This window comes from Paraburkholderia graminis (assembly GCF_003330785.1).
Lineage (GTDB): Bacteria > Pseudomonadota > Gammaproteobacteria > Burkholderiales > Burkholderiaceae > Paraburkholderia > Paraburkholderia graminis.
Genome location: NZ_CP024934.1, coordinates 3329539 through 3385455, shown reverse-complemented (window position 1 = coordinate 3385455; position 55917 = coordinate 3329539). Strand labels below are relative to the sequence as shown.

At 64.2% G+C, this 55917-nt stretch carries 54 protein-coding genes, 1 tRNA gene and 1 riboswitch (2 of these 56 cut by a window edge); of the genes, 21 read left to right on the top strand and 34 right to left on the bottom strand.

Features of this window, described 5'->3' with window-relative positions:
• The 5 genes from purH to CUJ91_RS15100 all read right to left on the bottom strand — a co-directional run.
• Window positions 1-754: the start of a bifunctional phosphoribosylaminoimidazolecarboxamide formyltransferase/IMP cyclohydrolase gene (purH, locus tag CUJ91_RS15120; RefSeq protein ID WP_114156472.1), read on the bottom strand. Its footprint begins 812 nt before the window's first position; the window shows 754 of its 1566 coding nt (coding positions 1-754); the start codon lies at window positions 752-754; the stop codon falls past the left edge of the window.
• Window positions 755-810: 56 nt separating this feature from the next.
• Window positions 811-1044 (bottom strand): Fis family transcriptional regulator, encoded by a 234-nt coding sequence (locus CUJ91_RS15115; protein ID WP_006049915.1) that lies wholly within the window; start codon window positions 1042-1044, stop codon window positions 811-813.
• Window positions 1041-2117: a tRNA dihydrouridine synthase DusB gene (dusB, locus tag CUJ91_RS15110; protein ID WP_029968232.1), complete on the bottom strand. Its 1077-nt coding sequence runs from the start codon at window positions 2115-2117 to the stop codon at window positions 1041-1043. The genes CUJ91_RS15115 and dusB overlap by 4 nt, the downstream gene beginning before the upstream one ends.
• A gap of 218 nt (window positions 2118-2335) precedes the next feature.
• On the bottom strand, window positions 2336-3610 hold the full coding sequence (locus CUJ91_RS15105) for a UbiH/UbiF/VisC/COQ6 family ubiquinone biosynthesis hydroxylase (RefSeq protein ID WP_114156471.1): 1275 nt from the start codon (window positions 3608-3610) through the stop codon (window positions 2336-2338).
• A 6-nt stretch (window positions 3611-3616) separates the two neighbouring features.
• The gene (locus CUJ91_RS15100) at window positions 3617-5023 is read right to left on the bottom strand and encodes an aminopeptidase P N-terminal domain-containing protein (protein WP_114156748.1); all 1407 of its coding nucleotides are present in this window, start codon (window positions 5021-5023) and stop codon (window positions 3617-3619) included.
• A 243-nt stretch (window positions 5024-5266) separates the two neighbouring features.
• Here CUJ91_RS15100 and CUJ91_RS15095 point away from each other — a divergent pair, with 243 nt between their 5' ends.
• Both CUJ91_RS15095 and loiP read left to right on the top strand, forming a co-directional pair.
• A complete protein-coding gene (locus CUJ91_RS15095) occupies window positions 5267-5881 on the top strand; it encodes a glutathione S-transferase C-terminal domain-containing protein (protein ID WP_006049919.1) in 615 nt (204 codons plus the stop codon).
• A 257-nt stretch (window positions 5882-6138) separates the two neighbouring features.
• Window positions 6139-6897, top strand: coding sequence for a metalloprotease LoiP (gene loiP / locus CUJ91_RS15090; RefSeq protein ID WP_006049920.1), 759 nt, complete (start codon window positions 6139-6141; stop codon window positions 6895-6897).
• A gap of 91 nt (window positions 6898-6988) precedes the next feature.
• On the opposite strand, the gene lnt is transcribed toward loiP, so the two are convergent.
• From lnt to CUJ91_RS15055, 7 genes are all read right to left on the bottom strand, one after another.
• A complete protein-coding gene (lnt, locus tag CUJ91_RS15085) occupies window positions 6989-8713 on the bottom strand; it encodes an apolipoprotein N-acyltransferase (RefSeq protein ID WP_114156470.1) in 1725 nt (574 codons plus the stop codon).
• 79 nt (window positions 8714-8792) lie between these two features.
• Entirely contained in the window at window positions 8793-9686 is an 894-nt protein-coding gene (locus CUJ91_RS15080) for an HlyC/CorC family transporter (RefSeq protein ID WP_006049922.1), read from the bottom strand.
• Between the two features lie 384 nt (window positions 9687-10070).
• A complete protein-coding gene (locus CUJ91_RS15075) occupies window positions 10071-10838 on the bottom strand; it encodes a gamma-glutamylcyclotransferase (protein ID WP_114156469.1) in 768 nt (255 codons plus the stop codon).
• A gap of 61 nt (window positions 10839-10899) precedes the next feature.
• Window positions 10900-11361 carry an rRNA maturation RNase YbeY gene (gene ybeY, locus CUJ91_RS15070; protein ID WP_006049924.1) on the bottom strand — a complete coding sequence of 154 codons (462 nt, stop codon included), beginning with the start codon at window positions 11359-11361 and terminating at the stop codon, window positions 10900-10902.
• Window positions 11362-11419: 58 nt separating this feature from the next.
• Window positions 11420-12493, bottom strand: coding sequence for a PhoH family protein (locus CUJ91_RS15065; RefSeq protein ID WP_006049925.1), 1074 nt, complete (start codon window positions 12491-12493; stop codon window positions 11420-11422).
• A gap of 109 nt (window positions 12494-12602) precedes the next feature.
• Window positions 12603-13988, bottom strand: coding sequence for a tRNA (N6-isopentenyl adenosine(37)-C2)-methylthiotransferase MiaB (gene miaB / locus CUJ91_RS15060; protein ID WP_029968214.1), 1386 nt, complete (start codon window positions 13986-13988; stop codon window positions 12603-12605).
• Between the two features lie 153 nt (window positions 13989-14141).
• Window positions 14142-15134 (bottom strand): LysR family transcriptional regulator, encoded by a 993-nt coding sequence (locus tag CUJ91_RS15055; protein ID WP_114156468.1) that lies wholly within the window; start codon window positions 15132-15134, stop codon window positions 14142-14144.
• A gap of 119 nt (window positions 15135-15253) precedes the next feature.
• Between CUJ91_RS15055 and CUJ91_RS15050 the strand changes: the two genes are divergently transcribed.
• The 4 genes from CUJ91_RS15050 (at window position 15254) to ribB (ending at window position 18987) form a co-directional block, all read left to right on the top strand.
• Window positions 15254-15652, top strand: coding sequence for a VOC family protein (locus CUJ91_RS15050; RefSeq protein ID WP_114156467.1), 399 nt, complete (start codon window positions 15254-15256; stop codon window positions 15650-15652).
• A gap of 42 nt (window positions 15653-15694) precedes the next feature.
• A complete protein-coding gene (locus CUJ91_RS15045; RefSeq protein ID WP_029968207.1) occupies window positions 15695-16882 on the top strand; it encodes an MFS transporter in 1188 nt (395 codons plus the stop codon).
• Window positions 16883-17126: 244 nt separating this feature from the next.
• The gene (locus tag CUJ91_RS15040; protein WP_006049930.1) at window positions 17127-17816 is read left to right on the top strand and encodes a helix-turn-helix domain-containing protein; all 690 of its coding nucleotides are present in this window, start codon (window positions 17127-17129) and stop codon (window positions 17814-17816) included.
• 115 nt (window positions 17817-17931) lie between these two features.
• A riboswitch (FMN riboswitch) is annotated at window positions 17932-18116 on the top strand.
• A gap of 154 nt (window positions 18117-18270) precedes the next feature.
• Complete coding sequence (gene ribB, locus CUJ91_RS15035; RefSeq protein ID WP_053858713.1) at window positions 18271-18987, top strand: 3,4-dihydroxy-2-butanone-4-phosphate synthase; 717 nt, start codon at window positions 18271-18273, stop codon at window positions 18985-18987.
• A gap of 62 nt (window positions 18988-19049) precedes the next feature.
• Here ribB and CUJ91_RS15030 read toward each other — a convergent pair whose 3' ends face one another.
• From CUJ91_RS15030 to glpD, 4 genes are all read right to left on the bottom strand, one after another.
• A complete protein-coding gene (locus tag CUJ91_RS15030; RefSeq protein WP_114156747.1) occupies window positions 19050-19736 on the bottom strand; it encodes an HAD family hydrolase in 687 nt (228 codons plus the stop codon).
• 167 nt (window positions 19737-19903) lie between these two features.
• Entirely contained in the window at window positions 19904-20617 is a 714-nt protein-coding gene (locus tag CUJ91_RS15025; protein WP_114156466.1) for an MIP/aquaporin family protein, read from the bottom strand.
• Between the two features lie 122 nt (window positions 20618-20739).
• Window positions 20740-22248 carry a glycerol kinase GlpK gene (gene glpK, locus CUJ91_RS15020; protein ID WP_029968201.1) on the bottom strand — a complete coding sequence of 503 codons (1509 nt, stop codon included), beginning with the start codon at window positions 22246-22248 and terminating at the stop codon, window positions 20740-20742.
• A 202-nt stretch (window positions 22249-22450) separates the two neighbouring features.
• Window positions 22451-23980, bottom strand: a complete 1530-nt coding sequence (gene glpD / locus CUJ91_RS15015; RefSeq protein ID WP_029968200.1) for a glycerol-3-phosphate dehydrogenase — start codon at window positions 23978-23980, stop codon at window positions 22451-22453.
• A 200-nt stretch (window positions 23981-24180) separates the two neighbouring features.
• Between glpD and CUJ91_RS15010 the strand changes: the two genes are divergently transcribed.
• Entirely contained in the window at window positions 24181-24555 is a 375-nt protein-coding gene (locus CUJ91_RS15010; RefSeq protein WP_208716136.1) for a hypothetical protein, read from the top strand.
• Between the two features lie 244 nt (window positions 24556-24799).
• On the opposite strand, the gene CUJ91_RS15005 is transcribed toward CUJ91_RS15010, so the two are convergent.
• The gene (locus tag CUJ91_RS15005; protein ID WP_006049938.1) at window positions 24800-24997 is read right to left on the bottom strand and encodes a hypothetical protein; all 198 of its coding nucleotides are present in this window, start codon (window positions 24995-24997) and stop codon (window positions 24800-24802) included.
• A 318-nt stretch (window positions 24998-25315) separates the two neighbouring features.
• Entirely contained in the window at window positions 25316-26095 is a 780-nt protein-coding gene (locus CUJ91_RS15000) for a DeoR/GlpR family DNA-binding transcription regulator (RefSeq protein WP_006049939.1), read from the bottom strand.
• A gap of 448 nt (window positions 26096-26543) precedes the next feature.
• On the opposite strand from CUJ91_RS15000, the gene CUJ91_RS14995 reads away from it, so the two are divergent.
• Together CUJ91_RS14995 and CUJ91_RS14990 are read left to right on the top strand one after the other, a co-directional pair.
• A complete protein-coding gene (locus CUJ91_RS14995; protein WP_006049940.1) occupies window positions 26544-27371 on the top strand; it encodes a ferritin-like domain-containing protein in 828 nt (275 codons plus the stop codon).
• A 135-nt stretch (window positions 27372-27506) separates the two neighbouring features.
• Complete coding sequence (locus CUJ91_RS14990) at window positions 27507-28028, top strand: hypothetical protein (RefSeq protein WP_114156465.1); 522 nt, start codon at window positions 27507-27509, stop codon at window positions 28026-28028.
• 46 nt (window positions 28029-28074) lie between these two features.
• Here CUJ91_RS14990 and CUJ91_RS14985 read toward each other — a convergent pair whose 3' ends face one another.
• The 4 genes from CUJ91_RS14985 to CUJ91_RS14965 all read right to left on the bottom strand — a co-directional run bounded on the left by CUJ91_RS14985 (window position 28075) and on the right by CUJ91_RS14965 (window position 32640).
• Window positions 28075-29607 (bottom strand): DEAD/DEAH box helicase, encoded by a 1533-nt coding sequence (locus CUJ91_RS14985; RefSeq protein ID WP_029968197.1) that lies wholly within the window; start codon window positions 29605-29607, stop codon window positions 28075-28077.
• Between the two features lie 229 nt (window positions 29608-29836).
• Complete coding sequence (trhA, locus tag CUJ91_RS14975; protein WP_006049943.1) at window positions 29837-30457, bottom strand: PAQR family membrane homeostasis protein TrhA; 621 nt, start codon at window positions 30455-30457, stop codon at window positions 29837-29839.
• Window positions 30458-30588: 131 nt separating this feature from the next.
• Window positions 30589-31887 carry a c-type cytochrome gene (locus tag CUJ91_RS14970; protein WP_006049944.1) on the bottom strand — a complete coding sequence of 433 codons (1299 nt, stop codon included), beginning with the start codon at window positions 31885-31887 and terminating at the stop codon, window positions 30589-30591.
• Between the two features lie 21 nt (window positions 31888-31908).
• Window positions 31909-32640, bottom strand: coding sequence for a c-type cytochrome (locus tag CUJ91_RS14965; RefSeq protein ID WP_029968196.1), 732 nt, complete (start codon window positions 32638-32640; stop codon window positions 31909-31911).
• Between the two features lie 405 nt (window positions 32641-33045).
• On the opposite strand from CUJ91_RS14965, the gene copC reads away from it, so the two are divergent.
• The gene (gene copC / locus CUJ91_RS14960; RefSeq protein WP_114156745.1) at window positions 33046-33423 is read left to right on the top strand and encodes a copper homeostasis periplasmic binding protein CopC; all 378 of its coding nucleotides are present in this window, start codon (window positions 33046-33048) and stop codon (window positions 33421-33423) included.
• The gene (locus CUJ91_RS14955; protein ID WP_029968194.1) at window positions 33420-34349 is read left to right on the top strand and encodes a CopD family protein; all 930 of its coding nucleotides are present in this window, start codon (window positions 33420-33422) and stop codon (window positions 34347-34349) included. Before copC ends, CUJ91_RS14955 begins: the two co-directional genes overlap by 4 nt.
• A gap of 245 nt (window positions 34350-34594) precedes the next feature.
• Here the strand turns inward: CUJ91_RS14955 and CUJ91_RS14950 are convergent, their stop codons facing one another.
• The 3 genes from CUJ91_RS14950 to dgoD all read right to left on the bottom strand — a co-directional run bounded on the left by CUJ91_RS14950 (window position 34595) and on the right by dgoD (window position 36655).
• Entirely contained in the window at window positions 34595-34855 is a 261-nt protein-coding gene (locus CUJ91_RS14950; protein ID WP_374710140.1) for a YodC family protein, read from the bottom strand.
• Between the two features lie 17 nt (window positions 34856-34872).
• Window positions 34873-35175, bottom strand: a complete 303-nt coding sequence (locus CUJ91_RS14945) for a hypothetical protein (protein ID WP_114156463.1) — start codon at window positions 35173-35175, stop codon at window positions 34873-34875.
• A gap of 331 nt (window positions 35176-35506) precedes the next feature.
• Window positions 35507-36655 (bottom strand): galactonate dehydratase, encoded by a 1149-nt coding sequence (dgoD, locus tag CUJ91_RS14940; RefSeq protein WP_006049950.1) that lies wholly within the window; start codon window positions 36653-36655, stop codon window positions 35507-35509.
• 93 nt (window positions 36656-36748) lie between these two features.
• Here dgoD and CUJ91_RS14935 point away from each other — a divergent pair, with 93 nt between their 5' ends.
• A complete protein-coding gene (locus CUJ91_RS14935) occupies window positions 36749-37456 on the top strand; it encodes a FadR/GntR family transcriptional regulator (protein ID WP_114156462.1) in 708 nt (235 codons plus the stop codon).
• Window positions 37457-37480: 24 nt separating this feature from the next.
• Here the strand turns inward: CUJ91_RS14935 and CUJ91_RS14930 are convergent, their stop codons facing one another.
• The 5 genes from CUJ91_RS14930 to CUJ91_RS14910 all read right to left on the bottom strand — a co-directional run bounded on the left by CUJ91_RS14930 (window position 37481) and on the right by CUJ91_RS14910 (window position 42332).
• The gene (locus CUJ91_RS14930; RefSeq protein ID WP_107708598.1) at window positions 37481-37822 is read right to left on the bottom strand and encodes a hypothetical protein; all 342 of its coding nucleotides are present in this window, start codon (window positions 37820-37822) and stop codon (window positions 37481-37483) included.
• Between the two features lie 106 nt (window positions 37823-37928).
• A tRNA-Met gene (locus CUJ91_RS14925) sits at window positions 37929-38005 on the bottom strand.
• 115 nt (window positions 38006-38120) lie between these two features.
• Window positions 38121-39779, bottom strand: coding sequence for an MFS transporter (locus CUJ91_RS14920; protein ID WP_114156461.1), 1659 nt, complete (start codon window positions 39777-39779; stop codon window positions 38121-38123).
• Window positions 39780-39996: 217 nt separating this feature from the next.
• Entirely contained in the window at window positions 39997-41544 is a 1548-nt protein-coding gene (locus CUJ91_RS14915; RefSeq protein WP_114156460.1) for a sensor histidine kinase, read from the bottom strand.
• Between the two features lie 8 nt (window positions 41545-41552).
• Window positions 41553-42332, bottom strand: a complete 780-nt coding sequence (locus tag CUJ91_RS14910; RefSeq protein WP_029968189.1) for a response regulator transcription factor — start codon at window positions 42330-42332, stop codon at window positions 41553-41555.
• A 233-nt stretch (window positions 42333-42565) separates the two neighbouring features.
• On the opposite strand from CUJ91_RS14910, the gene recA reads away from it, so the two are divergent.
• From recA to CUJ91_RS14870, 8 genes are all read left to right on the top strand, one after another.
• Complete coding sequence (gene recA / locus CUJ91_RS14905) at window positions 42566-43639, top strand: recombinase RecA (RefSeq protein ID WP_006049956.1); 1074 nt, start codon at window positions 42566-42568, stop codon at window positions 43637-43639.
• Between the two features lie 7 nt (window positions 43640-43646).
• The gene (gene recX / locus CUJ91_RS14900; RefSeq protein ID WP_114156459.1) at window positions 43647-44510 is read left to right on the top strand and encodes a recombination regulator RecX; all 864 of its coding nucleotides are present in this window, start codon (window positions 43647-43649) and stop codon (window positions 44508-44510) included.
• Window positions 44511-44758: 248 nt separating this feature from the next.
• Window positions 44759-45463: a DUF2889 domain-containing protein gene (locus CUJ91_RS14895; RefSeq protein WP_006049958.1), complete on the top strand. Its 705-nt coding sequence runs from the start codon at window positions 44759-44761 to the stop codon at window positions 45461-45463.
• 29 nt (window positions 45464-45492) lie between these two features.
• Complete coding sequence (gene sucC / locus CUJ91_RS14890) at window positions 45493-46662, top strand: ADP-forming succinate--CoA ligase subunit beta (protein WP_006049959.1); 1170 nt, start codon at window positions 45493-45495, stop codon at window positions 46660-46662.
• Between the two features lie 131 nt (window positions 46663-46793).
• Complete coding sequence (gene sucD, locus CUJ91_RS14885; protein WP_006049960.1) at window positions 46794-47675, top strand: succinate--CoA ligase subunit alpha; 882 nt, start codon at window positions 46794-46796, stop codon at window positions 47673-47675.
• Between the two features lie 144 nt (window positions 47676-47819).
• Window positions 47820-48524, top strand: coding sequence for a TerC family protein (locus CUJ91_RS14880; RefSeq protein WP_006049961.1), 705 nt, complete (start codon window positions 47820-47822; stop codon window positions 48522-48524).
• A gap of 145 nt (window positions 48525-48669) precedes the next feature.
• Window positions 48670-49302 carry a pilin gene (locus CUJ91_RS14875; RefSeq protein WP_029968183.1) on the top strand — a complete coding sequence of 211 codons (633 nt, stop codon included), beginning with the start codon at window positions 48670-48672 and terminating at the stop codon, window positions 49300-49302.
• A gap of 163 nt (window positions 49303-49465) precedes the next feature.
• Entirely contained in the window at window positions 49466-51244 is a 1779-nt protein-coding gene (locus CUJ91_RS14870; protein ID WP_006049963.1) for a PglL family O-oligosaccharyltransferase, read from the top strand.
• A 52-nt stretch (window positions 51245-51296) separates the two neighbouring features.
• On the opposite strand, the gene moaC is transcribed toward CUJ91_RS14870, so the two are convergent.
• Complete coding sequence (gene moaC / locus CUJ91_RS14865) at window positions 51297-51773, bottom strand: cyclic pyranopterin monophosphate synthase MoaC (protein ID WP_029968179.1); 477 nt, start codon at window positions 51771-51773, stop codon at window positions 51297-51299.
• A gap of 173 nt (window positions 51774-51946) precedes the next feature.
• Between moaC and CUJ91_RS14860 the strand changes: the two genes are divergently transcribed.
• Complete coding sequence (locus CUJ91_RS14860) at window positions 51947-53677, top strand: M48 family metalloprotease (RefSeq protein WP_114156458.1); 1731 nt, start codon at window positions 51947-51949, stop codon at window positions 53675-53677.
• Between the two features lie 61 nt (window positions 53678-53738).
• Here CUJ91_RS14860 and CUJ91_RS14855 read toward each other — a convergent pair whose 3' ends face one another.
• The 3 genes in view from CUJ91_RS14855 to CUJ91_RS14845 are tightly spaced (at most 39 nt apart) and all read right to left on the bottom strand, a layout consistent with a single transcriptional unit that may run on beyond the window.
• Complete coding sequence (locus CUJ91_RS14855; protein WP_006049966.1) at window positions 53739-54329, bottom strand: DUF2946 family protein; 591 nt, start codon at window positions 54327-54329, stop codon at window positions 53739-53741.
• Entirely contained in the window at window positions 54322-55485 is a 1164-nt protein-coding gene (locus CUJ91_RS14850) for a YheT family hydrolase (RefSeq protein ID WP_114156457.1), read from the bottom strand. The genes CUJ91_RS14855 and CUJ91_RS14850 overlap by 8 nt, the downstream gene beginning before the upstream one ends.
• Window positions 55486-55524: 39 nt before the next feature.
• On the bottom strand, window positions 55525-55917 hold the 3' portion of the coding sequence (locus CUJ91_RS14845) for a nuclear transport factor 2 family protein (protein WP_006049968.1). It continues 54 nt past the right edge of the window; 393 of the gene's 447 nt are visible here — the last part of the coding sequence; the start codon falls outside the window, past its right edge; its stop codon occupies window positions 55525-55527.

Here is a 55917-nt window from a genome sequence, read left to right as displayed (position 1 = left end):
TACCCTGCAACTGGTTGTAGTTCGCCAGCGCGCCGGCCGGCACCGACAGATCGCGATAGAACGCGGCGCTCTGATGCGGGTTTTCGCCGTAGCGCAAGTCCTGCACCTTGTCGAAGGCGAGGTTGAACGTAGCCGGATAAGCGTTGCGCGACGAGTGCTGCAACTCGTCGGTGAGGCTCGTCAGATAGTTGGTGATCGCGCCGTCGTATTGCGCGGTGTGCGCGAACACCTTGGTCGCGAGACGGAAGTTCGTCTTGTACGACACCGCGTTGCCGTTCGCGCGCATTTCGTCGAGCACGACCGCGTAATCAGCGGGATCGACCACCACGGTCACGTCGCGATGATTCTTCGCGGCCGAGCGCAGCATGGTCGGGCCGCCGATGTCGATGTTCTCGATCGCGTCTTCCAGCGAGCACTCTTCCTTCGACACCGTCTGCACGAACGGGTACAGGTTCACGACCAGCAGGTCGATGGTCGGAATGTCGTGCTTCTCGAGCGCCGCCATGTGTTCCGGCAGATCGCGGCGCGCGAGAATGCCGCCGTGCACCTTCGGATGCAGCGTTTTCACGCGCCCGTCCAGCATTTCCGGGAAGCCCGTGTAGTCGGCGACTTCGGTGACGGACAGACCCGCGTCCGCGAGCAGTTTCGCGGTGCCGCCGGTCGACAGGATCTTGACGCCGAGGTCCGACAGCGACTTGGCGAAGTCGACAATGCCGGACTTGTCGGAAACGGAGATGAGCGCTTGCTTGATCATGATGAAGACGAAAAGCCGAAGGGAAACGTGGCAGGGCGCGAGAAAACTAGAACCCGCTACAACAGACCATGCTGTTGCAGCTTCTTGCGCAGCGTATTGCGGTTGATGCCGAGATACTCGGCGGCCAGCGACTGATTGCCGCCGGCCTGCTCGAGCACCACTTCGAGCAGGGGTTTTTCAACGCACGAAATCACCATGTCATAGACGTCGTGCGGATTCGAGCCGTCGAGATCCTGGAAGTAGATGCCCAGGCTGTCGCGGACAGATTGTTCGATATTGTTCTTGCTCATGCAGCTAGTCGGTCGGTGTGGTTCTCGCCCTGGTTGTCGAGCCCGGCATCGCCGGGTGATTCGTCGACGTAGACGAGGCGGTCGGAGATCGCCTTCTGCGCGTCGAAAAATTCGTTGACGGCGAGGAGTTGTTCGCGCGTGCTGTCCAGCGTATTCATGCGATGCCGGAACAGGTTGGCGCCGGAAAGGCCGCGAGTGTACCAGCCGATGTGCTTGCGCGCAGTGCGAACGCCCGTAAATTCGCCGTAGAAACCGTAGTGATCTTCCAGGTGCTCGTTCATGACCTGCTGGATTTCGTCGATGCGCGGCGGCGGCAGCAACTCGCCCGTTTGCAGGAAATGCTCGATCTCGCGGAACAGCCACGGACGCCCCTGCGCCGCGCGCCCGATCATGATCGCGTCGGCGCCCGTCACGGCGAGCACATGGCGCGCTTTTTCCGGCGACGAAATGTCGCCGTTGGCCACGACCGGAATGCGCACCGCCGCCTTGACCGCGGCGATGGTCTCGTACTCGGCGTCGCCGTGATACAGGTCGGCGCGCGTGCGGCCGTGCACGGTCAGCATGGAGATGCCGGCGGCCTCGGCGAGACGCGCGACGTTCAGCGCGTTTTTGTTCTCGCGATTCCAGCCCGTGCGGATTTTCAGCGTGACCGGCACCGCGTCGGGACCGACGCCCACTGCCGCGACCACCGCCTCGACGATGCGCTGCACGAGCGGCTCGTTTTGCAGCAGCGCCGAACCGGCCGCGACGTTGCAGACTTTCTTGGCCGGACAGCCCATGTTGATGTCGATGATCTGCGCGCCGTTCGCGACGTTGTAGCGGGCGGCTTCGGCCATCATGTCGGGGTCGGCGCCGGCGATCTGCACGGCGATCGGCTCGACTTCGCCCGCGTGGTTCGCGCGGCGCATGGTTTTCTCGCTCTTCCACAGTTGCGCGTTCGACGCGACCATTTCCGACACCGCATAGCCCGCGCCGAGCCGTTTGCAAAGCTGGCGGAACGGACGATCGGTGACGCCGGCCATGGGCGCGACGAACAGGTTGTTACGCAGATTGTGCGAGCCGATGGTGGGCATGACGTGGACGCGCGCGCCGCCGATTGTTCGATTTCGTCAATCGGAGCATTCGCGAAATGCGAGGGAAAACCGCCATTTTAGCGTTAACAGATAGCCCGCACTTCAATTGCGGGCGTCGTAACCCATTAAATCTTCTATGAAAGTCGCCGGCGTCATAGAGTCGGCGCCGCTCGCGCGAGGGTTCGTGCGAGGGTTCCTGGTGAAGTGGCCCGCGCTCGTCAGCGGCGCTGTCCGAACATCATTTGACGCGCGAGCGCGGTCTTCACCGGCGGCACGAATTCCAACGCGGTCAGCGCAAGCCCGCGCATGATCGCGAGCGGCGCGAAGTCGACGGTGAAAAGGCGCGCGAGCGTGTCGGTGGCGCCGATCGTCAAGCGCCGGTCGAGCGCGCGACGCTGCGCGAAAGTGGCGAGCGCAAGCGTCGTCGGGCCTTCCGCCGACAATGCGTCGGCGAGCGCGTGCGCGTCGCGCAAACCCAGATTGAGGCCCTGGCCCGCAACCGGATGCAGCGTCTGCGCGGCATTGCCGATGGCGACGACCCGGCCGCTCACCTGCGTATCGACGGCGTTCAACCCGAGCGGGAACGACGCCCGTCCCTTGATGTGCGTGAAGCGTCCCATGCGTCCGCCGAATGCGGCGCCGAGTTCGCGCAGGAATTCGTCGTCGGGAAGCTGCGCGCGGCGCGCGGCTTCGTCGGGCGCGCAGCACCAGACGAGCGCGTAGTCGGCGCCGCGCACGCCGCCCATCGGCAGCAAGGCAATCGGGCCTTCCGGCGTGAAGCGTTCCCACGCGACGTGCGGTTGCGGCGTCGACACGCTCACCGTGCCGACCAGCGCCGTTTGTCCGTAGTCGCGTGTGCCGGGTTTGTCGGCGCCTTTGTCCGCGCCATTTGTGGCGCTTTCTCCCTCGCGCTTTCCAGCCTTCTGCGCACCCCGCTGATCACCGAACAAACCGCCTTCCGCGCTCACCAGAATGCGCGTGCGCAGCCGGCGCGTGACGCCCGCGGTTTCGATCGGCAGCGTGACGCCGTCCTGTTCCTGAACCGGCGTCGCGGCGGACGTCGAACGGAACCAGTGGACTCGCGTTGCATGCACCGCTTCGGCCAGACCGTGCACGATCGAGCCGTAACGCAGCACGTAGCCGAGCGCCGGCAGCCCGTGCTCGCCGTGGTCGATCAGCGTGCGGCCGAAGTGTCCGCGCTGCGAGACGTGGATGCGCTGGATCGCGGTTGCGTCGGCGGGCCAGCGCAGCGGTTCGAGAATCATGCGGCTGCCGTGCGAGACGGCGATCGCGCGCGGGTCCGCGATCGAATCTTCGGGCTCGCGCGCGTCGATCAGCGCGATCTTCAGCTCGCGCGTCGCGCTGCGGCGCGCGAGCCAACCGGCAAGCGCGAGTCCGACCGGTCCGGCGCCGACAATCGTCACGTCGAAATCGAAATGCTGATTGAGCGCCGCGGGCTTCAGGATGACCGTGGACGGAGAAGCATCGTTCATGGCCGGTTACGTCCTTGTCTGCTGAGCCGCGCGGGCGTCCTGCATCAGCGCCTCGATTTCGTCGGCGGCCACCGGCACGTCGCGGGTAATCAGTTCGCAGCCCGTTGGCGTGACGATCGCGTCGTCCTCGATGCGGATGCCGATGTTCCAGTAACGCTCGGGCACGCCTTCGGCCGGCCGGATGTACAGGCCGGGCTCGATAGTCAGCGTCATCGACGCCTGCAGTGTGCGCCACGGCAGCACGCCTGCCTCGTCGCGCGGCGCGCCGCGCTCGCGGTAGTCGCCGACATCGTGCACGTCCATGCCGAGCCAGTGGCCGGTGCGGTGCATATAGAAGGGTGCGTAGGCGCGCTCGGCGATTACGTCGTCGACGGAAGCGAACTTCGCGCGGTCGACGATGCCCGTGTCCAGCAAGCCTTGCGACAGCACGCGCACGGCCGCCTGATGCGGGTCGTCGAAGGTCGCGCCGGCGCGCGTCGCGTCGACGGCGGCCTGCTGCGCGGCCAGCACGATGTCGTACAGCTCGCGCTGCGCCGGCGTGAAGCGGCCGCTCGCCGGGAAAGTGCGCGTGATGTCGGACGCGTAGCCGTCGAGTTCGCAGGCCGCGTCGATCAGAATCAGGTCGCCGTCCTGCGCAATCGCGTTGCCGGCCGGGTAGTGCAGCACGCACGCATTCGCGCCCGCGGCGACGATCGACGTGTAAGCGGGCGCCTGCGCGCCGAACTTGCGGAACGTGTAGAGCAGCTCCGCTTCGAGTTCGTACTCGCGCACGCCGGGACGGCACGCGGCCATCGCCCGGCGGTGCGCCTGCGCGGAAATTTGTCCGGCGCGGCGCATGATGGCGAGCTCGTGGTCGTCCTTGATGAGCCGCATCTCGTCGAGTAACGGCAGCAGATCGCGCGCGGCCGTGGGCGCCGCGACGCCGCTGCGGCCCTGCGTCCGCACGGCTTCCAGCCAGCCGCGCACCTGGCCGTCGAGTTCGTCCGACGTGCCCAGCGCGTAGTGCAGCGACGGCTTGTCCGCGAGGAGCCGCGGCACGTGTGCGTCGATTTCGTCGAAGGGAAACGCGGCGTCGAATCCGAACGCGACGCGTGCGCCGTCGGGCCCGAAACGGAAACCTTCCCAGATCTCGCGCTCGACGTTTTTCTCGCGGCAGAACAGGATCGACGCGGGCTCGCCGGGAGCGGCGCTTGCGTCGAGCACGAGCAGCGCCTCCGGTTCGGTGAAGCCGGTCAGGTAGTAGAAGTAGCTGTCGTGCCGGTAGGGGTAGTCGGCGTCCCGGTTGCGCAGCGCTTCGGGCGCGGTCGGCACGATGGCGACGCCGCCGCCCGCTGCACGCAGCGCGGCGAGTACGCGCTCGCGGCGCGTGCGGTAGACGTCGATGGCGATGGTGGGTTCGGTCGGCTGGTTCATCGTGCGATTGTAGCGCCCAATGCGCGGACGAATTTGCGCCGGCGCGTTGCGCGGGCGCGCGGGATTGGTCGGGGCCAAACCGCCCCTTGGCCATTCAGCCAGCTAGACGGCGCGCGCGCGGCGCGGCAATGTTGCAATCCATCCACAGCGACTGAGCGTGCGGCTCGCGAAGCGCGCGCGGGGCGCTCGCGCACGCCGCTCAGCACTTATACTTTCGCCGGATTCAGAAAAAGGCAGATGGCAATGATGAAACTCATCGGTTCGCTCGCCAGCCCGTTCGTGCGCAAAGCGCGCATCGTGCTGGCCGACAAGAAGATCGACTACGAGCTGGTGCCCGAGAACGTCTGGGCGCCGGACACCCGCATTCATACCTTCAATCCGCTCGGCAAGGTGCCGTGCCTCGTGATGGAAGACGGCGAAGCGGTGTTCGACTCACGCGTGATCTGCGAGTACGTGGACACGCTGTCGCCGGTCGGCAAGCTGATTCCGCAATCGGGACGCGAGCGCATCGAGGTGCGCTGCTGGGAAGCGCTCGCCGACGGCCTCCTCGACGCGGCCGTGCTGATTCGCCTCGAAAGCACGCAGCGCACGCCGGAGCAGCGCGTCGACGCCTGGGTGGCGCGCCAGCAGCGCAAGATCGACGAAGCGCTCGTCGCCATGTCGCAAGGGCTCGCGGCCAAGCCGTGGTGCGCGGGCAATCACTACACGCTCGCCGATATCGCGGTGGGCTGCGCGTTGGGCTATCTGGATTTCCGCATGCCGGAGCTGAACTGGCGCGATGCGCATCCGAATCTCGACAAGCATTTTCAGAAGCTTTCGCTGCGCCAATCGTTTATCGATACTGCGCCGGCCAACTGAGCAGCTAAATAAAAGCGAAGTTGCTAACGGTTAAGGCAAGTTTGCAAAATTGCGTTAATCGCACTTTCAAAGTCATGAATTAAAGCTTTCAGTTGTGGTAAAAAAGCGCCTGCCCTCAGGCGCTTTTTTTCGTCTGTCGCGTGGGCAATGGTCATGCAGTCAACATATCCGGTCTTTTCGTGCCGATATGCGCCGTTGCAAATGGCGGCGAGCCCATCGCGCCGTCGAACGAATAACACCACAAAGAGACTTTCATAATGAAACCGTATCGCCTTGTTATTGCCGCTTCCGTCTGCTCGCTGTTTGCCGCGTGTTCCAGCGTCAGCAACCTGGACCCGTCTTCGCTGATTCAGTCCGGCCAACTGGCCACGCAGGCCGCCACGCTGTCGGACGCCGACGTGCGCGCGCTCACCGACAAATCGTGCGCGCAACTCGACAGCGAAAACACAATTGCGCCGGCCAACAGCAAATACCAGAAGCGCCTGAACAAGATCGCCGCGCAACTGGGCGACAACATCAACGGCACGCCGGTGAATTACAAGGTGTATGTGACGAAGGACGTCAATGCCTGGGCGATGGCGAACGGCTGCGTGCGCGTCTACAGCGGCCTGATGGACATGATGAACGACAACGAAGTGCGCGGCGTGGTCGGCCATGAAATGGGCCACGTGGCGCTTGGCCACACGAAGAAGGCGATGCAGGTCGCGTATGCGACGTCGGCGGTGCGTTCGGTTGCGTCGTCGGCGGGTGGCGTTGCAGGCGCGCTGTCCGGCTCGCAATTGGGCGAGTTTTCGGAAAAGCTGATTAACGCGCAATTCTCGCAAACGCAGGAAAGCGCCGCGGACGACTATTCTTTCGATTTGCAGAAAAAGAAGAATCTCGATCCGTCGGGTCTCGTCACGGCGTTCAACAAACTCGCGCAAATGGACGGCGGTAAATCGAGCATGCTGAGTTCGCATCCGGCATCGCCGGCGCGTGCGCAGCATATTCAGCAGCGCATTGCGTCGAATCAGTAAGCCTGGTTTGAGCGGATGAAAAAACGCGCGCTGGCGGTTATGCCGCAGCGCGCGTTTTTTATTGCTGTGCTTTTTATGGCTCTTTTATCGCTTACTGCCCGCCATTTCCCGCGTCACCGTTTTTGCGACGCCTGATGCCCGGCCCGAACGCAAAGCCGAATGCCAGCAGCAATAACGAAACCGCGAGCACCGTGTTATTGCCGCTCGTCACATACGGCGTGCGGCCGGCTGTGCCTTGCACGGTGACGTCGAGCGAGCCGATCGTGTAGGGCGCGAGCTTTCCGAGCACCTTGCCGTTGGCGTCGATGGCGGCCGTCGTGCCGGTGTTGGTCGCGCGCAGCATCGGCCGGCCGGTTTCCAGCGAACGCATGCGCGCAATCTGCAGATGCTGCTCGAGCGCGATCGTGTCGCCGAACCACGCGAGATTCGTCGAGTTGATCAGCACGCCCGGCGGCGTATCGCTCTCGCGGATCGTCCGCGCAATCTCTTCGCCGAAAATGTCTTCGTAACAGATGTCGACCGCGACCGGCTGGTTATGCACGACGAACGGCTTCTGCACGGGGCCGCCGCGCGCGAAATCGCCGAGCGGAATATTCATCAGATTGACGAACCAGCGAAAGCCCCACGGCACGAATTCGCCGAACGGCACGAGGTGATGCTTGTCGTAGCGGTAAATATCGCGCGTGCCGGGCGTGACGCCGAACAGGCTGTTCGTGTAGTCGACCACGCGGCCCTCGGGCGTGACCGAGCCGCCGACAGCGCCGAACAGGATCGCGCTGCCCGTCGAATCGGCGAAGCTGCGCACCGCCGACGCAAACGGCACCGGCAGTTGCTGCGCGAGCACCGGAATCGCGGTTTCCGGCGTGACGATCAGATCGGCCGGCTTCGAGGTGATCATCTGCTGATACTGGTCGATGGCGGCGCGCACGCCCGCTTCCTCGAACTTCATGTCCTGCTTGACGTCGCCTTGCAGCAGACGCACGGTCAGCGGCGCGTTGGCCGGCACCGTCCACTTCGCGAGCGGCAGCAGCAGGCCGGCCGCGATCAACGCGACTGCGATGCCGGCCGGCACCGCGACACTCGCTGCGTTTGCGCTGCCGCGCGTGTCGCCGCTGCTTGCCGACGTTTCGCGAGACGCCCGCGAACGGCGCAGCAACGCGAGCAACGCCTGCACGATCAGCGCGGCCACGAGTGCGAGCATCCAGCCGACGCCGTACACGCCCGCGAGCGGCGCGAATCCGGCGAACGGGCCGTCGACTTGCGCATAGCCGCTCGCGAGCCACGGAAAGCCGGTGAACACGGTGCCGCGCAGCCATTCGCCGATAGCCCATGCACTCGCGAAGGCGAGCGCGCCATGCCACGTCGGCGAAAACGGCATGTCGACCGCGGACTTGCCGTTGCGCGCGTGACCCGCGCAAAACGACCAGACGCCCGCGGCAAGAGCGGGATACAGCGCGAGGTAGAGCGAAAACAGCACGAGCGCAGCGCCCGCGAGCGGCGCGGGCATGCCGCCGAAATCATGCATGCTGACGTAGAGCCACCACACGCCGCTCACGAAGTTGCCGAAGCCGAACGCGCCGCCCGTCAACGCGGCGCTTTTCCAGCCGGTCGTGCGCGTCAGCCAGCCGAAGAGGAACACGAAGATTGCGAGTTCGAGCCAGCCGCCGTGCGGCGTGGGCGCGAACGACAACGTGTTGGCCGCGCCGGCCGCGAGCGCGACGAGGTAATGCCAGCGAGGCAGCGCACGCACGCCCGTCGGTCGCGCGGCGGTCGTGTTCACGCCGCGGCGCGAGGAGGAAGTGATCGGGTCGGCCATTGTTGCGCGGTCGGCGAGAGGAGTGACAAGTTGGAAAGGCTCGGGCGAAGGCCGAAGGTCGGCAGGCGGGAAGGACCGCTCAGGTCTGCACGTGCTGCGCTTCGCGCTCGCGCTGACCGGCAAGCGGGTCGCGCCGCACGAGCAGCATGTGAATCTGGCGTGCGTCGCCGCGCAGAATCTCGAAGATCAGATCGTCGATGCGAACCTTCTCGCCCCGGTGCGGCACGCGCCCGAAATAATGCGTGACGAGCCCGCCGATCGTATCGACTTCTTCGTCTGAATAATGCGTGCCGAAGGCCTCGTTGAACTGCTCGATCTCGGTCAGCGCGCGCACGCGAAAGCGTCCGTCCGGCGACGCGATGATGTTGCCGCTTTCCTCGTCGAAATCGTATTCGTCTTCGATGTCGCCGACGATCTGCTCCAGCACGTCTTCAATCGTAATCAGGCCGGCCACGCCGCCGTATTCGTCGACGACCACCGCGAGGTGATTGCGATTCACGCGAAAGTCGTGCAGCAGCACATTCAACCGCTTCGATTCGGGGATGAACACGGCGGGCCGCAGCATGCCGCGCACGTCGAACTCTTCTTCGGCGTAGTAGCGCAGCAGGTCTTTTGCGAGCAGCACGCCGATCACGTTGTCGCGATTGCCCTCGTACACCGGATAGCGCGAGTGCGCTTTTTCCAGCACGTAAGGAATGAATTCGGCGGGGTTGTCCGCGATGTTGATCGCGTCCATCTGCGCGCGCGGCACCATGATGTCGCGTGCGCTAAGTTCGGAGACCTGGAATACGCCTTCGATCATCGACAGCGAGTCGGCGTCGATCAGGTTGCGCTCGTGCGCGTCCTGCAGGATTTCCAGAAGTTCGGCGCGCGAGTCGGGCTCGGGCGAGATGAAGTCGGTCAGACGCTCGAGCAGCGAGCGCTTTTCGTGCGGTTTGTCGGTTTGGCGTCGACTGGGATACGTGTCGTTCATGGTAGTGCGCCCGGCAAGACTGGGCGCGCTGTTGCAGAGCATTAAGGATACACCAGGCACATGGCAGGACCGTGTCCCACCCGGCCGGGCGATGAATGAAACCGGGCTGACAGGGTCCGACGCAAGCGACGGGCCGTGGGTCAATCCTAACTGATTACGCGGTGAAAAGCGTCCTGGAGAAAAAACCCGGGCGCTTCATGGAACAATCGCGGAACATTCGCGAAACGAACGGCCGAGCGAAGGGCGCTTTCTTTCATGCGATTTCGCGCGTGCTCGTCTGCTCGTGATTGCAGCGAAAAGAGTGCATCGCAGGTTCGATGGCGCGGCTATTCGCCAGTTGCGGTCTGCGCGTTGCGTCCGCATGTGGCGCTTCGGCGTACGCGCTCACAGCTTCGTCTGCGGCTGTGTGCGAAGCTCGCCGCCGCTTGAGTCGCCGCTTGAGTCGCCGCTTGAGTCGCCGCTTGCCTCGCCGTTCGCCTCCGTCCCATCACTCGCAGCCTGGCAGCGCGCGAGCAGCGCTTCCAGCGCGCGATCGGGCATGCCGCTTTCGCGCAGCGCGTGAACCGTGCGGCTCACGTACTCGAGCGTCGTGCCGTAGCGGCCGCGCGCGCAGCCGAGCACCGTTTTCACGACCTCGTCGCCGAGCTTGCCGGTGTACGTCGGCACGTCGCGGCGCATCACGAACGCAAGTGCGTCGACGCGCCGGCCGTCGGCGAGCACACAGGGCAGCCACGCGGGCCGGTAGGAACCCATCGGCATTTCGCGGCGCCACAGCGCCTCGAGATGCGGCATCGCGCCTTCTGCCGCGAGACGAAACGCGATGCCCGTACACGAGCCGCCGCGATCGAGCGCGAGCACAAGCCCCGGCTGCTCCGGCGTGCCGCGATTCACGCGCGACCACAGATACAGCCCGCGGTGATAGCCGTGCACCTTCGAGCGCGTGGCTTCGACGGTGGGCAGTCCAGGATTCCAGATCAGCGAGCCATAGCCGAAGAGCCACAAGTCGCTTTGCCGGTCCCAGTCACGCAGCGTGCATTCCAGCGACGCGCGCAGTTCTTCGTCGGTCAGCAGCCGCGACTCGCCGAGCGCGGGCGGATAGTCCGGGCAGGGCGGTCGGGCGTGAGTGTCGGCGTCGGAAGGAAAGGAACTCACGGTTCGGTTCGGGCAGCGTGCAGTGGTTAAAGGTTAGCGGCTAACAGTCAAGGGTCAACGGTCAACGGTAGGGGTCGGGAAAGCCGAGCTTGCCGAGAATCTCGGTTTCGAGCGCTTCCATTTCCTCGGCTTCTTCTTCGACTTCGTGGTCGTAGCCTTGCGCATGCAGCGTACCGTGCACGAGCAGATGCGCGTAATGGGCGACGAGCGGCTTGCCCTGCTCGGCGGCTTCCTTTTCGACAACCGGACAGCACAGGATCAGATCGCCAGTGACGGGATCGTCCTCCGACTCCGCGTATGCAAACGTCAGCACGTTCGTCGAATAGTCCTTGCCGCGATACGTGCGATTCAGCGTGCGGCCTTCCTCGGCGTCGACGAAACGCACGGTCAGCTCGCCGTCGGCGAAAAGCGCGGCCTTGATCCAGCCGGCCACCGTCGCGCGCGGCAGCACGGCCTTGTGTTCGGGCCACGCCTTCGCGGCCGGGAATTGCAGATTCAGCGTCAGTTTCGGGGCGCGGCTCATGCTTGTTCGATGTCTTATCGGGCGAGGTGTTGCGCGCTGCGCTGTGCGTCGGGCCGCATCAACGCGAATCCGCGGGGCTCGCGGTCTTCTGCGAATGCGCGTCGTACGCTTCGACAATTCGCGCGACGAGCGGATGGCGCACCACGTCCGCGCTGGTAAAGCGCGTGAGCGCAATGCCGCGCACGTCCGACAGCACCTGCTGCGCCTCGATGAGCCCGCTCTTGTGGCCGCGCGGCAAGTCGACCTGCGTCGTGTCGCCGGTCACCACGGCCTTCGAGCCGAAGCCGATCCGCGTGAGAAACATCTTCATCTGCTCGGGCGTGGTGTTCTGCGCCTCATCGAGAATGATGAACGCGTGATTCAGCGTGCGCCCGCGCATGTACGCGAGCGGCGCGATCTCGATCATCTGCCGCTCGAACATCTTCGCGGTCTTATCGAAGCCGAGCAGATCGTACAGCGCGTCGTACAGCGGACGCAGGTACGGATCGACCTTCTGCGCGAGATCGCCCGGCAGAAAGCCGAGCCGCTCGCCGGCTTCGACGGCCGGCCGCGTCAGCACGATGCGCTTGACCTGATCGCGCTCGAGCGCGTCCACCGCGCAGGCCACCGCCAGATACGTCTTGCCGGTGCCCGCCGGGCCGATGCCGAAGGTGACGTCGTGCGAGACGATCTGCTTCAGATAGTCGCGCTGCGCCGGCGTGCGGCCGCGCAGATCGGCGCGCCGGGTGTAGAGCTTCGGACCGAGTTCCTCGGCGTCGTCTTCGAGAAGATCGGCGGGCTGGTCGAACGGATGGTCGGGGTTGCCCGGAAAGCCAGGCTCGCCGGCTTCGTCGCCATTGCCGTTGCCGTTCGTGCGATGCCGCGCCGGGTGGCGCACTTCGACGAGCGCGAGCTGGATGTCGTCGACCGACAGCGGATCGCGCGCGTTGTTGTAGAAGTTCTCGAGCGCGGTGAGCGCGAGTTTCGCGCCGCGCCCGCGGATCGTGATGCGGTGTCCGCGGCGTTGCAGCGTCACGTCGAGCGCCTGCTCGATCTGCCGCAGATTTTCGTCGAGCGGTCCGCAGAGGTTGGCGAGCCGCGCGTTGTCGTCGCGCGGAGCGGTGAATTCCAGATGCGGCTGAGTGGTTTTCAAGGCGATGAGTCGATCCTGTCGGTTTCAGTACGCGGGCGGCGGCGGCCGGCTTGCGGTTTTACGTTCGCGTGGCGCCGCGCGTTTGCGTCAATGGTCAGTCATTGGTCAGTCAATGGGTGGTGGCGCTCGCACCGTTTTCTGCATTGTCGTGCACCAGCACAAGTTCGCCACGCAGCGAATGTGGGTACGCTTTGACGATTTTCACGTCGACCATCTGACCGGTCAGCCGTGCATGCGAAGCCAGCGGCGCCGGGAAATTCACCACGCGGTTGTTCTCCGTGCGGCCCGCGAGCTCGTTCGGGTCCTTGCGCGCCGGGCGCTCGACCAGAATACGCTCGACCTTGCCGACCATCGAATCGCTGATGCGCTGGACGTTTTCCTCGATCGTGGCTTGCAGGTGTTGCAGGCGCTTGAGTTTCACTTCGCGCGGCGTGTCGTCGTGCAGGTTCGCAGCCGGCGTGCCCGGACGCGGACTGTAGATGAACGAGAAGCTCGTGTCGTACTTCATCTCGTGCACGAGCGCCATCATCTTGTCGAAATCTTCTTCGGTCTCACCGGGAAATCCGACGATCATGTCAGTGGACAGCGACAGATCCGGGCGAATCGCCCGCAGCTTGCGGATCACCGACTTGTACTCGAGCACCGTGTAGCCGCGCTTCATCGCCATCAGGATGCGGTCGGAACCGTGCTGCACCGGCAGATGCAGGTGGCTCACGAGCTTCGGCACCTTCGCGTAGGTGTCGATCAGACGCTGCGTGAATTCCTTCGGATGCGACGTGGTATAGCGAATCCGTTCGATGCCCGGAATATCGGCGACGTATTCGATCAGCGTCGCAAAGTCGGCGATTTCCGACGAGCCGACGGTCAGCGCGCCACGATAGGCGTTCACGTTCTGACCCAGCAAGGTGACTTCGCGCACGCCCTGATCGGCGAGACCGGCAATTTCCGTCAGAACGTCGTCAAGCGGACGGGAGACTTCTTCGCCGCGCGTGTAGGGCACGACGCAGTAGCTGCAGTACTTGCTGCAACCCTCCATGATCGACACGAAAGCGCTCGGGCCTTCCACGCGCGCGGGCGGCAGATGGTCGAACTTTTCGATTTCGGGAAACGAGATGTCGACCTGCGCGCGGCCGCTTTCCCGGCGCTTGTCGATCATTTGCGGCAGACGGTGCAGCGTTTGCGGGCCGAACACCAGATCGACGTAAGGCGCGCGCGCAACGATGGACGCGCCTTCCTGGCTCGCCACGCAGCCGCCCACGCCGATGATCAGATTGGGATTCGCTTCCTTCAGCTCGCGCACGCGGCCGAGGTCGGAGAACACTTTTTCCTGGGCTTTTTCGCGCACCGAGCAGGTGTTGAACAGGATCACGTCCGCGTCTTCGGGCGTGTCGGTCTTGACGAGGCCCTCAGCCGCGCCGAGTACGTCGACCATCTTGTCGGAGTCGTACTCGTTCATCTGGCAGCCAAAGGTCTTTACATAAACTTTTTTGGTCATCGAATTTCGCCGGTCGCAGTGGTTAACCTGGGGGCGCTGTATAAAGGGTCGAGGAGAGGCGAAAACGTGCGCGAGGTCCGTGGGACGGGGCTTCTGGTCGCCGTCGGCTGGGCTTTAGCCGCAGCCCGCGCGCGCTTGCCGCGTAACGCAATATTATAGCCCTTCGCCGGATAGGGCCTCGCGGCGCACATCGGTCTCCGACGCCTCCAGCGCCGCGGGCGGCAAGCCGAGCAGGCCTTCCAGTTCGTCCGATACCTGCGCGAAGCGCTCGCTCAGAAAATCCAGCAGCACGCGCACGCGCGGCGCCATGAAGCGGTTGCGGTGGTATAGCGCGTGCAGCGGCGCGTCCGGATAGCGCCATTCGGGTAGCAGGATTTTCAGGCCGTCCGCGCGCAAATCCGCTTCCACGTCCCACATCGACTTGATCACGATGCCGTAGCCGCGCAGCGCCCATTCGCGGGCGACGGCGCCGTCGTTGGTTTCGCGCGCGGTTTCGAGCGGCACCGTGTAGTTCTGCACTTCGTCACCGCGCGTGAAGCGCCATTCGTTGGCCGGCCCCGAGCCGGTGTTGAGTACGATGCAGTCGAAATTGGCGAGATCGTGCGGATCTTCGGGCTCGCCTTTACGGGCAATGTAGTCCGGCGACGCGCACAGCACACGCCGGTTCGGCGCGAGCTTGCGGGCGACGAGCGAGCTGTCCTGCGGCACGCCGAAGCGGATCGCCAAGTCGATGTCCTCCTGCACGAGATTCGACAGCGAGTCCGACAGCGTGAGCGCGAACGTCACTTCGGGATAGAGCGCGTTGAACTCGTCGAGCCAGTGCATCAGCAGATTGCGGCCGAAGTCCGAAGTCGCCGACACGCGCACCTTGCCGCGCACCACGCCTTGCCCGGCCTGGAGCGCGGCTTTCGCGTCGTCCAGCGATTGCAGCGCCTGGCGGCAACAGTTCAGATAGAGACGGCCTTCGTCGGTGAGCCGCAACTGGCGGGTCGTGCGCTCGAAAAGCCGCGCCTTCAGGCCGGCTTCGAGCTTGGCGAGGCGCGCGCTCGCGGCGGCGGGCGTGAGACCCATTTTGCGGCCCGCCGCGGACAAACTGCCTTGCTGCGCGGCCTCGACAAAGAGGCGAATGTCGCCGAGATTATCCATCGCTCGCTTCAAATGGCATTTGAAAATGCTTCAAATGCTACGCCAATTATCAAATGGCCGCCGCGCGCCGACAATTCGTTTCTCGAAAACTCATGCGGCGCTGAGCGCCGCCGGAAATCATGCAACTGGATCACGCGACCATCGTCACGGCCGATCTCGACGCGGCCCGCCGTTTCTTCGTCGATATTGCCGGCTTGACGCAAGGCGCGCGTCCGCCGTTTTCCGTCGACGGCTACTGGCTCTACGCGGACGGCCGGCCGGTCGTGCATCTGGTCGAAGCGACCGCGCCCGACCCGGCGCTACGGGCGGCGCCGCGCATCGACCATATCGCCTTCCGTCTGGAAAGCGCCGCCGAATGGCAGGCGCTGCTCGCGCGCCTGCGCGCATCCGGCGTCGTCTATCGAACGGCGCAAGTCCCGCCGATGGCCCCGCAAGAAGCCGCCATGCAGATTTTCGTGGCGCTCGCGCCGGGCGTCGTCATCGAGTTCCTGACGGCGCTGCATCACGCTCAACCGTAAAACCAACCGTAAAACTTCGAACCTGCAAGCTGGAGAACAACAATGCCGATTCCACTACTCGCGCTCGCGATCAGCGCCTTCGCGATCGGGACCACCGAGTTCGTCATCATGGGCCTGCTGCCCGAAGTCGCGCGCGATCTTGCCGTGTCGATTCCATCGGCGGGACTGCTCGTGAGCGGCTATGCGCTCGGCGTCGCGGTCGGCGCGCCGCTGCTTGCGGTCGTCACCAGCAGAATGCCGCGCAAGCTCGCGCTGCAGTTGCTGATGGGCGTGTTTATCGTCGGCAATACGCTGTGCGCGATTGCGTCGAGCTATTCGGTGCTGATGATCGCGCGCGTCGTGACCTCGTTCGCGCACGGCTCGTTCTTCGGCATCGGCGCGGTGGTGGCGGCGTCGCTCGTGCCGTCGGAAAAGCGCGCGAGCGCGATTGCGCTGATGTTCACCGGCCTCACGCTCGCGAACGTGCTCGGCGTGCCGTTCGGCACGTTCGTCGGCCAGGAGTTCGGCTGGCGCGCCGCCTTCTGGATTGTCAGCGCGTTCGGCGTGCTGTCGCTGGCGGGCGTGACGGCGCTCGTGCCGAATCGCCACGATTCCGCCCCAGCCGGTCTCGGCCATGAAGTGCGCGTGCTGAAGGACCCGCAAGTGTGGACCGCGCTCGCGATGACCGTGCTCGGCTTCGGCGGCGTGTTCGTGGTGTTCACGTACATCGCGCCGATTCTCGAGCAGGTGAGCGGCTTCTCGCCGCGCGCCGTCACGCTGATTCTCGTGCTGTTCGGCGTGGGACTGACGATCGGCAACACCGTGGGCGGCAAGCTCGCGGACCGCGCGCTGATGCCTTCGCTGATGGCCATTCTCGCGGCGCTTGCCGTGGTGATGGCGCTGTTCGCCCGCACCAGCCATTCGCAGGTGGCCGCGGCGGTCACCGTGTTCGTGTGGGGCATCGCCGCGTTCGCGACCGTGCCGCCGTTGCAGATGCGTGTGGTCGAGAAGGCGGCCAAGGCGCCAAATCTCGCGTCGACGCTGAACATCGGCGCGTTCAATGTCGGCAATGCGGGCGGCGCGTGGCTCGGCGGTCTCGTGATCGATCACGGCCATTCGCTCGATACGTTGCCGTGGGTCGCGGCGGCGGTGAGCTTGAGCGCGTTGCTGCTGACGTGGTTCGCATCGCGCATGGACACGCCGGCCTCCGATGAAGCACGAAGCGGCGTGCAGGTGCGCGAGCGGGCGTGAGTCCTGGCGAGGCGCGCACGCGGGGGTACAGCGGCATGCGATCAGAAGCGCGATCGCAATCGCGACCACAACGAAACGCGCACTGCACTCCGCATATGAAAAATGCGCACAAGCTTTGCGAAAAGCGTCCTCCGCAATACTGATAACAGTGTGAAGATAACTTCGTTGGGCGCTGCGGGGCGCGATGCTATCTTGCTTCCACTAACTGTTTGCCCGCCGCCCGGCGGCGCTTCTGGAGGCAATCATGCATTCCCCGCTTGCTCTGGTCCGCGATCCCACGGCCGATACCGATGCGCCGCCGCGTGCCGCTGAACCTTTCGACGCGCTCGAACATCTCGTCGGCGTGAATCTCGCGCGTTTGCGCGCGGAACGTCAGTTGTCGCTCGACGCATTGGCCCGCGCGTCCGGCGTATCGCGCGCGATGCTCGCGCAAATCGAATCGGCGCGCAGCGTGCCGTCCATCAAGGTGCTGTGCAAGGTGGCCGCCGCGTTGAAGGTGTCGGTCGCGGCCTTCCTGCGACGTCACGCGACCAATGGTTTCGAGCACTTGCCGGCGGAGCGTTCGTCGCGCATCGTCAGTTCCAACGGACGCTATTCGGCTCGCCCGCTCTATCCCGACAACGAGCCGACCGCCGCCGAATTTCACGAGCTGCGCATCGCGCCGTTGCACACGGAAGCGGGCGTGCGCCGCGCGCCTGGCACGACGGTCAATCTGGTCGTCAGCGAGGGCACGCTCGAGGTCAGCGTGCACGACCAGCGCCAGTTGCTGGCAACCGGCGACGCGATCGTATTCGACGCCGATCAGCCGCACAGCCTGCGCAATCCCGGCGACACCGAAGCGCGCGCGTTTCGAGTGACGCTGAAGGCCGAGACGCCGCCGCGCTGGGACGTGCCCGCGCAGCACGACACGTCGCGCGAGGCTGCGCCCGTTTGATCGAATGCGCCGCATAGGCGCCGCCCGGGCGCGAAACCCGTCTGGGCAGTAGGGGTTGCGCTGCGGTTCGCGCGCGACTGTTGTATGCTTGGCCCGCCGGTTCGTCCGGCAATCAGTGCGTCTTCAGGGCGGGGCGAAATTCCCCCCCGGCGGTATGCCGGCAGCGCGAAAGCGCAGGCCGGCGAGCCCGCGAGCGCCCGCAATAGCGCGGTTTTCAATCGACCGAAAGCCGCCGCGGGGTCAGCAGATCTGGTGAGAAGCCAGAGCCGACGGTCACAGTCCGGATGGAAGAAGATGTGCAGATAGTCATGTTCGTTTCCGTGGCGCCGCTCGCATGTCGGAGTGGTGCGCGAACGCCGCCTGCATCGTGAGGCGGCGCTGCACGGCGCGTCTTTGTCTGTTTGCAATGCCCTGAAACGTTTCTCGCCCAACTTTTGCGATGAGCGTTTCAACCATGTCCTTTGCTACTTTTCCCGCTCCTTCGACGCTTGCGCACGACGCATTCGCCGATCTCCCGCTGCTCTCCACCGAAGCCGTTCCGCCGCGTATCGCCGCCGCCTTGCAAGCCATGCGCGAAGGCCGCGCCGTCGTGCTGCAAGACGACGACGACCGCGAAAACGAGGCCGATCTGATCGTGTCCGCCGAGCGTCTTTCCGTCGAAACCATGGCGCTGCTGATTCGCGAATGCAGCGGCATCGTGTGTCTGTGTCTGACCGACGACAAGGTCCGCGCGCTCGAACTTCCGCCGATGGCCGTCCATAACGAAAGCCGTCACGGCACCGCGTTCACGGTGTCGATCGAAGCGCGCGAGGGCGTGACGACCGGTGTGTCCGCACTCGACCGGCTGACGACGATCCGCGCGGCGATTGCCGATAATGCGAAGCCTGCCGACATCGTGAGCCCCGGCCATGTGTTCCCGTTGCGCGCGATGCCGGGCGGCGTGCTGGCGCGTCGCGGACATACCGAAGGCACCGTGGACCTCGCGATTCTGGCCGGGCTCAAGCCCGCCGGCGTGCTCTGCGAATTGATGAACGCCGACGGCACGATGACGCGCGGTGCCGACGTCGAACGCTTTGCCGCAAAACACAATCTGCCGATGCTGACGATTGCGGAGCTGGCCGAGTTTCGCCTGGCGCTGACGCAGGCGCGCGAATGCGTCGAAGAGGCTTGAATTCAAGGTGAATTCAAGGCGGTGAGCGGCGTGGCGCGTGAAGTGGGCGGTTCTCTGAACCGCTACGACTGCACGTCGCCGAACTCGCCGCGCACACCCGCGTCGATTAACGCCGGCAATTCGTCCATGTGCTGCATGATCCGCGTGATGCCCATCTTGCGCAGCGCGTCCGCGTAGCCGTCGGGAATATGGCTCGCGCCGACAAACGCGATCGTCTTCATTCCCGCCGCGCGCGCCGCGTTCAAGCCCGCCACGCTGTCTTCCACGACGATGCATCGCGATGGATCGACGCCGAGCGTCTGCGCGGCGAACAGGTACACGTCGGGGAACGGCTTCGGCCGCGCGACCTGTTCCGCGCTGAACACGCGCTCGCCGAAAATCTGCTGCAATCCGGCGCGCCGCAGCGATGCGGTGACGCGCGACATGCGGCTGTTCGACACCACGGCGGCGGGCAGCGTCACGCGTTGCAGCGCGTCGCGCACACCGTTGATCGGACTAAGCGACGCAGCGAGCGCGAGCTCGACGTTGTGTTCGATCGTGTTCAGAAAATCCGCCGGCAGCGTGATGCCGAACGCGGTCTCGATGCCTTCGAGAAAGCGCGACGTTTGCTGGCCAAACGCCGTCTTGACGATTGGCTCGAAGTCGAGGCCCGGAAAAGTGGCCGAGAGCGTCTCGTACATGACGCGGTCGGCGATGACTTCACTGTCGACGAGTACGCCGTCGCAGTCGCAGATAAGGTGGTCGATCATGCGTGGAGGAACCGGAAAGCGGTGGCGCGCGCAGACGCCATAGCCATAAATAGCCGGTTCATGCGCGCGGTGTGAAAGCGCCATGATACGTGCTTCGGCGGCGCTTTCGCTCCATCGCATCGCATCGCATCGCATTGCGTTGCTCGCGATTCGCGAGCGCGCCGCGCTCAACGCGCGTGCAGATACAGATAAAGACCCGCCGCCACCGCGCCGCCGACGAGCGGACCGCACACGGGAATCCACGCGTAGCGCCAGTCGCTGTCGCGCTTGCCGGGGATCGGCAGCAGCGCGTGCATCAAACGCGGCGACAGATCGCGCGCGGGACTCATCGCGTAACCCGTCGGTCCGCCGAGAGAAATGCCGATGCCGAGCACGAGCAGCCCGACCGGCAGCGCGTCCAGCGCGCCGAGCCCGACTTGCGGCGAAGCGAGATACAGCACGCCGAGAATCAGCACGAACGTGGCGATCATCTCTGTCAGCAGGTTGTGCGGCACGCTGCGAATCGCGGGCGCGGTGCAGAACACGCCGAGCTTGACGTCGGCGTCGCCTTCCTTCGCGAAGTGCTGCCGATACGCGACCCACACGAGCAGTGCGCCCGCCATGCCGCCGAGCATTTGCGCGGCCACATAACCGGGCACCTTGGCCCACGCGAACTTGCCCGTGAGCGCGAGGCTGATGGTCACCACCGGATTCAGGTGCGCGCCGCTGTACGAGGCCGTCACGTAGACCGCGATGAACACGGCCATCGCCCAGCCCATGACGATCACGATCAGGTCCGCGCCTTTGCCCTTGGTGCGTGCAAGCAGCACGTTGGCGACAGCGCCGTCGCCGAGCAGCACGACCAGTGCCGTGCCGATGAATTCCGCAATGTAAGGAGACATCGTTGGTTATCCGAAATATTGTTGTTAGGGAAGCCGCGAGGCGGGCGGCTTCGTTGCGGCTTTATCTCAGGTTTGCGTTAGCCCTGCAGAACGTTCATGCGTGAATAGCGCCGCGCGCAAGCTCAGGATTTCGACGGCGTATCGGCCCAGGCTTTGGCGGCGCGAATTGCGCGCTGCCAGCCGTCGAGGCATTCCTTCACGTCCTCTTTGCCGAGCGCGGGCGTAAAGCGTCGATCGAGCTTCCACTGGCTTTGCAGTTCGCCGACATCTTTCCAGTAGCCGACGGCGAGCCCCGCGAGATACGCGGCGCCGAGCGCCGTGGTTTCCGACACCTTGGGACGCACCGCGTCGACGCCGAGAATGTCGGCCTGGAATTGCATCAGCAGATTGTTCGCGCATGCGCCGCCGTCCACGCGCAATTCGCCGATGCGAATGCCGGAGTCGGCCTCCATCGCCTTCAGCACGTCGAGCGATTGATACGCAATCGAATCGAGCGCCGCGCGCGCGATATGCGCGGACGTCGTGCCGCGCGTCACGCCGAACAGCGTGCCGCGAGCCCGCGCATTCCAGTGCGGCGCGCCGAGGCCGGCGAACGCGGGCACCAGATACACGCCGTCGCAATGCGGCACGCCGCGCGCGAGCGTTTCGATTTCAGCCGCGTTCTTGATGATGCCGAGACCGTCGCGCAGCCATTGCACGACCGCGCCGCCGATGAAGATGCTGCCTTCGAGCGCGTAGTTGATCTGATCGCCGATCTGCCACGCAATCGTCGTGACGAGATTGTTCTTCGATTCAATTGGCTTGTCGCCGGTGTTCATCACGAGAAAGCAGCCGGTGCCGTAGGTGTTTTTCACCATGCCCGACTCCGTGCACATCTGGCCGAACAGCGCTGCATGCTGGTCGCCGGCGATGCCCGCGAGCGGAATCTTCGACGCGAACACCGTGGTCTTGGTCGGCCCATACACTTCCGACGACGGACGCACTTCCGGCAACATGCTGCGCGGAATGTCGAGCGCGTCGAGCAATTCGTCGTCCCATTTCAGCGTGTGGATATTGAAGAGCATGGTGCGCGATGCATTCGTCACGTCGGTGACGTGCAGGCCGCCCTTGGTGAAATTCCACACGAGCCAGCTATCCACTGTGCCGAACGCGAGGCGGCCTTGCTTCGCCTTGTCGCGCGCGCCTTCCACGTTGTCGAGAATCCAGCGGATCTTGGTCGCCGAGAAATACGAGTCGATCGGCAAGCCGGTCTTCGCGCGCACTCGGGCTTCGAGTCCCTGCTCCTTGAGCTGGTCGCAGAAGTCGGCGGTGCGGCGGTCCTGCCAGACGATCGCGTTGTAGATCGGATGCCCGGTTTCGCGGTCCCACACGATGGTCGTTTCGCGCTGATTCGTGATGCCGATGGCGGCAATCGACGTGCCGTTCATGCCGGCGCGCGTGACGGCTTCGGCGGCGACGCCCGCCTGCGTCGACCAGATTTCCTGCGGATCGTGCTCGACCCAGCCCGGCCGCGGATATATCTGCTCGAACTCCTTTTGCGCCGTCGACACGACATTGCCGAGGCGGTCGAACAGCATCGCACGCGAACTGGTGGTGCCCTGGTCAAGCGCGAGGATGTACTGATCCTGCATTGTGTCTTCTCCATGCATTTTATGAGTCGCCGTGACAGCTCGAATAGCTTAAGCGGTTCAAGCAGCTCGAGCAGTTCAGGCTGCGTGCCGGCGACGGGAACGGCTTGTCGTTTCCAGCGCGCCGCAACGGAGTCCGCGCGTGCGCGTGGCCGAACGAGCCGAAGGCTAAAGCGGTTGTGTTCGGTCTTGTTCGGTTTTCTTGTTACGCGCGCTGTCGCTCGGGTTCGTGTGCGAACCATGCGTCGATGTCGCGCGTGATCGCGTCGAGCGTGCCCGGCTCGACGTGAAGGCCGAGTTTCGAGCGGCGCCAGAGGACGTCGTGCGCGCTGCGCGCCCATTCGACGTCGCGCAGATAAGTCAGCTCGGCCTCGTAAAGACCAGGCGCGAACGCGTGGCCGAGATCGGCGAGCGAATGCGCATGGCCGATCACCTTCGTCACACGCGTGCCGTAAGCGCGCGCGAGGCGATGCGCGAGATCGTCGGGCAACCATGCGTAATGCTGCTTCAGCTCGGCGAGGAAGCGCTCGAAGTTCGCATGCGCAATATCGCCGCCGGGCAACGACGCGCCGGCCGTCCACGACGGCGCGCCTTTGCCGAGCGCGGCCGCGAGTTTGTCGACGGCTTCTTCCGCAAGCTTGCGGAACGTCGTGATCTTGCCGCCGAACACCGATAGTAGCGGCGCTTCGCCCGCGGGCGCGTCGAGTTCGAGCGAGTAGTCGCGCGTGACGGCCGACGGATTATCGGCGCCTTCTTCCTCGAGCAGCGGCCGCACGCCCGAGTAGGTCCAGCGCACATCGGCCGGCGAGATCTTCTGCCTGAAATAGCGGTTGATGGAGTCGCACAGGTACTGCGTCTCGTCGGCGGTGATCGCGACCTGCGCGGGGTCGCCGCGATATTCGATGTCGGTCGTGCCGATCAGCGTGTAGTCGTGCTCGTACGGAATCGCGAAGATGATCCGCTTGTCCGGGTTCTGGAAAATGTACGCGTGGTCGTGTTCAAAGAGCCGCCGCGTGACGATGTGGCTGCCTTTGACGAGCCGCACGCTGTGCGACGCCGCGCGGCCCAGCGCGCCTTGCAGCAGTTCGCCGACCCACGGGCCGGCGGCGTTGGCGATCGACGCGGCACGCACGTCGAGGGTCGTGCCGTCCGCGCGCCTGAGTTGCGCGCGCCATTCGCCGCCGGCGCGCACCGCGCTCAGCAGCTTCGTGCGCGTGAGAATCTTCGCGCCGTGCTCGGCGGCGTCGAGCGCGTTGAGCACGACGAGGCGCGCGTCGTTGACCCAGCCGTCCGAGTACACGAAGCCGCGCTTGATCGATTCGACGAGCGGCGCGCCGGCCGGATGATCGCGCATCACGATGCCGCGCGAGCCGGGAAGCAGCTCGCGCCGTGCGAGGTGATCGTAAAGAAAGAGGCCCGCGCGGATCAGCCAGGCCGGGCGCAGATCGGGCATGTGCGGCATCACGAAGCGCAGCGGCCACATGATGTGCGGCGCGGCGCGCAGCAAGGTCTCGCGTTCCTGCAATGCTTTGCGCACGAGCCCGAACTCGCGGTACTCGAGGTAGCGCAAGCCGCCGTGAATCAGCTTGGTACTCGCCGACGATGTATGCGCCGCGAGGTCGTCCTGTTCGCAAAGCAGCACGGACAGTCCGCGGCCGGCCGCGTCGCGCGCGATGCCCGCGCCGTTGATCCCGCCGCCCACGACGAGCAAATCGTATTTCGTGCCTTGCGTCACCTGCTGCGTCTCCTGCGTCGTATGGGAAGCGGTCTGAAAATCTACCGAACGGCTCGTGTTCGTTTTCGAACTTTAATGAACATATTCGAAAAAGTAAAGTTCGTGGTGCCTGAGCGCGACTCTATCGAATGGTCATGGTAGTGGCGCGACGCGCGGCCACGGACGATACTCTTGGCACTGGCCATTTCGGGGTGAATTTCATGCGTGGACTTTTCATGGCGGGCGCCGCTGCGTTGCTCGCAGGGTGCGTCGCTTCGCCGAGCCTCACTGGAACGATGGGCGCACCGTCGTTCGTTTCATTGCAGCAGATGTGCAGCGCGCAGACCGTCGATTACGGCAACGACGCGCAGGGCGTGTATGCGACGCTGTTCGATGCGTATGTGGCGAACCGGCGCGGGCGCTTGTCGAAGGACGATTACTGCGCGTTCCACGCGTCGATTGCGCAGCGCTACACGAGCCAGGGCGCAAGTGCGGACCCGCAGCTTCGTAATCAGTGGGTCGCGTTCTTTACCGAGCAGCGCGCGCGAGCGATCAGTTGGCGCGCGGCGGTGGACCCGACTTTGCGGAGTGGTTGAAGGCGCGGTGGGTCGCGTTGGGTTGTGTTGCGTTAGCGAACCAGGGCCGCAGGGCGCGAGCGTTTTGAAGCGTGCCAAATCGAAGCGGGCGCCGTTAAAGGCGCCCGCGTGGACACAAGCATAAAAGACGAAGGCGCTCAGCGGTCAGCCGCCGCGGCATTGCGTTGCCGCCAGCCGCGTGCGGCGATCGCCGTTCACCGTTCGACCACAACCGGCGTCGAGCCCGACGATGCGCGGGTCGTTTTCAGGAAAGTCGTTTAATCGCTCGAAGTGCGCTATCGCCGGATTCCGTTACACGCCATTGTTCATTGCCCGAGGCGAGCCGCTCCAGTTGCACGAGCTGGCGTTCGAGGAGGGCGTCGAGTTCTTCTCGCTCCATGTCGACTTGATTGGGAGCGTCCTTGACGAGCAACAACGTGGCGAATTCGTGCGGACTCAGCATCGTTTCTCTCCATGTCAAGCAAACGCGGACAGCCTCGACGGCGACTGGCATCGAATGGCAGGGCCATTGCCAGGTGGTCCGCAAAAAATCGGGCGGGAGGTACGGCTTACGACAGTTTTGACTTCGCACCGGCGGCACGCGAGAGCGCAACGAACGCCGGGAACTGGAGTGTAGTCAAGCGAACGTTAAACACCAAACCGGCCCCTGCAAATTTTCCCTTTGACAATCAGGCGTCGCAGAGGCGGTTCGCGGCGGCGGGCAGATCCATGATTTCACTTGAAGTTCGGCGTGCACTGCAACATGCCGGCCAGCGCCGGGTCACGCGGCCACATACACCTGGCAATTGGCCGTATTGAGCGTTTCGACCATGTCGGCGGGCGGCGCGGCATCGGTGAAAAGTGCGTCGATCTGGTCGAGATGGCCCTGACGGACGAGCGCCGGGCGGCCGAACTTGGAGCTGTCGGCGGCCAGGAATACGGTGCGCGCGTGCTGGATGATGGCTTCGGCGACGCGCACTTCGCGGGTGTCGAAATCGCGCAAGGTGCCGTCGGTTTCGATGCTCGAGGTGCCGATGATCGCGAAGTCGACCTTGAACTGACGGATGAAGTCGATCGCCAGTTCGCCGACGATGCCCTTGTCCCACGGTCGCACGATGCCGCCCGTGACGAGCACTTCGCAATCGGGATAGCCGCTCATCATGCTCGCGACGTTCAGATTGTTGGTGATCACGCGCAGGCCGCGGTGCCGGTTGAGCGCGCGCGCGACTTCCTCTGTGGTCGTGCCGAGATTGATGAAGAGCGACGCCTGATCGGGAATGTGCGTGGCGACTAACGCGGCGATGCGCCGTTTCTCGTCGTGGAACATGCGCTGACGCGCGGTGTACGAGACGTTCTCGGAACTGGTCGGCAAACTCGCGCCGCCGTGATAGCGGCGCAGCAGGTTCATGTCGGCGAGCCAGTTGACGTCGCGGCGGATCGTCTGCGGCGTCACGTCGAAGTGGGACGCGAGGTCGTCCACGGTCACGAAGCCGTCGCGTTGCACCCACTCCAGCAGTTCCTGTTGCCGGGCGTTCAGCGTGAGGCGGGGATCTCGGGTCATGGTCTCGGGTTGTGGGTCTGTTATGGCGTCTGCCCGCGGCGGCGCGGGCAGGGCGGGAACGAGCGTGCGCGTATTGTAAGACCATCGCGGGGCGCGTCCGCCAACTCGGAGGATCGTCGCTATCTCCACGCCGTCATTCGCGAGCCGCCGTTACTCGCATTTCGCGAAGCAAGGCGAGTTTGCCGAGCCGGCTTTTTTGCCGGGCAGTGCAATCGCGCTTGCCTCACTGAAACTTTCGTCTATCGTGGAATTGGAACTGCGGCCAATCGGCACGGTCTGTGCTGGGTTGTCTGCAGACTTGCGAAACAGAGGCTAAGATGCAGACACAAGGGGTTAACTCTAATTCACGGCGCTGTATCCGACACGGCGAACCGCAACGCGAGGCAGCGCAATAGCAGCGGTTGCGAGCATGCTCCACGAGTCGATACAGCTTTCGGAGCAAGACACGATGCACACAGAGCTGAACCATGTCATGCCCTGGCGAATCGAGGACATCGACCTCACTCGGATCGACCGCCAGAAAGCCGTCGCAAATGAAGACCTGTTGTTGCTGCTGTGCGCCGCTTCGTTTATTGAAAGCGGTACTGATCTTTACACCAGTAATCTCAGCCAGTTCTTTAACGACGATCCCGAAGTTTCCGCGTGGCTCAACAACGAATGGGAGCCCGAGGAAATGCAGCACGGCCGCGCGCTCAAGACGTATATCGCGTACGTGTGGCCCGAATACGACTGGGACACCGCGTTCCGCAACTTCATGGACGAGTATTCGCTGACCTGTTCCGTCGAAGATTTCGAAAAGACTCGCGCGCTGGAAATGGTGGCGCGCTGCGTCGTTGAAACAGGCACCGCGACGCTGTATCGCGCGATCGGCGAGTGTTCGGACGAACCGGTTCTCAAGCAGATCACGGACAACATTCGCACGGACGAAGTCCGCCATTACAAGCACTTTTTCAAGTACTTCAAGAAGTACAACAAGATCGAGGGCAATGGCCGGCTCGCGGTGCTCGGCGCACTAATGCGCCGCGTGATGGAGATCAAGAACGAAGATTCGGAGATCGCCTTGCGTCACGTGTTCGCGATTCGTTATCCGGAACGCGTGCGCGATCAGGCGTATAACCGCGAGCGCGCCGCGCGCATCAACGCGCTCGTGCGGCGCAATCTGTCGGCGGACATGTGCGTGAAGATGCTGCTCAAACCGCTCGATTTGCCCGCGAAGATTCAACCCGGCGTGCACTATCCGCTCGCGAAGATCACGCAGCATGTGTTCTTTCGGTGAGGGCGTAGCAGGTTAGTGACGCATTGCTTAGGTCACGCGCGCAAACGCGCCGTCAAAGAAATGGCCCGCTCGATGCGGGCCATCTGCTTTTCGAGGCATGATGACGAATGCTTGCCTCTTAACCGGACCTTTGCGATGAGCGATTCCTCTCAGCCACAGCGCGCACTCGATCAGACTGCATTCGACGAATGGCCCGACTCGATTCGCGCGCTCTTCGACGGCTCGTCGCTCGCGAGCAAGACCGGCTTCACCGCGTCGCTCCTGACCGTCGACGTGAATCAGCACATTCGCACGTCACTGCTCGGCATCGGCGAGTTGTACGCGCCCGATTCGCGCACGCTATGCATCGCGCTGTGGCCGCAGGCGCGGGCGGCGCGCGCGATCGCACGGAGCGGGCGCGCGGCCTTGAGCTTCGTGTTCGACGACGTGTTCTACCAGGTGCAGTTGCTTGCCGCACCGCTGCCTTCCGCGGATGGCGACGACAGCGGTCTCGTCTATTTGAGCTGCTCTATCGAGTCGGCGGAAACGCAAAGCGTGCAGTATGCGCGCCTGACGAGCGGCATCACGTTCGAGCTGGATGTTGGGAGAGAGAAGGTGCTCGACCGATGGGAACGGCAGGTCGAGCATTTGAAGCGAGCCGCGTCGTCGGGTGGGTGACTTGCGGCTCGCGTTCGTGTTGCGGCTGGGTTGTGGCTAAGCTTGGTTAGCGACCGCGCTGACCGCTGCGCGCCGGATTGCCACCGCGCGGCGAGTCGTTGCGTGACTTTGCGCCGCCGAGCAATGCGCCCGGATTGCCACCCTGAGGTTTGCGCGGCGCGTGCTGCGCGGCGCTACCTTCATGAGCAATCGCGCGCGGACGATCGTCCTGACGCTGACCGTCGCGGCGCGGCTGGCCGCCGTTGCCGGCCGGCTTTGCGCCTTGCGGCTTCGGCTGCTGCTGAGCGTTCGCCGGACGTTGCCCCGAGCGTTGCGCTGGCTTTGCCGCGCCGCCGTTGCCGCCCTTCGGCGCGCCTTGACCCTGGCGCGGCGAACGTCCGCCGCCACCGCCGCCGCCTTGGCCGCGGCGCAGAATCGGCTCCGGCTTCGCAGTCGGGTCCGGTTCGAAACCGGCGATCACTTCCTGCGGCACCGGACGCTTGATCAGCTTCTCGATGTCCTTCAGCAACTGCAATTCGTCGACGCACACGAGCGACACCGCTTCGCCCGTCGCGCCCGCGCGGCCCGTACGGCCGATGCGGTGCACGTAATCTTCCGGCACATTCGGCAAGTCGAAATTGACGACGTGCGGCAACTGATCGATGTCGATGCCGCGCGCGGCGATGTCGGTCGCCACCAGCACCTGCAGCGTGCCGTCCTTGAACTCGGCCAACGCGCGCGTGCGCGCCGACTGGCTCTTGTTGCCATGAATGGCGAGCGCGCTGATGCCGTCCTTCGTCAACTGCTCGGCAAGGCGATTCGCGCCGTGCTTGGTGCGCGTGAACACCAGCACCTGAAACCAGTTGTGCTGTTTGATCAGGTGCGTGAGCAACTCGCGCTTCTTGTCGCGATCCACCGGGTGGATTTTTTGCGCGACGGTTTCCGCCGTCGTATTGCGGCGCGCGACTTCGATCAGCGCCGGCGAGTCGAGCAGGTTGTCGGCGAGCGTTTTGATCTCGTCGGAGAACGTGGCCGAGAACAGCAGGTTCTGCCGCTTCGGAGGCAGCTTCGCGAGCACGCGCTTGATATCGTGGATGAAGCCCATGTCGAGCATGCGGTCCGCTTCGTCGAGCACGAGAATCTCGAGATGCGACAGGTCGATGGTCTTCTGCTGCATGTGGTCGAGCAAACGGCCCGGCGTCGCGACGACGATGTCCACGCCGCTCCGCAATGCACCGATCTGCGGATTAATGCCGACGCCGCCGAACATCACCGTCGACTTGAGCTTCAGATATTTGCCATAGGCACGCACGCTTTCTTCAACCTGCGCGGCGAGTTCGCGCGTGGGCGTGAGAATGAGCGCGCGCACGGCGCGCTTGCCCGACGCCGACGTGTTCGCCGGCATGGAGTTCAGACGCTGAAGGATCGGCAGCGTGAAGCCGGCCGTCTTGCCGGTGCCGGTTTGCGCGCCGGCCAGCAGATCGCCGCCGTTGAGCACAGCCGGAATCGCCTGAGTCTGGATAGGAGTCGGAGTGGTGTAGCCGAGTTCGTGTACAGCGCGGACCAACGGTTCGGACAAGCCGAGGGAATCAAAAGACATAAATGCTCTTTGCAATGCAGTTTCGCGAACGGCGCATGTAAGCGCCGGCGGGGCAGGAATGCGGCATCAATGCCGCACGTACGCGCCGCCTGGCGTGATCGAGATCAAGGCCGAGGCCCAGTTCCGTTCGCAGGGAAATCGGCGGCACGCTCGAGATGCGTGCCGGATGCTTCAACGCGCTATGCAGACACGTTGACTGGCCTTAAGTTGCATTTCGCCGCCGTGGACGTCACGCGACATAGCGCGCGACGCTGACGAATTGACACAGACTGCCCGCCAGTACGAACAGGTGCCAGATACCATGTCCGTGCCGGATGCGCTCGTCGTTGATGAAGAAGTAGATACCGGCGCTGTAGATGACCCCGCCGGCCACGAGCCAGGCAGTGCCCGCAGCCGGTAATGCTTCCAGCAGCGGGCGGACGGCAACGAGCGCGAGCCATCCCATCAGGACATACAGCACCATCGAAACGCTGCGGGTGCGTCGCCCGAGCGTCAGTTCCTGCACGATGCCGAGAGCGGCAAGCCCCCAGCTCACGCCGAACAGCGACCAGCCCCACGGCCCACGCAACGTGACAAGCGTGAACGGAGTATAGCTTCCGGCGATCAGCAGATAGATCGCCGAGTGGTCGCATTTCTGCAGCACCGCCTTGACGCGCGGGTTGCGCACGCTGTGGTAGAGCGTCGAGATAGCATACAGCACGAACAGCATCGCACCGTACACGCTGAAGCTGACCACCTTGTACGCGTCGCCTTCGACCGCGCCCATCGTCACGAGCGTCACCAGCCCCGCCACCGACAGCACGGCGCCGACGAGGTGGGTAATGCTGTTCAAACGCTCACCGACATGCACGGTCTTTTCTCCTGCACGGTTTCATTGCGGCAAAAGTTGCCACGTTAACTACCCCATGATACCGGTCATCAAAAAACGAAGGGCGCGGCCGCGAATCTCGCAGGCCGCGCCCTTGATGCTACAAACGCTGCTTAGTCGAGCGGCGCCGAACGCAGATCGGACACTTGCTGCGGCGACACGGCCGTGCCGTGGTTGCCCCACGACATACGGATGTACGTCACGACCGCTGCGACTTCCTGATTCGACAGCGACTGTGCGAACGGCGGCATGCCGTACGGATGCGGGTTCGCGTCCGTGCTCGGCGGATAACCGCCGTTCAGCACCATGCGGATCGGGTTGACCGCCGACGGCATCTGGATCGACTGGTTGTTCGCGAGCGGCGGGAAGGCCGGCGGCATGCCGAGACCATTGTCCGCGTGGCACTTCGCGCAGTTGTCAGCGTAGATCTTCTGACCTTGCTTCAACAGTTCGCCGCCGAACTTTTCGGACGTTTCGAGCTGCATCGGCTCAGGTGCTTCGCTCTTCTGCGGAATCGTCTTCAGGTACGTGGCCATTGCGTTGATGTCCGCATCGCTCATGTACTGGAGGCTGTTGTGGACCACTTCCGCCATCGGGCCGAACACTGCGCCGCGGTTCGACACGCCGGTTTTCAGCAGATCGGCGATGTCTTTCGTTTCCCAGTCGCCGAGACCCGCTTCCTTGTTCGACGTGAGCGACGGCGCGTACCAGTTCTGCAGCGGGATCAGACCGCCGGCAAAGGCCGCCGAGCTGACCGGGCCGCCCATTGCGTTGATCGACGTGTGGCACATGCCGCAATGGCCGAGACCTTCTATCAGATAGGCGCCGCGGTTCCACTCGACCGACTTGGTCGGGTCCGGCTTGTACTCGCCTTCACGGAAGAACAGCGTGCGCCAGCCGATCAGCATGTTGCGCTGGTTGAACGGGAACTTGAGTTCGTGCGGACGGCTCGGCACGGCAACCGGCGGCACCGAACGCAGATACGCGTAGATCGCGTCCGAGTCGGCGCGCGTGACCTTCGTGTAGCTCGTGAACGGGAAGCCCGGATAGAGCAGGCTGCCGTCTTTCGAGCGGCCCGTGTGCATGGCGCGATAGAAGTCGTCCTGCGTCCACTTGCCGATGCCGTACTGGTCGTCAGGCGTGATGTTCGGCGTGAACATCGTGCCGAACGGCGTGGCCATGGGCAGACCGCCCGCGAATTGCTTGCCGCCGCGCACCGTGTGGCAGGCGATACAGTCGCCGGCGCGGGCGAGGTACTCGCCCTTCTTGACGAGCGCGGCCTGGTCGGCCGGCGTTGCCGCCACGGCCGAGCCGTTATGCAGATTGTCGCCGCCCGACCACAGGACGGGGACGAGTGCAGCAGCCGCGACAACGACAACTGCCGAGAGGGCGAACAAAGACTTGCGTTTCATTTGAGTGTCTCTCCCGGTGCCTTATTGCGGTTCGCTGCCGCAGGCAAGCGGAGTCTTCATCGAGCGGGCCGGAGCCGGCACGGGGTTTTGTGGAGCCTGTTGCGTGGAAAGCCACGCAGCGACCGCGTTGACGTCTTCGTCGGTGAGACGCGTGGCGATGGTGTGCATGCAATCAGGTGCGATTGCGTGGCGCGTGCCCGAACGCCATGCGCCGAGCTGCGCGCTGATGTAATCGGAGTGCAGACCGACCAGACCCGGAATGGCCGGCTCCATGCCGGTCAGGCTCTTGCCGTGGCAAGCCGCGCAAGCCGGAATCTGCTTCGACGCGTCGCCGTTCAGCACGATCTGCTGGCCGCGCGCGAGCGTGGTGGACGAAACCGTCGGCTTGGCCGGCGCCGGATACGGCGGGCGCTGCTTCGAGAAGTACGTGGCGATCTGATGCAGATAGTCGTCGGAGAGATACGTGACGAGGTAGTTCATGGGCGGATACTTGCGGCGCCCTTCGCGGAAATTCTGCAACTGGTTGTACAGATAGTCGGCCGGCTTGCCCGCGAGGCGCGGGAAGTAGTCGTTGTCCGTGCCTTGACCGTGTGTGCCGTGGCAGGCCGTGCAACCTTGCACGCGCGCTTCCATCGTATCGGGGGCCTTCGGTTGAGTCTGCGCTTTCGCAGCGCTATAGACACCCGCGGAGCCGATCAGCAGAAGGGCAAGCAACGGGCGGAAAATGCGTCTTGAAGACACGCGTAACTCCATCAAAATCGGGGACCTGACCGAACTTCGAGCGGCTCGGTGTGAAGGGCAGCCGGCGCTGCGGCGACGCAGCATTCTATCATCGAAGGGTGATGATGACTATTTGCCGCACGCGCGACGCTTGCGGATGTCACAGGCGTGCGACAGTTTGACGCGCATTGCCGCGCCCGAGCATGTTCATGCACGCCTTCTCGACTTTTTACTGCGTGGTCCACGGTTGCAAGCCCTGTACCCGGCGAACTTTTGCGCGCGATGTTGAACCCACGCGCACGCGGACCATCGAAGCGTACACTTCCGGGCGCGCCGGGCTGCGCGTTCGATCTGTTCGCGCGGCGCGAGCGGTCTGCTGCATTCCGCTCCAGCCTTGCCGGCCACTGCCGTTTTCCTGTTCACCGCTATCGGCCTTACATGAAGCTAATCCATCTTATTCGTCCGGCGCGGCTTTCATTCGCGTTCGGCGCCGCGGCGCTCTTGCTGACGTCCACGGCATTCGCGCATGCGCATCTCGTTTCCAGCGAGCCGGCTGCCAACGCCGAAGTCGCCGCACCCGCCGAGGTCACGCTGCACTTTACGGAGCCGCTCGAGCCGGCGTTCAGCAAGATCGCGCTCGCCGATGCCAACGGCAAGCCGGCCGCATCGGCTGCGTCGCAAGTCGATAAACAGGATGCGCGCGTCATGCATCTGCCGCTGCCGCAGTTGGTCGCGGGCCACTACGCGGTGCATTGGACCGCGGTTGCAACCGACGGTCATCGCACGCAAGGCGACTTTGCGTTCACTGTCAAATGAGCATCGACGGACTGTGGATCGGGCAGGTCGCAATGGCCGCGCTCATGAATGTCGCGTTTGCGTTTGCCGTCGGTTCGGCGTTGCTCGGCGCGTGGCTGGCGGACGATGCCAAGGCGAAGATCTCGCCCGCGCAACCCGCGTGGTTGCGCGCGCAACGGTCGTTGCTGACGGCGAGCGTCGTGCTGGTGCTCGCGGATCTCGGCTGGCTGCTGTATCAGGCGGCGTCGATGAGCGGCGTGGCATTGCCCGCCGCGTTCGGCATGGTGCCGACCGTGCTTTCGCAAACGCATGTCGGCTATGGCTGGAGCGTTGCCTTCGCCGGCGCGCTGATTTTGCTCGGCACGGCCATGACGAGTCACGGCGGCATGCTGCGCAATGCGCTGCTGTGGCTCGCGGTGATCGTCATCGCGGCGGGCAAGGCGTCGCTCGGACATGCAGCGGACGCCGGCCTCGCGTCGGCGGCCATCGCGATGCAAACGCTGCATGTGCTCGTGACGACCGTCTGGGGCGGCCTCGCGATCACGGCCGGACTTGTCGCGTTGCCGGCGCTGGGCGCGTCGACGGCGCGCGGCGTGCTGATCCGCACGGCGACGCAGGTGTCGAATGTGTCGCTGGTCGCGGTCGGGTTTGTCATCCTGTCCGGCATCTTCAATGCGGTGCGGGGTTCGGGCGGGTCGTTGCTGGCGATCGAGTCGAGCTCGTGGGGCCATGTGCTGATTCTCAAGCTCACGCTCGTCGGACTGGCGCTGGTGCTTGGCGGACTGAACCGCTTCCTCGCGCTGCCGCGCTTGCGCCGCACGGCATCGACGATGGACGCGCATACCTTCGTCAACGTGCTTTACCTGGAAGCGCTTGCGCTGATCGGCGTTTTTGTCGCGGCCGCCGTGCTGTCGCATAGCGTGCCGGCGTTTGCGGCGCTTGGGTGAGGTTGGTGGTCGGGTGGGTTTGGATGGGGCAAGGCGGCGGTGACTGTGCGCCTTGCCGCGTCACCTCGGGCGACGCGTAGTTCGCACGCGTCGCGTAGACAAGCGGCGGTGCGCCTTGCCGCGTCACCTCAGGCGACGCGCGGTCCGCACGCGTCGCGTAAAAAACGCCGCGCAGTTTTGACGCGCGGCGCAGTAGACACGGCCGCTCATCTCAGCGAGCGAATCCGCTAGTACCCGGCAATCCGCTACTGCCCAGCAGCCGGCAACCGCCTCTCCACTTGCGCCGGCTCCAGCGTTGCCTCGGGAAACATCTCCTGCATCAGTTCCCCCGTATCGGTGAACCATTGGCAGATCAGCCAGTTCCCTGACGCGAACAGCACCGGACCGCTCCATGTGACGGTCATCGGCGATCCGCCCGATTTCAGCCTCAGCACATCGCCGACGCCGTATGCCGGCCTGGCGAGCCGGGCCGTTCTGGCGATGCGCGTCGATAGCATGTTCAGCATGTGGCCGCCCGATCGATTCATTCGAGGCCCAGCCGATGCCCGACGATCGGCGCGCTAAAGAGCGCGATCGCGCAGCCTGCCGCTTTTCCTTCGAGTTCGGCTGCGGCCGCGTGCGCGCCGTAGACATGCGCCAGCACGTCGAAAAGCTGCGGAATGCAATAGATGACGGCGGCGGCGATGAACCATTTTTCGAGCGCCGCGATGCGCCAGCCGCGTTCATACGCGATGGCCGCGCCGATGATGCGCAGCACGCCGAACAGCGCGAGCGCGCCGACGGCCGCCTGTTCGCGCAGCAGATAGTCCGGAATGAATTCGCCCATGAAGCCCCCGATGCATTTTGTTGTCGAGTGCATTTGAGCAAGGACCACGCCATGTGACTGTCTGATGCCGAACAAAGGGCGCGAGCGCCTTTGTCGACGGGGCTTTGCGGGGTGCGGAGGCAAGCGGCGCGAGCGTCTTGAGAGCGCCGCTGGAGCCACTTCGGTCCCGGACGTTACGTTACTGAGACGGCCGCGCGTCACGTCGCCGTAACGTGTGGCTGCGTCGCGCGAATCGCCCGGCTGTCGACGCACAAAAGAGAACGCCGCCCGCAGGCGGCGCTAGTCAGTTAGTCAGTTAGTCAGCAAACCGGCTCAGTCAGCAAAGCTCCGCTCACCACTCCGCGACGCTGCCGTCCGCGTGACGCCAGACCGGATTGCGCCAGCGATGCCCGACCTTCGCCATCTCGCGCACCTTCTCTTCGTTCACCTCGATACCGAGACCCGGACCTTGCGGAATCGACACGAAGCCGTCTTCGTATTTGAAGACTTCCGGGTTCCTGATGTAGTCGAGCAGGTCATTGCCCTGGTTGTAGTGAATGCCGAGGCTCTGTTCCTGGATGAACGCGTTGTAGCTCACCGCGTCGATCTGCAGGCAGGTGGCGAGCGCGATCGGACCGAGCGGGCAGTGCAGCGCGAGCGCGACGTCGTAGGCTTCCGCCATCGACGCGATCTTGCGGCACTCCGTAATCCCGCCCGCGTGCGACGCGTCCGGCTGGATGATGTCGACGTAGCCGCCCGACAAAATGTGCTTGAAGTCCCAGCGCGAGTACAGACGCTCGCCCAATGCGATCGGCGTGTTGGTCTGGTTGACGATGTCGCGCAGCGCCTCCGCGTTTTCCGACAGCACCGGCTCTTCGATGAAGAGCAGCTTGTACGGGTCGAGCTCTTTCGCGAGCACTTTGGCCATCGGCTTGTGCACGCGGCCGTGGAAATCCACGCCGATGCCAATGTCCGGTCCCACCGCCTCGCGCACCGCGGCCACGTTGTTGATGACGCCTTGCACCTTGTCGAAGGTGTCGATGATCTGCAGTTCTTCCGAGCCGTTCATCTTCACGGCCTTGAAGCCGCGCTCGACCACGGCGCGCGCGTTGTTCGCAACGTCGCTCGGACGGTCGCCGCCGATCCACGAATACACCTTGATCCTGTCGCGCACCTGGCCGCCGAGCAGCGCGTGAATCGGCACGCCATGATGCTTGCCCTTGATGTCCCACAGCGCCTGATCGACGCCGGCGATCGCGCTCATCGTGATCGGACCGCCGCGATAAAAGCCCGCGCGGTACATGACCTGCCAGTGGTCTTCGATCAGAAGCGGGTCTTTGCCGATCAGATAGTCCGACAGTTCTTCGACGGCGGCGGCGACCGTATGCGCGCGGCCCTCGACCACCGGCTCGCCCCAGCCGACGATGCCTTCATCCGTCTCGATCTTGAGGAAGCACCAGCGCGGCGGAACGATGAAGGTTTCGAGCTTGGTGATTTTCATGGCGTGCGTCTCCACTCATTGCGAAATATTCGAGGGTTTCCATGCTACCGCACAATCGCGCTAAAGTACTATTAATAGTACTATTCGCCACATATTGAGCGGCGCCGCCGCCGGGAGAAAGCTATTCAGCACGATCTGCATGGGCGCGTCGCGCATTTGCTGGGCACGGCGATTTTGCGTGGCGACTACGCGCCCGAATCGATCCTGCCGCGCGAGGCGGAGTTAATGGGCACTTTGGGGGTGAGCCGCACGGTGTTGCGCGAGGCGCTGCGCACGCTGACGTCGAAAGGGCTGATCGAATCGCGGCCGCGCGTGGGCACGCGTGTGCGCCCGAGGCACGCGTGGAATCTGCTCGATGTCGATGTGCTCGACTGGTATTCGCGCGTCGCCGAGCCGATGCAATTCGCGCTCAAGCTGCAGGAAATGCGCGAGATGATCGAGCCGTATGCCGCCGGTCTCGCGGCGGCTTCGCATGCGGACGACACGTTCGGCGCGCTGGCCGCCGCTCACGCGGCGATGGCCGCGGCGCGCAATGTCGACGAATGGGTAAGGGCGGATCTGCAGTTTCACCTGAGCGTGCTGATCGCGTGCAGCAACGAATTGCTGATTCCGCTCGGCACACTGATCGAACGTACGCTCGAGGCGCAGCTTCGGCTGAATGCGAAGCGCGCGGAGGTTTTCAATGCGTCGCTCGCGGAACATACGGCCGTGTTCGAGGCGATTCGCGAACGTGATGCCGCCGCCGCGCGCGACGCGATGGCGGGGCTGCTCGGCGTGACGCGCGGGCGCATCGAGGCGTGATCGCGCCGGCTCCCGGCGGCTCGCTTACTTGGCTTCCGGACCCGTCGTGGCCGCGCCCGACGACGGCGCCAGTTCATAACAGCCCGGCGCTTTCTTGCTCGCCTCGGAGGCTTGCGAATCGATGCATTTGAAGGCGCTCTGATCGCGCTGCACGAAGATCGTATCGGCCGGGCCGCCGTCGGCGCGAGGCGTATTGACGACGGCGACGATCCTGTAGCCGTTCTGCAGAAGCGTCGACAACGTGGTCTGGCTTGCGCGCCACTGGTTGTCGGTCGGAGTTTGCGCCTGAGCCACGGTCACGGAAGCGGCGCCCCAAAGCGCGATCGATGCGATGGCCACGGCGCGCGCGGCGGTGCGGAACGTCATCAACAATCCTCCTTGAAGTTGCGAGTGTCGGTGCCTGAATGAAAAATAGACAGCCAGAAACGAAAAAGCCGCTGGACCTTGTGGGTCAGCGGCTTTTTCTTGCAACTGGTGGCGAATCAGGGACTCGAACCCCGGACCTGCGGATTATGATTCCGTCGCTCTAACCAACTGAGCTAATTCGCCGAAAGAAGCGAGATTATGGGGATAGCGCCGAGGGCTGTCAACCCCCGGCGCGCAACTTTTTAAACTGCCGCCTCATGAGCCCCCAAGCGCGGGCCTGCGGGGCGGCGGATCCCGGTCAATCCTTCGCGTAAATGTCCGAGTCTTTCGTTTCGCGGACGAACAGCATGCCGATCACAAACGTGATGAGCGCGATCACGATCGGATACCACAAGCCCGAGTAGATGTTGCCCTTCGCCGCGACGATCGCGAACGCGGTGGCCGGCAGGAAGCCGCCGAACCAGCCATTGCCGATGTGATACGGCAGCGACATCGACGTATAGCGGATACGCGTCGGGAACATCTCCACCAGCATCGCCGCGATCGGTCCGTAGACCATCGTCACGTAGATCACGAGGATCGTCAGGATCACCACGCTCATCGGCCAGTTGATCTGCGACGAGTCGGCCTTCGGCGGATAGCCCGCGGACTTCAGCGTCGTGGCGAGCGTCTTGTCGAACGTCTTGCCCTGATCCTTGGCGTCCGCGGCCTTGCCGTCATACGTGTTCACCACCGTATCGCCGACCTTGATCTGCGCCGCCGTGCCCGCCGGCGCCGCGACGTTCTCGTAGTTCAGGCCGGCCTTCGAAAGCGCGCTCTTCGCGATGTCGCAGGAACTCGTGAACTTCGACGTGCCGACCGGGTTGAACTGGAACGAGCATTCGTCGGGATTCGCGATCACGACGATCGGCGCCTTGGCCGTAGCCGTTTCCAGCGCCGGGTTCACATAGTGCGTGAGCGCCTTGAAGAGCGGGAAGTACGTCAGCGCGGCGATCAGCAGCCCGGCCATGATGATCGGCTTGCGGCCGATGCGGTCCGACAGCGAGCCGAAGAACAGGAAGAACGGCGTGCCGATCAGCAGCGCGATGGCGATCATGATGTTGGCCGTCGCGCCGTCGACCTTCAGCGTCTGCGTCAGGAAGAACAGGCTGTAGAACTGGCCCGTGTACCACACCACGGCCTGGCCGGCCGTCAGGCCGATCAGCGCGAGAATCACGATCTTCAGGTTCTTCCACTGGCCGAACGCTTCGGTAAGCGGCGCCTTCGACGTCTTGCCTTCGGCCTTGATGCGCTCGAACACCGGCGATTCATGCAGTTGCAGGCGAATCCACACCGAAATGGCCAGCAGCACGATCGACGCGATGAACGGAATGCGCCAGCCCCATGCGCCGAACGCGTCTTCGCCCATCGCCGTACGCACGCCGAGAATCACGAGCAACGAGAGGAAGAGGCCGAGCGTGGCCGTCGTCTGAATCCAGGCAGTGTAGAAGCCGCGGCGTCCCGGCGGCGCATGTTCCGCCACGTAGGTCGCGGCGCCGCCGTACTCGCCGCCGAGCGCCAGGCCCTGCAGCATCCGCATCGCGATGAAGATGACCGGCGATGCGATGCCGATCGCCGCATAGCCGGGCAAGAAGCCGACGAGGAACGTCGACACGCCCATGATCACGATCGTGACGAGGAACGTGTACTTGCGGCCGACCATATCGCCGAGCCGCCCGAACACCACCGCGCCGAACGGCCGGACCGCGAAACCCGCGGCGAAGCTGAGCAGCGTGAAAATGAAGCCGGCAGTCGGATTGACGCCGGAGAAAAAGCTCTTGCTGATGAAGGCAGCCAGCGAGCCGGCCAGATAAAAGTCGTACCACTCGAAAACCGTACCTAGCGACGATGCGAAGATCACCCGCTTCTCATCGCGCGTCATGGGCACGGGCGAAATGTGTCCGCCTACGGTAGCCATATGTCGTCTCCAATATTGATATGCACGCGGTGCGCCGGCCCGCGGCGTTCCGTGCAACCGATTATTGGAGTGAAAACTTACGGCCTACTGACGTGAATGGTTGCGCCGGCGGCTTGCTAACCCGCGACGAAGGTTCGTGAAAATAGGTCAATTCTGGTTCAACGCCGTGCAATATGCTGTGAACGCCGGACAACTTGGCTTTGGCGGCTTATGGCTGTCAGCCCGCGTTAGGGTAAGTCCTGCCCCGCTCGAGCACATGCAAACTGACACGCACCAGCGTTCCCGCGAGCCGCGGCGCGGATTGATAGACGTTGTCGTCGATCGTCAGCTCGCCGCCGTGCATCGTCGCGATCTCGCGGACGATCGCAAGCCCTAGGCCGCTGCCGTCGCCTTCGCGGCCGAGAATCCGGTAAAAGCGCTCGACGACCCGCGAACGTTCGGCGGCTGGAATGCCGATGCCAGTGTCTTCCACTTCGAGATGCACGAGCCGCGCGGCGGCGTCGCGCCTCACTCTTACGGTGATGCGGCCGCCCGCCGGCGTGTAGCGGATCGCGTTGTCGATCAGGTTCGACAACATCTCGCGCAGCATGACCGGATTGCCGTCGACCTCGACGGGTTCTTCCGGCGCCTCGTAGCCCAAATCCATCTGCTTGGCGAGCGCGGCCTGCACCCAGTCGCGCACGGCATTGCGCGCGACTTCCGTCACTTCCACCGGCGTGAAGATCTGTCCGGACATGCGGTTTTCGGCGCGCGCGAGCGCAAGCAGTTGCGTGACGAGCCGCGCCGCGTGCTCGGAGCTTGTCGCGATCTGCTCGAGCGAGCGATGCACTTCCGCCGACGCGTCTTGCCGCAGCGCCAGCTCGGCCTGAGTGCGCAGGCCGGCGAGCGGCGTTTTCATCTGATGCGCGGCGTCGGCGATAAAGCGCTTTTGCAATTCCATGTTCTGCTCGAGGCGCGTCAGCAGATCATTGAACGACGTGACGAGCGGCTCGATCTCCGGCGGCGCGCGACGCGCCTCGAGCGGCGACAGATCGTCGGGCCGACGCGCGCGGATGTGCGCCTGCAGCGCGTGCAGCGGCGCGAGGCCGCGCGAAAGGCCGAACCACACGAGCAGGATCGCGAGCGGCAGGATCACGAACTGCGGCAGGATCACGCCTTTGATGATGTCGTTGGCGAGCTGGCTGCGTTTGTCGAGCGTCTCGGCGACCTGCACGAGCACCGGCTCCGCGCCGGGCGTCTGCGGGAATTCGACCGTCGTATAGGCCACGCGGATGTCGTTGCCGCGCAGCATGTCGTCCCGGAAAGCGACAAGGCCCGGTTGCGGCCGGTCGTCTTCGTGCGGCAGCGGCATGTCGCGCTCGCCCGCCACCAGCTCGCCCCGCGTGCCGAGCACCTGATAGAAAACACTGTCGACGTTGTCCGTCCGCAAAAAGTCGCGCGTGGAATCGGGCAGCGTCAGTTCGGCCACGCCGTTGACCGGATGAATCTGCCGAGCGAGCACGTAGGCGTCGGTTTCCAGCGCGCGGTCGAACGGCCCGTTCGCGATCGACTTGGCGACCAGATAAGTGACGGCCAGGCTCATCGGCCAGAGCAGCAGCAAAGGCGCGAGCATCCAGTCGAGAATTTCGCCGAATAGCGAGCGGGGGCGCGCCTCGGCGGCGGCTTCGGTTTCGTCGGGCGGGGCGAACGGATTGGCGTAGCGCTCGTCGCGCGCCTCGTCGAGGTCCGCCGCGCGGGCCGTCGCGCGATCTGCGCGTGCGGACATGATGTGCTCTATTTGTAGTGGTGACTCGCCGGCATTCCGCCGGCCGGCGTTGACGGCGATGGTGCCGGTTCGGGCTCGGCGGGTGTGGTTGCCGCCGCATTCGCACTGGCATTCGCGGGCGCGACCGCTTTCTCGAGGCAGTAGCCGAGCCCTCGCACGGTGATGATGCGCACGCCGCTCGGCTCGATTTTCTTGCGCAGCCGGTGCACATAGACCTCGATTGCGTTGTTGCTGACTTCCTCGCCCCATTCGCAAAGATGGTCGACGAGCTGTTCCTTCGAAACCAGCCGGCCGATCCGTTGCAGCAGCACTTCGAGAAGACCCAGTTCGCGCGCGGACAGGTCGATCACCTGATCGTTGATATAGGCGATCCGGCCCACCTGATCGAAGCCCAGCGAACCGTGCCGCACGATCGTCGGACCGCCGCCCGCGCCGCGCCGCGTGAGCGCGCGTACACGCGCTTCGAGTTCGTTGAGGGCAAACGGTTTGGCCATGTAGTCGTCGGCGCCGAGGTCGAGGCCCTTGACGCGCTCGTCGACGCTGTCCGCGGCGGTCAGAATCAGCACCGGCAGGTTCGAATTGCGCGCGCGCAGGCGGCGCAGCACTTCGAGCCCGGACATGCGCGGCAGGCCGAGATCGAGAATCAGCAGATCGAAACTTTGCATCGACAGCGCGGTGTCGGCCTCGACGCCGCTCTTCACGTGATCCACGGCATAGGCCGATTGGCGGAGTGATCGAACCAGGCCGTCCGCGAGTATGCTGTCGTCTTCGGCAATCAGAATTCGCATGATGCGCCAGCTCAGGGCCTTGGCCGGCACCTCGGGTGTCCCCGCGGCGCACAGCGGTCTCCGAATCATTGTGGGTGGTTGGGCGGCGCGACAGTAAAAATGCGCGTTCGCATCAGAATCACGCTTGCCAAAACCACTGTTTTTTTATACAGTGTCTGAGTTTCGTGTGCTGTCCTTCAAAACTGGACGACACATCTGCCTCAGACGCCGTTCATCATAGCAAAGGACGATTCATGGAAGAAAGCAAGAAAGGCTCGGCTGGACTGACTGCTGAAAAGAGCAAGGCACTCGCTGCCGCCCTCGCGCAGATCGAAAAGCAGTTCGGCAAAGGGTCGGTCATGCGGCTCGGCGCAGGTGAGGTAGTCGAAGACATCCAGGTCGTTTCCACCGGATCGCTCGGCCTCGACATCGCGCTGGGCGTCGGCGGTTTGCCGCGTGGCCGCGTGGTCGAAATCTATGGTCCGGAGTCGTCGGGTAAGACCACGCTGACGCTGCAAGTCATCGCGGAAATGCAGAAGATCGGCGGCACGGCAGCGTTTATCGACGCGGAACACGCGCTGGACATTCAATACGCGGGCAAGCTCGGCGTGAACGTGAACGACCTGCTGGTGTCGCAGCCGGACACGGGCGAGCAGGCGCTGGAAATCGCCGACGCACTGGTGCGCTCGGGCTCGATCGACATGATCGTGATCGACTCGGTCGCGGCGCTCGTGCCGAAGGCTGAAATCGAAGGCGAAATGGGCGACTCGCTGCCGGGTCTGCAAGCGCGTCTTATGTCGCAAGCGCTGCGCAAGCTCACGGGCACGATCAAGCGTACTAACTGCCTCGTGATCTTCATCAACCAGATCCGCATGAAGATCGGCGTGATGTTCGGCAATCCGGAAACCACCACCGGCGGTAATGCGCTCAAGTTCTATGCGTCGGTGCGTCTGGACATTCGCCGCATTGGCTCGATCAAGAAGAACGACGAAGTGATCGGCAATGAAACGCGCGTCAAGGTGGTCAAGAACAAGGTTTCGCCACCGTTCCGCGAGGCGATCTTCGACATTCTGTACGGCGAGGGTATTTCGCGTCAGGGCGAAATTATCGACCTGGGCGTGCAGGCCAAAATCGTCGACAAGGCCGGCGCGTGGTACAGCTATAGCGGTGAGCGTATCGGCCAGGGCAAGGACAATGCGCGTGAATTCCTGCGCGAAAATCCGGACATTGCTCGTGAGATCGAAAACCGCATCCGCGAATCGCTGGGTGTGAATGCAATGGCCGAGGCAGTGACCGGCGCAGGCGCAGAAGTCGCGGACGAAGAGTAACCACTACGTGATACGCAAGGGCCGGCCATTGTCCAATTCTGGACGCAACGTGGGCGGCCCGCGTAATGACGGGAGCGATTCGCCCGAACGTTCGGCGCATGCGGATCTATCCGAAACATCGGATCGCTTTAATCCGTTCGATCGGCCTGAATCGTTCGATCCGTCTGAACCGTTCGACGCACACGATCGCGCCGCAGGCCGTGGCCCGCGGCGCGCGCTGTCTTCAAGCCAGCCCGACCAGTCCGCTGAGCCTACCTACACGCGCTCGAGTGAGTCGCGCGGCTCACGCAACTCGCGTAACAACTCACGCAGCTCGCTTCGTTCGCATGGGTCAGGCACCTCACGCAGCACATCTGCCTCAGACCAAACACCCGGCGACGCAGATCCCGCCCCAAGCGAAGCAAAAAAATCCCAACGCCCAGCACGTTCGCTCAAAGGACGCGCGCTCGGCTACCTATCGCGCCGCGAGTACAGCCGCAGCGAACTTGCACGCAAGCTGAAGCCATTCGTCGAAGAAAGCGATTCGCTTGAGACGCTGCTCGACACGCTCGAAGCCGAAAACTGGCTATCCGATTCCCGCTTCGCCGAAAGCCTGATTCATCGTCGTTCGTCGCGACTGGGTGCGAGCCGCATCGTTGGCGAATTGAAGCAGCACGCGGTGGATCGCACGCTCGTCGACGAAGCGAGCGCTCAATTACGCGAAACGGAACTGGCGCGCGCCCAGGCCGTATGGCGCAAGAAGTTCGGTCAGCTTCCGGAGACCGCGACTGAGCGCGCGAAGCAGGCGCGCTTTCTCGCGTCACGCGGCTTTTCTGGCGCGACGATCGGCAAAATCCTCAAAGGTATCGACGAAGAATGGAGCGGTGAATAACGGTGAAGGGCGCGAAATGACGCGAAACGGCGGAAAGTGCCGCGAAGCGCCAGAAGCAGGACAAGCACCACAAGTCCCACCAACCGCATCACCCGCACTAACGCTTCAACCCAACCTTCCCACCACCAACTCCAGCCATAACCCCACCCATAACCGGCCAGCAGGCCGTCCCCGCCGCATTCCGGGCTGTCCCGAATACCCAGTATGCTAAAATTCACGCGTTTTCCAATTCGGCCTTTCCTTTCCGCATGCCGCTTTCCTCGTCAGTGCCCCGTCAATTGCGCCATCGTCGCGCAATCCGGGCGGAAGCTTATGAACGAGCCGATGGCCTGTGGGATGTGGAAGCGTGCTTGACCGACGAAAAGCCACGCGACGTGGTCCTTGCGTCGGGCGTCCGGCCCAATGGTCAACCGATCCATGAACTCTGGCTTCGCATCACCATCGATCGCAAGCTCAATGTCGTCGACGCCGAAGCGTCGTCCGACTGGGTGCCCTATCCTGGGCTCTGCCAAGCCAGCAATCCCGCCTATCGTGCCCTCATCGGGCTCAATCTGTTCCACAACTTCCGTCGCGATGCTGCCCGTTTGCTGGCCGGCACGGCGGGTTGCACGCATCTCACCGAGCTGTGCGCGATCCTGCCGACCGCAGCGATCCAGGCGTTCGCCGGCGACGTATGGAACACCGGTGACAGCACGCCAGGCGCGAGTGCAAGTTCAGAAAGCGAGTCGACCGACGGCACCGCCGAACGTCTAAACGAAAAACCGCCATTCCAGTTGGGACGCTGCCACGCGCTGCGTTTCGACGGGGAGGCAGTGCAGCAGTTTTACCCGCGCTGGTATGGCCATGCGCCACGCCCAGCAGACCGCCCGGCATCGCCAGACAACGGGGCGGCCCGCCACGAAGGCAGGGGCAATGCGCCCGGCATGTTGGACGGTAGCGGAAGCGATGTTTAATCCAACTCTCAGACTGAAGGGAATCACGCATGAAGATTCACGAGTACCAGGGTAAGGAAATCCTGCGGAAATTCGGCGTCGCGGTACCGCGCGGCAAGCCGGTCTTCTCGGTGGATGATGCGGTCAAGGCCGCGGAAGAGCTCGGCGGCCCGGTGTGGGTCGTGAAGGCTCAGATCCATGCGGGTGGCCGTGGCAAGGGTGGCGGCGTGAAGGTTGCCAAGTCGCTGGATCAGGTTCGTGAGTACTCGAACCAGATCCTCGGCATGCAGCTCGTCACACACCAGACTGGTCCGGAAGGCCAGAAGGTGAACCGTCTGTTGATCGAGGAAGGCGCGGACATCAAGAAGGAACTGTATGTCGGCCTCGTGATCGATCGTGTTTCGCAGAAGATCGTCGTGATGGCGTCGAGCGAAGGCGGCATGGACGTCGAGGAAGTCGCGGAAAAGACGCCCGAGCTGATCCACAAGGTTGCCGTCGATCCGTCGACCGGCCTGAAGGACGCCGAAGCAGACGACCTCGCGAAGAAGATCGGCGTGCCCGACGCGTCGATCCCGCAAGCACGCGCGATCCTGCAAGGCCTCTACAAGGCGTTCTGGGAAACCGACGCATCGCTCGCCGAAATCAACCCGCTGATCCTGACGGGCGACGGCAAGGTCATCGCACTCGACGCCAAGTTCAACTTCGATTCGAACGCACTGTTCCGTCATCCGGAAATCGTCGCGTATCGCGATCTGGACGAAGAAGATCCGGCTGAAGTCGAAGCGTCGAAGTTCGACCTCGCGTACATCTCGCTCGACGGCAACATCGGCTGTCTGGTGAACGGCGCGGGCCTCGCAATGGCGACGATGGACACCATCAAGCTGTTCGGCGGCGAACCGGCGAACTTCCTCGACGTGGGCGGTGGCGCCACGACGGAGAAGGTCACGGAAGCGTTCAAGATCATGCTGAAGAACCCGAACCTGACCGCGATTCTGGTCAACATCTTCGGCGGCATCATGCGCTGCGACGTGATCGCGGAAGGCGTGATCGCGGCGTCGAAGGCCGTGTCGCTGAAGGTGCCGCTCGTGGTCCGCATGAAGGGCACGAACGAAGACCTGGGCAAGAAGATGCTCGCCGATTCCGGTCTGCCGATCATCTCGGCTGACAGCATGGAAGAAGCGGCTCAGAAGGTCGTCGCGGCTGCCGCGGGCAAGGCGTAATCAGCCTCCCACGGCGTTTACCAGGATTACGAATGGCGGCGCACGGTAGCGCACGGGCAACGCGGGCGAGAACGTTCCGCCTCGTTGCTCGTCGCGCCATCGTGTGACGCCAAACGAACAGAGGTCAATACATGTCGATTCTGATTAACAAAGACACCAAGGTCATCACGCAGGGCATCACCGGAAAGACCGGTCAGTTCCATACGCGTGCTTGCCGTGAATACGCAAACGGCCGCGAAGCGTACGTCGCAGGCGTGAACCCGAAGAAGGCCGGCGAAGATTTCGAAGGCATTCCTATCTACGCAAGCGTCGCTGAAGCCAAGGCTGAAACGGGCGCGACCGTGTCGGTGATTTACGTTCCGCCGGCAGGCGCTGCTGCTGCAATCTGGGAAGCAGTCGAAGCCGACCTGGATCTCGCGATCTGCATCACGGAAGGCATTCCCGTCCGTGACATGATCGAGATCAAGGACCGCATGCGTCGCGAAAACCGCAAGACGCTGCTGCTCGGACCGAACTGCCCGGGCACGATCACGCCGGACGAGCTGAAGATCGGCATCATGCCGGGTCACATCCACCGCAAGGGCCGCATCGGCGTCGTGTCGCGTTCGGGCACGCTGACGTATGAAGCAGTCGGCCAGTTGACGGCGATCGGCCTCGGCCAGTCGTCGGCAGTCGGTATCGGCGGCGATCCGATCAACGGCCTGAAGCACATCGACGTGATGAAGATGTTCAACGACGATCCGGATACGGACGCCGTCATCATGATCGGCGAGATCGGCGGTCCGGACGAAGCGAACGCGGCTGAGTGGATCAAGGGCAACATGAAGAAGCCGGTGGTCGGCTTCATCGCCGGCGTCACGGCGCCTCCGGGCAAGCGCATGGGCCACGCCGGCGCGCTGATCTCGGGCGGTGCGGATACGGCCGAAGCGAAGCTGGAAATCATGGACGCCTGCGGCATCAAGGTCACGAAGAACCCGTCGGAAATGGCGCGTCTTCTGAAGGCAATGCTGTAAATCGAAACTGGCGCCCAGTTCGAGCGCCTTTTTTGATACGCTTACGAGATCCTTTCGTAGCGTGCGTTCTCAAAAGCGGGGGAGTTAAACACTCCTCCGCTTTTTTATTGGCCGCGCGTCCGCTTCCTTCTTATTCTTTTGCTCATGCTCGAGTTCCTCGCCACGCTCCATTGGGGCGCAGTCATTCAGATCATCGTCATCGACATTCTGCTCGGTGGCGACAATGCCGTCGTGATCGCGCTGGCCTGCCGCAACCTGCCGCCCGCGCAGCGCACGAAGGGCGTGCTGTGGGGCACTGCGGGCGCGATCCTGCTGCGCGTGGTACTGATCGCGTTCGCGGTCGCGCTGCTCGACGTGCCGCTGCTGAAGTTCGCGGGTGGGCTGTTGCTGCTGTGGATCGGCGTCCGGCTGATGGCGCCGGCGCACGACGCGCACGAAAACGTGAAGCCCGCCGATAAGCTCATCTCGGCGATCAAGACGATCATCGTCGCCGATGCCGTGATGAGTCTCGACAACGTGATCGCTATTGCGGGCGCCGCCGAGGCCGCTGACCCGGAGCATCGCCTCGCGCTGGTGATCTTCGGACTCGTGGTGAGTATCCCGTTGATCGTATGGGGCAGCCAGATCGTGCTGAAACTGCTGGACCGGTTCCCGATCGTCATCACGCTCGGCGCCGCGTTGCTCGGCTGGATCGCGGGCGGGCTCATCATCAACGATCCGGCCGGCGACCGTTGGCCGGTCCTCGACACGCCGCTCGCCGAATACGGCATGAGCATCGCAGGCGCGCTGTTCGTCGTGATCCTGGGTTATGTGATCAAGCGCCGCAACGCGAAATCCGCGGCGGCCTGAAGGAACGCCAAGCATCACACCTGCGTGCGTTCCAGGTTCAACGTTAGCCATTCGGCTGACTGTCCGAGACGAGCGTCGCTCGCTACGATCAAAGCGCCTGTTCCCGATTCGTGGAGCAGGCGCTTTTCGTTTCAGGAGCCTGCCGATGATCGTCACCTTGCCTTATTCCCCTTATTCGCAATCCACGCTGGCGCACTCGCGATTCGCGCGAGCGCGCTGGTCCGCAACACTCGCGCGAGCGTGCCGCCGCGTCGGCTCGCGCCTCGGTCTCGGCTTCACGCTGATCGAACTGATGATCGTGCTGGCGATCGTCGGCGTGATCGCGGCCTATGCGATTCCCGCGTATCAGGACTACCTCGCGCGCAGCCGGGTGGGCGAGGGACTGTCGCTCGCGTCGTCGGCGCGTCTTGCCGTGTCGGAAAACGCGGCGAGCGGCAACGCGTTCGGTGGCGGCTACGCGTCGCCGCCCGCGACGCGCAACGTCGAGTCCGTTCATGTCGACGACGACAGCGGCCAGATCACCGTCGCCTTCACGACGCGCGTGGCGCCTGCTGGCTCCAACACGATCACGCTCGTGCCGTCGGTGCCCGACAACATCGATGCGCCCACCGCGCGCGTCTCGTTGGCGAAGGGCTCGGTGCAGGCGGGCGCGCTCGCGTGGGAATGCTTTGCCGGCGGCAAGACCGCGTCGTCGTTGCCGGCGCCGGGCGCAGGTCCGATGCCCGCGCAGGCGCCGACCTTGCCCTCACACCTCGCACCTCCCGAGTGCCGCGCGTAATGCAACACGCGTGATGCGACACGCGACACGCGCGACGCACGCACGGGTAGCTAGCCGTTCAAACGTAAATCGCTGATTTTCGGGATATTTCGGCCCAGCCGGCGCACAGCGCAAGGATTTTTTTGTATAGTGCGCCGGTTGCTGACGCCCACCCGCTTACTCGATGCCCACACCTTTCGCGCGCTACCTTTCTCTCATTCTGTTGGCTCTCGCGTTGGTGCTGCCTTATGCAGTCGTCAACCATACCTATCCGATTCCGACGTTCTACGCTGAATTCACAGCCCTCGCTTTGTACCTGCTGATGGGCGCCGGCGTGGTCTTGCTGGTCGCGGGTTCGCAGCCGCGCATCGGCTTTGCGTCGCCCGTGGTGGCGCTCGTGCCGCTGCTGTTCGGGCTGTTGCTGGTCGCGCAGTCGGTGCTGCTGCCGGTCTCGCAACCGTCGATGAACTGGCTCGGCGGCGGCTTTCTGTTGGCTGCATTCATGGCGACACACGCGGGCTACGGCTTCGCGCGCGCGAAGCTCAGCGAGACCGCGTTGCGCTGGGCGGCTTGCGCGCTGGTCGTCGGCGGGCTGTTTGCGGTGTTCTGCCAGGTCATCCAGCTCTTTCACCTGGAGACGCGCGTGTCGCCGCTCGTGGTCGCGTATAACGTGACGGTCGAGCGCCGGCCGTTCGGCAACATGGCGCAGGCGAACCACCTCGCCACGTATATCGCGTTTGCGATGGCGGGCGCGCTGTTCCTCGTGCAGACGCGCCGGATCGCCGTCCCGATCTGGGCTCTCGTCTCCACCATCTTTGCAGTGGGGCTCGCGTTGACGGTCTCGCGCGGCCCGTGGCTGCAAATGGGTGTGATCGTCGTCGCTGGTTTCTGGATGGCGTTCGCGCAGACCCGCGCCGAACCGCAGTTGCGCCGCAGTCATCGGCAATGGCTGATTCCCATTGCGCTCGCTGTGCTGTTCTTCGTCGTGAATGCGCTGATTCGCTGGGCCAATGTGCGCTATCACCTCGAACTCGGGCAGTCGGCGGCGGATCGTTTCAAGGACGCCGGCCAGATCGCGCCGCGGCTCGCGCTGTGGAAATACGGCTGGACGATGTTCCGCACGCATCCGTTGCTGGGCGTCGGCTGGGGCGAGTTTCCGAGCTATCAGTATCAGTACGCGAAGACGCTCGGCGGCGTCGAGATCGCCAATAATTCGCACGACGTCTTTATCGATCTGCTCGCGAAAACCGGCCTGATCGGACTTGCGATCGTGCTGTTCGGCCTCGTCACGTGGCTGGTGCGTGTGGTGCGCGCGCCGCAGAGCGCCGGGCGCGTATTCGGCATTGCGCTGATTGGCGTGCTCGTCATGCATGCGCTCGTCGAATATCCGCAGCAGTACATGTTCTTCCTGTTGCCGGCCATGTTCGTGTTCGGCTTGCTCGAGACGCGTCCGTTGCGGCTCGTGCCTGCGCGTCTGTCGTTTGGCGTATTCGCGGCGATCGTGTTCGGCGGCATTGCCGCGCTTTATCCGGTGTACCGCGATTACGCGCGCGCCGAGGTGCTGTACTACGGCTCGCGTCCGGCCGAGCAATATCGCGCGGACCCGTCGTTCCTTTTCCGGGCGTGGGGCGGGTACGGCATGGCAACGCTGTTGCCGATGAACTCGATGGACCTTCAGCACAAGCTCGCGATGCATCGTCAGGCGATGGCGCTGTTGCCAGGCGAAACCGTGCTGCGTCGTTATGCGGTGCTACAGGCGTTGAGCGGAGACACGGCCGCGGCATTCGATACCGTCGAGCGACTGAAAATCTTCGCCGAGGAACTGAAAGACTGGCCGTCGCAGTTGAGCTATCTGTATCAACTCTGCGATGAACAGAAGACGCTTGCCGGCTTCAAGGCGGAACTCGTCAAGCGTTACGGTCTGCCGTCGGGCGATGTCGAGCAGGAAGACGACGAGGAGTGAGGCGCGTCTTTGGTGGAAGTATCGGAGGAGGAGCGTGATCGCGAGCGTCGCCTTACGCCGCCACCCAATCCCCCGACTTCCCACCATGCTTCTCCATCACCCTCACATCGGTGATCGTCATCCCGCGATCCACCGCCTTGCACATGTCGTACACCGTCAGCAGCCCGACCTGCACGGCGGTGAGCGCTTCCATCTCGACCCCGGTTCTGCCTAGCGTTTCCACCTGCGCGGTGCAATGCACGGCGGGCGTCTCGTCGTCGAGTTCGAAGTCCACCTTCACGCGTGTCAGCGCGAGCGGATGACACAGCGGAATCAGATCCGCCGTGCGCTTTGCGCCTTGAATCGCGGCGATACGCGCAACGCCGATCACGTCGCCCTTTTTTGCGTTGCCGTCACGGATCAGCGCGAAGGTTTCGGGCAGCATGCGGATCGAGCCGCGCGCGATGGCGATGCGCTTCGTCTCCTGCTTGCCGCCGACGTCCACCATATGCGCGTCGCCGGCAGCGTCGAAATGAGTGAGTTCAGGCATGGTTGGCTCCTTCAGAGGGCGCCTATCATAGCAGTGCGGTGCGCCCGCCCGGCCCGGCGCCGGCCTGCCGGATGAGTGCGTCGACTGATTACAATTGCGCCATGCCCGCTATCTTAGTCGCGCGATGATCCGAGCGGCGGGCGTCGCTTTCGACTCCGTCATACGAACTCGCAATGCGTCTGAAACGGTCTCTTGCTGCGTTGCTCTGTGTTGCGCTGGCCGCGCCGCCTGGCGCGTTCGCGCAGACACGCGCGGCGTCCGGCGCTGCGCCGGTGCAGTCCGCTGAGCCGCCGCTCGTCAGCGGGCCGGTCGAGTCATACGCCGATCCGATCGTGCCGCCCGACATCGCGCAAGGCGTATTCGGCGTGTACGGCGGCGCGCAAAGCCGCTTCTCCGGCAACTCGGGCGCGAACCGCGGGGCCAACGGCGGTGGCACCGGCGGCTGGCGTGCGCCGATCGTCGCGCAGCAATTGCCCGACCTCGGCAGCGGCGGCGCGGGGACGCTCACGCCACAAGCCGAGCGCAAGCTAGGCGAACGCGTGATGCGCGACTTGCGGCGCGACCCCGACTATCTCGACGACTGGCTGGTGCGCGACTATCTGAATTCGGTCGCCGCGAAACTCGCCGCAGCGGCGAACGCGCTGTATATCGGCGGCTATCGGCCGGACTTCGATCTCTTCGCCGTGCGCGACGCGCAGATCAACGCGTTTTCGCTGCCCGGCGGTTTCATCGGCGTGAACACGGGGCTGATCGTCGCGACGCAAACCGAATCCGAACTCGCGTCCGTGCTCGGCCACGAGATGGGCCACGTCCTGCAACGCCATATCTCGCGGATGATCACCACCGGCGAGCGCAGCGGCTACGCGGCGCTCGCGGGCATGCTGTTCGGCGTTCTCGCGGGCGTGCTTGCGCATAGCGGCGACCTGGGCAGCGCGATTGCGATCGGCGGTCAGGCTTACGCCGTCGACAATCAATTGCGTTTTTCGCGCTCCGCCGAGCACGAGGCGGACCGCGTCGGCTTTTTGCTGCTCGCCGGCGCGGGCTACGATCCGTACGCGATGACGGCGTTCTTCGCCCGTCTCGACCGTGCGGCGATGAGCGATACCGGCATTCCGGCCTACGCGCGCACGCACCCGCTGACCGGCGAGCGGATCGCCGACATGGAAGATCGCGCGCGGCGTGCGCCATACCGGCAACCGCATCAGGTGGCCGAGTACGGTTTCGTGCGCGCGCGGGCGCGCTTGCTGCAGGACCGCTCGCGCAGCGAATACGCCGACGAGATTTCGCGCATGCGCTCGGAGATCGAAGACCGCACGGCGCTGAACGTCGCGGCGAACTGGTATGGCATCGCATACGGTCAGATGCTGCTCGAGCGTTACGACGACGCGGCTTCGTCGCTGGCGTCGTCGCGTGCGGTGTTTTCGGCTGGGGCACAGGCGGACGGCGACGCCGCGCGCACTTCCCCAAGTCTCGACGTGCTCGCCGCCGACATCGCGCGGCGTGCCGGCCGCGACGAAGACGCGGTGCGTCTTGCCGATCTCGCGCAAAAGCGCTGGCCGCAATCGAACGCCGCCATCGACATGCACATTCGCACCTTGCTGAGCTTGCGGCGATTCGCCGAGGCGCAGGCGCTGGCGCAGAAGGAGACGCGCGCGCAGCCGGATCAGCCGGCGTGGTGGTTGTATCTGGCGCAGGCGAGCGCGGGGACGGGCGATGCGCTCACGCGTCATCGCGCGCTTGCCGAGAAATTCGCGCTGGAAGGCGCGTGGCCGTCCGCGATCCGCCAATTAAAGGACGCGCGCGATATGAAGACGATCGGCTATTACGATCTGGCTACCGTCGACGCGAGGCTGCACGAGATGGAGAACCGCTACAAGGAAGAGCGGCTGGATGAGAAGGGTTAGGCGCGAAGTTCATGAACCCGCTCCTCTGAAGCATGCAAGCTGCGCGACGAGATGCCGAACCTCAAACCATCGCAGCCGGACTCGCCACAAACCCAAAGCGCGACGCAACTTCTTCGCTCCGTATCGGCTGAAGCGGCAACGTGACGCCGCCGTTCCAGTGGAACTCGCCGCTCAGGGAGTCGTCGGCGAGCGTCGCGTGGTCCGCGAAAACTTCGAGATCGTGATCGTGCAGAACGGCGATGCGCGGCGGCGCTGAGGGATTGCCAGGATCGGAAGCACCAGCGAACAGAATCCCGCCCTCATCGTCGGCAAACACGGCCGACGGTTCGAAACCATTGCCCACCTGATCTTTCAGCGCGAGCGCGCCGTCCGCCTCGACCGACAAACGCACGACCCACGGCGTATAGCCCAGCTCGACATACACGCGCTGCGGTCCGTTCTGAAAGAACCACTGCCCGCGTTCGTCGCGCTCGTAATTGCGATTGATGAAGCCGAGCAGCGCTTCGTGACGGATCGGCGTGCCGGGTGATCCGCTCGCCTGCGCGGCTTCGTCGCGCATGCGCCACTGGCCGCGCCGGTCGAGCATGAGCCAGCCGGTGCAAGCCGGTACGTTCGGCCACTTGGCCAACGCCTGTTTGACGATGTCATCCATGATCGACGTGCTGCTCCAGATAGCCGAACACGCGCCGCGACAACCAGTCGATCCGGCCAGGAAACGGTCCGGTCATGAAGCCGGCGTGACCGCCATGCCTCGGCTGATCGAGCTCCACCGCCGCCGACACCTCATGCCGCGACGGCAGCGCCTCGGCGGGCAGGAACGGATCGTTGCGCGCGTTCAGGACGAGCGTGGGCACCTGAATGTGCGGCAGCAACGGCCGCGTGGTGGCCACGCTCCAGTACTCGTCGGTATCGCGAAAGCCGTGCAGCGGTGCGGTCACGACGTTGTCGAACTCGTACATCGTACGGCTCGCGAGCATCGCGCCGCGGTCGAACAGGCCGGGAAACTGTACGAGCTTCTGGTCGGCCTTCTGCTTGAGCGTCTTGAGGAAGCTGCGCGTGTAGATCATGCCGAAGCCTTGCGACAACGCGCGGCCCCCGGCGTGCACGTCGATGGGCGTGGAGATCGCAGCGGCGGCGTGGACGACCGACGCCGCATCTTCGCGCCGCTCGCCGAGCCAGCGCAACAGCACATTGCCGCCGAGCGACACGCCCGCGGCGACGAGCGGCCCGCGATGCGCGGCGCGCAGGCGTCGCAAAATCCAGTCGACTTCGTTGCTGTCGGCCAGATGATAGAAGCGCGGCAAGCGGTTCAGCGCGCCGCTGCAACTGCGAAAGTGCGGCACCACGCCGTGCCAGCCATATTCGCGTGCGGCCGCCATCAACGACGATGCGTAATGCGAGGCGGAGCTGCCTTCCAGGCCGTGGAACAGGACGAGCAACGGCGCTTCGGCTGAGGGACTCTGACTAAGCGCCGCGTCTGCTGTCATGACCGAGGCTGGCGCGTTGTCGTGCCGAACCCAGTCGACGTCGATGAAATCGCCGTCAGGCGTGTCCCAGCGCTCGCGGCGAAACGACACGCTCGGGCGGCGCGCGAACAGCGACGGCACGATGGTTTGAACGTGCTTGTTCGGCAACCAGAGCGGCGCACGATAGAGCAGGTCTTTGGCGACCTCGACGGTGGCTTCGACTGCAGCTTCGACGCTTGCTTGCACAGTGGCTTCGACAGCCGCCGCGGGGCGAGCCGCGTCGTCGGGAGCGGGGCGCTCTTGTGGCGTCCCCCACGGGGACTTGCTGCGGGGCGTGCTCATGCCGGCTTCAAGCGAGAGTGTGGCGGCGCGGAGCGCGCGTCAGTGAAGCGACCCTTGGCCGTGCCGCATCTTGGTCGCGAACTGGCTGGCTGCTTCATTGGGCATCGGGCTCGCGTGAATGTGCGCGATGCGCCATTCGCCGCGTTCATGGACCATCACGTAGGTGGTGAAGACCATCGCCGGCGTGGCTTTCGGATCGACCGGACGATGCGCTTCCGCGATCGCATAAACGACCGTGCCGAGACTGTCGTAGACGCGAATGTCGAGCGGCTCGATCGAGACCGGCGCGGTTTCCAGCTGGATCTGCAAGCCCGTGCGGATGCTTTCGAGGCCGTGCAGATGCGAGCCGTCGGCGCAAATGCAGCTCACGAACTCCTCATCGATCCACAGGCCCATCAGGCTGTCGATATTGACCTCGGCGACGGCCTGGTA

Coding starts and splice junctions, on each gene's coding strand:
- CUJ91_RS14855 (WP_006049966.1), bottom strand. CDS start 54,329: ATGGATGACATCGTCAAACAGGCGTTGGCCAAGTGGCCGAACGTACCG.
- recA (WP_006049956.1), top strand. CDS start 42,566: ATGGAAGAAAGCAAGAAAGGCTCGGCTGGACTGACTGCTGAAAAGAGC.
- CUJ91_RS15010 (WP_208716136.1), top strand. CDS start 24,181: ATGCGTGGACTTTTCATGGCGGGCGCCGCTGCGTTGCTCGCAGGGTGC.
- sucC (WP_006049959.1), top strand. CDS start 45,493: ATGAAGATTCACGAGTACCAGGGTAAGGAAATCCTGCGGAAATTCGGC.
- CUJ91_RS15045 (WP_029968207.1), top strand. CDS start 15,695: ATGCCGATTCCACTACTCGCGCTCGCGATCAGCGCCTTCGCGATCGGG.
- CUJ91_RS15040 (WP_006049930.1), top strand. CDS start 17,127: ATGCATTCCCCGCTTGCTCTGGTCCGCGATCCCACGGCCGATACCGAT.
- copC (WP_114156745.1), top strand. CDS start 33,046: ATGAAGCTAATCCATCTTATTCGTCCGGCGCGGCTTTCATTCGCGTTC.
- CUJ91_RS15025 (WP_114156466.1), bottom strand. CDS start 20,617: ATGTCTCCTTACATTGCGGAATTCATCGGCACGGCACTGGTCGTGCTG.
- CUJ91_RS14880 (WP_006049961.1), top strand. CDS start 47,820: ATGCTCGAGTTCCTCGCCACGCTCCATTGGGGCGCAGTCATTCAGATC.
- CUJ91_RS14995 (WP_006049940.1), top strand. CDS start 26,544: ATGCACACAGAGCTGAACCATGTCATGCCCTGGCGAATCGAGGACATC.
- CUJ91_RS14850 (WP_114156457.1), bottom strand. CDS start 55,485: ATGAGCACGCCCCGCAGCAAGTCCCCGTGGGGGACGCCACAAGAGCGC.
- CUJ91_RS14930 (WP_107708598.1), bottom strand. CDS start 37,822: ATGACGTTCCGCACCGCCGCGCGCGCCGTGGCCATCGCATCGATCGCG.
- CUJ91_RS15115 (WP_006049915.1), bottom strand. CDS start 1,044: ATGAGCAAGAACAATATCGAACAATCTGTCCGCGACAGCCTGGGCATC.
- glpK (WP_029968201.1), bottom strand. CDS start 22,248: ATGCAGGATCAGTACATCCTCGCGCTTGACCAGGGCACCACCAGTTCG.
- CUJ91_RS15050 (WP_114156467.1), top strand. CDS start 15,254: ATGCAACTGGATCACGCGACCATCGTCACGGCCGATCTCGACGCGGCC.
- CUJ91_RS14915 (WP_114156460.1), bottom strand. CDS start 41,544: ATGTCCGCACGCGCAGATCGCGCGACGGCCCGCGCGGCGGACCTCGAC.
- CUJ91_RS14945 (WP_114156463.1), bottom strand. CDS start 35,175: ATGGGCGAATTCATTCCGGACTATCTGCTGCGCGAACAGGCGGCCGTC.
- miaB (WP_029968214.1), bottom strand. CDS start 13,988: ATGACCAAAAAAGTTTATGTAAAGACCTTTGGCTGCCAGATGAACGAG.
- CUJ91_RS14985 (WP_029968197.1), bottom strand. CDS start 29,607: ATGTCTTTTGATTCCCTCGGCTTGTCCGAACCGTTGGTCCGCGCTGTA.
- CUJ91_RS14990 (WP_114156465.1), top strand. CDS start 27,507: ATGAGCGATTCCTCTCAGCCACAGCGCGCACTCGATCAGACTGCATTC.
- CUJ91_RS15005 (WP_006049938.1), bottom strand. CDS start 24,997: ATGCTGAGTCCGCACGAATTCGCCACGTTGTTGCTCGTCAAGGACGCT.
- CUJ91_RS15095 (WP_006049919.1), top strand. CDS start 5,267: ATGATGAAACTCATCGGTTCGCTCGCCAGCCCGTTCGTGCGCAAAGCG.
- dusB (WP_029968232.1), bottom strand. CDS start 2,117: ATGCCCACCATCGGCTCGCACAATCTGCGTAACAACCTGTTCGTCGCG.
- CUJ91_RS14860 (WP_114156458.1), top strand. CDS start 51,947: ATGCGTCTGAAACGGTCTCTTGCTGCGTTGCTCTGTGTTGCGCTGGCC.
- CUJ91_RS14910 (WP_029968189.1), bottom strand. CDS start 42,332: ATGCGAATTCTGATTGCCGAAGACGACAGCATACTCGCGGACGGCCTG.
- CUJ91_RS14875 (WP_029968183.1), top strand. CDS start 48,670: ATGATCGTCACCTTGCCTTATTCCCCTTATTCGCAATCCACGCTGGCG.
- CUJ91_RS15105 (WP_114156471.1), bottom strand. CDS start 3,610: ATGAACGATGCTTCTCCGTCCACGGTCATCCTGAAGCCCGCGGCGCTC.
- ybeY (WP_006049924.1), bottom strand. CDS start 11,361: ATGAGCCGCGCCCCGAAACTGACGCTGAATCTGCAATTCCCGGCCGCG.
- CUJ91_RS14950 (WP_374710140.1), bottom strand. CDS start 34,855: ATGCTGAACATGCTATCGACGCGCATCGCCAGAACGGCCCGGCTCGCC.
- CUJ91_RS14895 (WP_006049958.1), top strand. CDS start 44,759: ATGCCGCTTTCCTCGTCAGTGCCCCGTCAATTGCGCCATCGTCGCGCA.
- CUJ91_RS14870 (WP_006049963.1), top strand. CDS start 49,466: ATGCCCACACCTTTCGCGCGCTACCTTTCTCTCATTCTGTTGGCTCTC.
- loiP (WP_006049920.1), top strand. CDS start 6,139: ATGAAACCGTATCGCCTTGTTATTGCCGCTTCCGTCTGCTCGCTGTTT.
- ribB (WP_053858713.1), top strand. CDS start 18,271: ATGTCCTTTGCTACTTTTCCCGCTCCTTCGACGCTTGCGCACGACGCA.
- CUJ91_RS14970 (WP_006049944.1), bottom strand. CDS start 31,887: ATGAAACGCAAGTCTTTGTTCGCCCTCTCGGCAGTTGTCGTTGTCGCG.
- CUJ91_RS15055 (WP_114156468.1), bottom strand. CDS start 15,134: ATGGATAATCTCGGCGACATTCGCCTCTTTGTCGAGGCCGCGCAGCAA.
- CUJ91_RS15100 (WP_114156748.1), bottom strand. CDS start 5,023: ATGAACCAGCCGACCGAACCCACCATCGCCATCGACGTCTACCGCACG.
- CUJ91_RS15000 (WP_006049939.1), bottom strand. CDS start 26,095: ATGACCCGAGATCCCCGCCTCACGCTGAACGCCCGGCAACAGGAACTG.
- CUJ91_RS14955 (WP_029968194.1), top strand. CDS start 33,420: ATGAGCATCGACGGACTGTGGATCGGGCAGGTCGCAATGGCCGCGCTC.
- sucD (WP_006049960.1), top strand. CDS start 46,794: ATGTCGATTCTGATTAACAAAGACACCAAGGTCATCACGCAGGGCATC.
- lnt (WP_114156470.1), bottom strand. CDS start 8,713: ATGGCCGACCCGATCACTTCCTCCTCGCGCCGCGGCGTGAACACGACC.
- dgoD (WP_006049950.1), bottom strand. CDS start 36,655: ATGAAAATCACCAAGCTCGAAACCTTCATCGTTCCGCCGCGCTGGTGC.
- CUJ91_RS15030 (WP_114156747.1), bottom strand. CDS start 19,736: ATGATCGACCACCTTATCTGCGACTGCGACGGCGTACTCGTCGACAGT.
- CUJ91_RS14965 (WP_029968196.1), bottom strand. CDS start 32,640: ATGGAGTTACGCGTGTCTTCAAGACGCATTTTCCGCCCGTTGCTTGCC.
- CUJ91_RS14920 (WP_114156461.1), bottom strand. CDS start 39,779: ATGGCTACCGTAGGCGGACACATTTCGCCCGTGCCCATGACGCGCGAT.
- moaC (WP_029968179.1), bottom strand. CDS start 51,773: ATGCCTGAACTCACTCATTTCGACGCTGCCGGCGACGCGCATATGGTG.
- CUJ91_RS15080 (WP_006049922.1), bottom strand. CDS start 9,686: ATGAACGACACGTATCCCAGTCGACGCCAAACCGACAAACCGCACGAA.